Genomic DNA, 56,648 nt, shown 5'->3' with positions numbered 1-56,648 from the left:
TGGCACCCAGTGCCAGTTTGGCAACTTGCGGCGCCGGCTGGTAGCCCGGAATCACCTGGCCGTCGGCCAAAACGATGGCCGGTGTACCGTTCACACCAATGGACTGGCCCAGGGCGAACTGCTTGGAAACCGGGTTGGCGCATTTGGCCGACTTGATTTCCTTGCCATCGACCATCTTGTCCATGGCCGCTTTCTTGTCGGCCGAGCACCACACCGCCTGCAACTGCTCGTCACCCGGCGAACCCAGGCCCTGGCGCGGGAAGGCAACGTAGCGCACTTCCACGCCCAGCTTGTTCAGCGCCGGGATTTCAGCGTGCAGCTTGTGGCAGTACGGGCACGTGGTGTCGGTGAACACGGTGATGTGGGTCTTGGTTTCGCCAATAGCGGGGTAAACCACGGTTTCAGCCACCGGAATGCCGTTGATCAGCTTGGACACGCCCAGGCGCTCGGCCTTCTCGGTCAGGTTGACCGGCTTGCCGTCCTTGAGCTGGAACAGGTAGCCCTGGACGATGTACTGGCCATCGGCACTGGCGTACAGCACGCGGCTGCCCTTGAGCTTGACTTCGTACAGGCCGGCCATGGGGCTGGCGCTGATGCTTTCGATAGGCGTGTCGAGCGCCAGGTTGGCCAGGCTCTTGCGGATGGTCTGCTCGGCCGCATCATCGGCGAGCGCAAAGGTGGAAACCAACGCAATGGCTGCGGCGGCAATAATCTGGGTCAAGCGCATGGGAACTCCTGAAGGCAGAGGCAGGGACGGGAGCAGAATACTGATCTGGACCACAATGGATGCCGTCCCCTTTGCGAACCGGCAAAGCCTACCACAGTTGGGCGGGAGGGCAGCCCGCGACAGGTAAAATGGGCCATTTCTGACGGTTTTATCCGCGTGGGTGGTGCTTGGCGTGCATGTCCTGCAAACGTGCGCGCGCCACATGGGTGTAGATCTGGGTTGTGGATAAGTCGCTGTGCCCAAGCAGCATTTGCACCACGCGCAAATCCGCGCCGTGGTTGAGCAAGTGGGTGGCGAACGCATGGCGCAGGGTGTGGGGTGACAGCGCCTTGCCGATCCCGGCCACTTTGGCCTGGTGCTTGATGCGGTGCCAGAAGGTCTGGCGGGTCATCTGCTCCCCGCGCAGGCTGGGGAACAGCACGTCGCTGGGGCGCCCACCGAGCAGTTCGTGGCGCGCATCGCGCATGTAGCGCTCGACCCACACAATCGCCTCCTCGCCCATGGGCACCAGCCGCTCCTTGCTGCCCTTGCCCATCACGCGCAACACGCCCTGGCGCAGGTTGACCTGCTCCAGGGTCAGGCTGATCAGTTCGGTCACGCGCAGGCCGCAGGCATACAGAACCTCAAGCATGGCGCGGTCGCGCTGGCCGATGGCCTCGCTCAGGTCCGGGGCCGCGAGCAAGGCATCGACGTCGGCTTCCGACAAGGACTTGGGCAACGGCCTGCCGAGTTGCGGCATGTCGATTTGCAGGGTCGGGTCGACGGCGATGAGTTTTTCCCGCAGCAGGTAGCGATAAAAGCCACGTACACCGGAGAGAAATCGCGCGGTGGAGCGTGGTTTGTAGTTCTGCTCCAGGCGCCAGGCCAGGTGATCGAGGATCAGCTCGCGCCCGGCATTGATCAGTTCAAGATTTTTCTCCTGCAGCCAGCCGTTGAACAGCGCCAGGTCGCTGCGGTACGCCTGGCGTGTGTTGTCCGAGAGGCCTTTTTCTAACCAAAGGGCGTCGAGGAAGCGGTCGATCAGGGGATGGTCAATGGCTGGCATGGGCACTCAAGCGACTTAGCACAAGGCAATACGCGAATTATTTAGTGAACTGTGGCAAGAGCCATTAGTCTTTCATAGCCCGCTAATTCAAGGAACAGGAAGCTTTAATGAACGAACAACAGATTTTGTTGGCTTTTGGCGGCATTGGCGTGGCCGCACTCGGCTGCCAGTGGCTGGCCTGGCGCCTTAAACTGCCAGCGATTCTGTTTCTTCTCCTGAGCGGGATTCTGGCAGGGCCGATACTCGGATGGCTCGACCCGCAGGAAATGTTCGGCCCACTGTTGATGCCGTTGGTGTCCCTGGCCGTGGCGCTGATCCTGTTTGAGGGCAGCCTGACCCTGCACCTGTCGGAATGGAAGGAAATCGGCAGCGTGGTGCATCGCCTGGTCACGGTTGGCGCCCTGTCAACCTGGGCAGTGATCACCCTGGCCACCCACTGGCTGCTGGGTTTTGACTGGATGCTGGCGCTGCTGTTCGGCACCCTGACACTGGTCACCGGCCCGACGGTGATCGTGCCCATGTTGCGTGTGGTACGCCCCAAAGCCTCCATCGCCAATATCCTGCGTTGGGAAGGCATCGTCATCGATCCGATTGGCGCACTGCTGGCGGTAGTGGTGTATAGCTTCATCATCGCCAGCGCATCAGGCGACGGCCTGAGCCACAGCCTGCTGACCTTCGGCGGCGTCATCCTCTGCGGCAGCCTGTTCGGCATCGCCGGTGGCTGGGTGCTGGGGCAGATCATGCGCCGCCAGTGGTTGCCGGAATACCTGCATAACCTGGCGACGCTGGCCGGTGTACTGGGCATCTTCATCGCCTCCAACCAGGTGATGCATGAGTCCGGCCTGCTGGCGGTCACGCTGATGGGCATGTGGATGGCGAACATGAAAGGCGTGGATGTACGGCACATCCTGCACTTCAAGGAAAACCTCAGTGTGTTGCTGATTTCCGGGCTGTTCATTCTGCTGGCGGCACGCCTGGACCTGAACGCCATGATCGCCCTGGGCCCGTTTGTGTTGATCCTGCTGTTGATCATCCAATTCATTGCTCGCCCGTTGAACGTGGCGCTTTCGACCTTTGGCTCCGGGCTGAACTGGCGCGAGCGCGCGCTGCTGGCCTGGATCGCCCCACGGGGCATTGTGGCGGCGGCGGTGTCAGCGATCTTTGCGATCCGCCTGGATGAGGCCGGCCACGAAGGTGCGTTGTTGCTGGTGCCGCTGACCTTCGCAGTGATCATCGGCACCGTGGTGCTGCAAAGCGCTACGGCACGCCCCTTGGCCCGCCTGCTCAAAGTCGCTGAGCCGGCACCCAGCGGCTTCCTGATCGTGGGTGCGAACGGCCCGGCGCGGGCGCTCGGCAAGGCGTTGCAGCAGTTGGGCAGCCGCGTACTGCTGACCGACTCAAGCTGGGAAAACATCCGCGCCAGTCGTATGGAAGGCTTGCCTACGTACTTCGGTAACCCGGCCTCCCAGCATGCCGAGTCCCATCTGGACCTGGTCGGCCTGGGGCATCTGCTCGCGCTCTCGCCTTCTGGCGAACTGAATGCCTTGGCCACCATGCGTTTTCGCCATGATTTCGGCCATCGCCTGTTCGCCCTGGCCAGCAGCCAGGAAAACCGTCGCACCGACAAGCACAAGGCCAGCCATGAACACCGCGGACACTTGCTGGGCAGCCAACCCTTGAGCTACACCAAATTGGCCAGCCTGCTGGGCCAAGGCGCCGAGTTGTACAGCACCAGCCTCACCGACGGCTTTGGGTGGGAGCAGTACCAGGCGTTGCACGGCGAGCGCGCCACCTTGCTGTTTGCCAGGGACACCAGCGGCTGGGTACACGTGGTCTCGCCCGAGAGCAACTTGAAGCCTGTAGCGGGCTGGACCTTGCTGGCGGTCATTCAACCGCAGGCCAGCACCGCCGAGTAATCAGTCAACAAAGCCTGGCAGTACCGGGACAGGGCGTTTATCTGCGTCAATCGCGACGAAGCTGAACACGCCCTGGATCGCTTTTTCACGGCCATCAGCGCTCATGCTCTCGACGAACACTTCAACCTCGACCTTGAGGCTGGTGTTGCCAACCTTAATCACCCGACCGATCAGCTCAACGATAGAGCCAGCCGGGATCGCGTGGTTGAAGTCGATACGGTCAGTGGAGACCGTCACCAAAGGTAAGCGGCAGAAACGCGTGGCGGTGATGAACGACACTTCGTCCATCCATGCCAGGGCGGTGCCGCCGAACAGGGTGTTGTGGTGGTTAGTGGTGGGCGGGAACACGGCCTTGGTCACGTGAGTGACCGACAGATCGGTGCGGCGCTGGATTTCTTCGAGGCGGGTGGTCATGGTCAATACCAACAGATAGGCAAATTTCAGGCACAAAAAAGCAGCCCGTAGGCTGCTTTTTTCTGCATCGGGAAGCTGGACTTAAGCCAGTTTTTCCTTGATGCGAGCTGCTTTACCGGACAGGTCACGCAGGTAGTACAGCTTGGCTTTACGTACGTCACCGCGACGCTTAACGGCCATGCTGTCGATTTGCGGGCTGTAGGTCTGGAAAGTACGCTCTACGCCAACACCGTTGGAGATTTTACGAACAGTGAAAGCACTGTTCACACCACGGTTACGCTTGGCGATTACCACGCCTTCGAACGCTTGCAGACGCGAACGGTCGCCTTCCTTCACTTTCACCTGAACGACAATGGTGTCGCCCGGGGCAAAGGTAGGGATCTCTTTGGTCATCTGCTCTGCTTCGAGTGCAAGGATGATTTTGTTAGTCATGCTGTGCTCCTAAGGTAAGTCAATGGACCTACCATCGATACGTTGTTAACTATCGTCCCGCGCGAGGATGTATTCCTCGAGCAGCTTCTTCTCTTCTCCAGAAAGCGAGCGGCTTTCCAGAAGATCGGCGCGTCGTTCATAGGTCCGACCAAGGGACTGCTGTAAACGCCAACGCCGGATGTGTGCGTGATTGCCACTTAGCAATACGTCGGGAACACGCTGATCCACATACACCTCCGGACGGGTGTAGTGCGGGCAATCCAGCAAACCATCCGTGAAGGAATCTTCCTCCGCGGAGTCCGCATGCCCTAAAGCTCCGGGCAGCAGTCGTGTAACCGCATCTATCAGGACCATCGCCGGCAGCTCGCCGCCAGACAGGACATAGTCCCCAATCGACCACTCTTCATCGACATGAGCTTCAATAAAACGCTCGTCAATGCCTTCATAGCGACCGGCAATCAGGATCAAACTTTCCTCATTCGCCAGTTCGCGTACCGCCGCCTGTTTCAGCTGACGGCCTTGAGGGGACAGGTAAATTACCTTCGCCTTCTCCCCGGCGGCTGCCTTGGCCTGAACCAACGCATCTTCCAGGGGCTTGATCTTCATCACCATGCCCGGGCCACCGCCAAATGGGCGATCGTCCACAGTGTGATGTCGATCCGTCGTGTAGTCTCGCGGGTTCCAACAGGTGAGCTGCAACAGCCCCTGTTTCACCGCCCGACTGGTGATGCCGTACTCGCTGATGGCGGAAAACATCTCGGGAAACAAACTGATCACTTCAATGCGCAAATTAGCCACGCTTAGAAGTCCGCGTCCCATTCCACCTTCATCTCGCCCGCTGCCAGGTCGACGGCCAACACGCATTGCTCGGTATAGGGCAACAGGCGTTCACGGTCATCCAGGCTGCCAGCGCAAGGCTTGACCACCATTACATCATTGGCGCCGGTTTCCAGAAGATGATCGATTTTCCCCAGCAATTGCCCGAGTTGATCAATAACCTTCAGACCTTCCAGCTGGTACCAGTAGTACTCGCCGTCGGTCAATTCAGGGAACAGGTTGCGCGGCACGCAGATCTCATAACCGGCCAGAAGACGAGCTTCTTCACGGTCATCAAGACCCTTGAGCTTTGCGACCAGGAACTTGTCGCTCCCGCGTCCACTGACCAGCTCAACCTGCTTCACACTCCCTTCGCGCTTGAGCGTCCAGGTTTTGTACTGCAACAGGTTTTCAGTCGGATCAGTAAAGGAATACACCTTCACTTCGCCGCGAACGCCATGAACAGAGTAAATCTTGCCGATAACGATCAAATCATCAGCAACAGCTGGCGTCGCGTTCATATTGCTCAGGCTGCGGCCTTAGCCGAGTCCTTCAACAGTTTTGCAACGCGCTCGGATGGCTGTGCGCCAACGCTCAGCCAGTAGGCTACGCGCTCTTGGTTCACGGACAGACGAACTTCTTGACCACGAGCAACAGGGTTGAAGAAACCAACCTGTTCCTTGTGCGAACCGTCACGCGGGTTGCGGCTGTCGGTTACGGTCAAGTGGTAAAACGGGCGCTTTTTGGAGCCGCCAAGGGCAAGACGGATTGTTAGCATGTGAACATCGTTCCTGTAGTCGGTGCTGCAAATCTAAATGCACAGCGGGCATAGGTGCCCGAAAGGCCGCATATTCTAAGGAATATCCGGACTTTTGCAAATGTCTTTTTCTGGCGCCTATCAGCGTGCCATTCAGATCTGCTATAGAGCCGTCGGTTAAAACGGCGAGTCAGCGCCCGCCAACGGCGGGTTTGCTGGAGATCCCACATCCCTGTGGGGCTGAGCGCAAGCAAGGCTTGCGCTCGAATACTTTACATTTTCGGCATGCCGCCGCCGGGCAACATACCGCCCATGCCGCGCATCATCTTGGCCATACCGCCCTTGGCGGAGAATTTCTTCATCATCTTCTGCATCTGCTTGTGCTGCTTGATCAAGCGACCGATGTCCTGCACCTGGGTGCCGGAGCCCATGGCGATCCGGCGTTTGCGCGAACCACTGATCAGCTCAGGGTCGCGGCGCTCGGCCGGGGTCATGGAGTTGATGATGGCTTCCATCTGCTTGAACTGCTTCTCTGCCGCACCCTGGGCGTTGCCCATTTGCGCCAGGTTCACACCGCCGATGTTGGGCAGCTTGTCCATCAGGCCGCCGAGGCCGCCCATGTTCTTCATCTGTTGCAGCTGGTCGCGGAAGTCTTCGAGGTCGAAGCCCTTGCCCTTCTTCAGCTTCTTGGCCAGTTTGTCGGCCTTGTCCTTGTCGAGCGTGGCTTCGGCCTGCTCGATCAGGCTGAGTACGTCACCCATGCCGAGAATGCGCGAGGCGATACGCTCAGGGTGGAACGGCTCGAGCGCTTCGCTCTTCTCGCCCATACCGATGAACTTGATCGGCTTGCCAGTAATGGCACGTACCGACAGCGCGGCACCGCCACGGGCGTCGCCGTCGACCTTGGTGAGGATCACGCCGGTCAGCGGCAGTGCGTCACCAAAGGCCTTGGCGGTGTTGGCCGCATCCTGGCCGGTCATGGCGTCGACCACGAACAGGGTCTCGACCGGGTTGATCGCGGCATGCAGCGCCTTGATCTCGCCCATCATCTCTTCGTCGATGTGCAGGCGACCGGCGGTATCGACGATAACCACGTCGATGAACTTCAGCTTGGCTTCTTTAATAGCGGCGTTGGCGATGTCGACCGGCTTCTGGCTCAGGTCGGACGGGAAGAAGGTCACGCCCACTTCGCCCGCGAGCATTTCTAACTGCTTGATGGCCGCCGGACGGTACACGTCGGCCGACACCACCATCACGGATTTCTTCTTGCGCTCTTTAAGGAAGCGCGCCAGTTTGCCGGCGGTGGTGGTTTTACCCGCACCTTGCAGGCCCGCCATCAGCACGACGGCTGGCGGCACGGCGCTGAGGTTCAGATCTTCGTTGGCCGCGCCCATCAGGCTTTCGAGTTCGGCCTGGACGATCTTCACAAAGGCCTGGCCCGGGGTCAGGCTGCGGGACACTTCGGTGCCGACCGCACGTTCCTTGACCGAGTTGACGAAGTCCTTCACCACCGGCAAAGCCACGTCGGCTTCCAGCAACGCCATGCGCACTTCACGCAGGGTGTCTTTAATATTGTCCTCGGTCAGCTTGGCCTTGCCGGTAACGTGGCGCAGCGTCTGCGAGAGACGGTCAGTCAAGTTTTCAAACATGCGCGATCCTTTCAGGCCCTACTCATCGAAATGCAGGTAGACCGAGGTAATGGCGGCCCAGGCTGGGGGAAAGCGCTATTAAAAACAGCGTTCGCCGAGCCTGCGGCGTGGGCAGGTCGCGGATTATAGCGAAGACTGCGCCCATGCACACCCGCTGTCTGGCGCGGGAGTCTTTCGTGCAACGCAGGTGTGTGCCAAACTCAACGCCTTTCGGGCTTGCCTACCAGGATTTATGCTCCCTTTGTCACCCAGTTTGCTACCCAGCCTCGCCGCCGCCATTTTGTATGCCGCTGCGACCCTCTATCAGGGCACTCGTCTGGCCCAAGGCGCCAAAGCGGACAAACGTCTGCTCGTCGGCCTTGGCGTGCTGGCCCTGCTGGCCCATGCCGCCAGCCTGTTCACCCACCTGATGACCCCGGTTGGCCTGGGCCTGGACTTTTTCAGCGCCGCCAGCCTGATCGCCGCGGCCGTCATCGCGCTGACGCTGCTGGCCTGCTACCGGATTCCGGTGGAGAACCTGCTGGTGCTGCTATTCCCCCTGGGAATGCTCACGGTGCTGCTGGCGCAGTTCACCCCCACCGGCACCGTACAGGTGATCGACGAGGAGCCGGGCATCCTCGCCCACATCCTGCTGTCGATCCTTGCCTACGGCATGTTCACCATCGCGGTGTTCCAGGCCCTGCTCCTGCTGCTGCAGGATCACCAGCTCAAGCACAAGCACCCCTCCGGGCTGATCAAGAACTTCCCGCCGCTGCAAACCATGGAAAGCCTGCTGTTCGGGTTCCTGTGGGCCGGCTGGACTCTGCTGTCGCTGTCGCTGATCTCCGGCTGGCTGTTCGTCGAGAACCTGTTTGCCCAACACCTGGTGCATAAAACCTTGCTGGCGTGCCTGGCGTGGGTGGTGTTCAGCGTGCTGCTGTGGGGGCGCAACCGCCTCGGCTGGCGGGGGCACAAGGCCATCCGCTGGACCCTGGCCGGTTTCTGCCTGTTGATGCTGGCCTATTTCGGCAGCAAGCTGGTTCGCGAATACATCCTGCATATCTGACGAGCAGTGATCATGGACAACTTGCCCTTAGGGCCGATGCTCGCTGTAATTGCCCTGCTTATTCTATGGGCAGCACTGTTTACCGCCATCGAAGCCGCACAACAGCATCTGTTGGCCCTGCGCCCCGGCACCCGCCAGGGCGACAAGGCGGCCGCACGCCTGAGCTTCCCGCGCCATAGCCTGATCCTGTGCAACAGCCTGTGCCGCGCCGCCGTGGTGATTCTCTGCACCCTGCTGGCGATCTATGCCTGGGCAGAGAACGGGCCCTGGCTGGGCTGGCTGATTTCCTGCGCAGGGCTGCTGGTGCTGGCCGACTACCTGCCTCGCACCCTGGCCACCCGTCACCCGCAAGCAGTGCTGGGCTTTGGCAATACATTGCTGGGCGTGCCGCTGAAAATCCTCTACCCCCTGGCCTGGCTGCTCAATGGCATCAGCCTGCTGTTATTGCGCCCGTTTGCACGCAAATCCGGCGTGGTGAAAAACAGCGACGAGCCCCTGCCCGACCATGATGACGACCCAGAGCCCGACACCGACGCCGACCGCACTCCCGGCCTGCCCGGTATCCATGCCCTGGACAACATCACGGTCAACGACATTCTGGTGCCGCGCAGCGAAGTGGACGGCATCAACCTCGATGAGCCGATAGAGGACATTATCGAACAGTTGCGCACCTCACCACGCACCCGTTTGCCGGTGTTCCACAGCGACATCAACCAGGTGCAGGCCGTGCTCAATACCCGGCAGGTCCAACACCTGCTGCCTGACGCCAGCCTGACCAAAGAGGCCCTGCTCGCCGCCTGCCACGAGCCTTACTTCGTGCCGGAAAGCACGCCGTTGCAGCTGCAACTGCTGAACTTCCACAAGCAGCAGCGGCGCCTGGGCATGGTGGTGGACGAGTACGGTGAAGTGTTGGGCATCGTCACCCTGGAAGATATTCTGGAAGAGATCGTCGGCGAATTCGAAAGCGATCAGGCTGTGGATAACCCGCATATCGAAGCCCAGCCCGATGGTCGCTACATCATCGATGGCGCCGCCTCGATCCGCGAACTGAACAAAAGCCTGGGCTGGCACCTGCCCAGCGACGGTCCCAAGACCCTCAACGGCCTGGTGACCGAGGCGCTGGAGACCATCCCCGATTGCGCGGTGTGCCTGAAAGTCGGCCGTTATCGCCTGGAAATCCTCGAGACCGAGGACAACCGGGTGAGCAAGGTGTTGATCTGGCATACCAGCCATGTGCCGGTGGCCGCCTGACCTCAGCAGGCTCAACCCGGTCAATGTGGGAGCTGGCTTGCCTGCGATGCAGGCGACTCGGTCCTTCAATTGAACCGAGGTGATGCTATCGCAGGCAAGCCAGCTCCCACATTGATCCAGTTCCAGGCCATAGATCCTCACCAGCCCCTTGTTGGATCCTTAGCCCCCTTCCTATAATCCCTGCGGCTTACCCAAGCCCCGCCCGACCGCGTGCTACCCGCACCCAGCGTGTCCTGGCACCGCCTTACCATGTCCGACCGGTGTTTGCTCCCATCCCGAGCCGCCCCGCGCACAGCCCTGATCCATGGGTGTTCGACCAATAATAATCCGCGTCCAAACGCGCAATAACCGTCAGGGATAACGTCATGAGCACCACCTATCAAGAGGCCACGAGCGCCGCCCCAGCCAACTCGACCGCCCGCGTCGCCACGGCGAGCATCGTCGGCACCGCCATTGAGTTCTACGATTTCTACATCTACGCCACGGCTGCCGCTCTGGTGATCGGCCCGGTGTTTTTCCCACAGACCTCCGGCACCGCGCAGATGCTGGCCTCGTTCCTGACCTTCGGCATCGCCTTTATCGCCCGCCCGTTGGGGTCGGCGTTGTTCGGCCACTTCGGCGACCGTATCGGCCGCAAATCCACCCTGGTGGCTTCGCTGCTATTGATGGGGGTATGTACCACCTTGATCGGCTTGCTGCCGGGCTACGACAGCATCGGTGCCTGGGCGCCGATTCTCTTGTGTGTTTTGCGCTTCGGCCAAGGCCTGGGCCTGGGCGGGGAATGGGGCGGTGCGGCCTTACTGGCAACCGAGAACGCGCCCAAGGGCAAACGCGCCTGGTTCGGCATGTTCCCGCAGTTGGGCCCGTCGATAGGCTTCCTGGCGGCCAACGGTTTGTTCCTGATTTTGGCCATGAGCCTGAATGACGAGCAATTTCGCAGCTGGGGCTGGCGCATTCCGTTCATCCTCAGCGCCGCGCTGGTGATGGTGGGCCTGTATGCGCGCCTCAAACTGCATGAGACGCCGGTATTCGCCAATGCCGTGGCCAAGGAAAAACCGGTGAAAGTGCCGCTGGTGGAGCTGTTCAGCCAGCATTGGCTGCCGGTACTGCTGGGCGCCGCGTCGATGGTGGTGTGCTACGCGCTGTTCTATATCACCACGGCGTTTTCGTTGAGCTACGGCGTTTCCACCCTGGGCTACAGCCGTGAAACCTTCCTCGGCCTGCTGTGCTTTGCGGTGCTATTCATGGGGCTGGCGACACCATTGGCCGCCTTGGCCAGTGATCGCTACGGGCGCAAGCCGGTGTTGATCGTCGGTGCGGTCCTGGCGATTCTGTCGGGCTTTACCATGGAGCCGCTGCTGACCCATGGCTCCACCTGGGCCGTGGCGCTGTTTTTGGCCCTGGAGCTGTTTTTGATGGGCGTGACGTTCGCACCGATGGGCGCCCTGCTGCCGGAATTGTTCCCGACCCGCGTGCGTTATACCGGTGCATCGGCGGCGTATAACCTGGGCGGGATCGTGGGGGCCTCGGCGGCGCCGTTCTTCGCGACCAAGCTGGTGGCGATGGGCGGGCTGAGTTATGTCGGGGGGTATGTGTCGGCGGCAGCGTTGCTGAGTTTGATTGCAGTGCTGTGCCTGAAAGAGACGCGGGATAACGACTTGAACAAGGTTGCCTGACCCCATGCTCGTTCCCACGCTCTGCGTGGGAATGCAGTTAGGGACGCTCTGCGTCCCCAAGCGCGACGCAGAGCGTCACAAGAGGCATTCCCACGCAAAGCGTGGGAACGAGCGTGGCGGCTTAGAGCTCTACAACAACTGCTTGGGAAGCACGGGTCGCCTTGGCACGAGCCGCTTCAATCGACTCGTCCCGCGCCAGTGCCACGCCCATGCGGCGCTGGCCGTTCACTTCAGGTTTGCCAAACAGACGCAACGCTGTATCCGGCTCGCTCAGCGCGGCGCCAAGGTTGGCGAATGCGGTCTGGGTGGACTGCCCTTCCACCAGAATCACCGCCGACGCCGAAGGGCCGAACTGGCGGATCAACGGGATCGGCAGGCCGAGAATGGCGCGTGCGTGCAGGGCAAACTGCGACAGATCCTGGGAAATCAGGGTCACCAGGCCAGTGTCATGGGGGCGCGGCGACACTTCGCTGAACCACACCTGATCGCCCTTGATGAACAATTCCACACCAAACAGACCACGACCGCCCAAGGCTTCGGTTACCGCCTTGGCAACGCGCTCGGATTCTGCCAAGGCAACCGGGCTCATAGCCTGTGGCTGCCAGGACTCTTGGTAATCGCCCTTCTCCTGGCGATGCCCCACCGGCGCGCAGAAAGTAGTACCACCGATGTGGCGCACGGTCAGCAGGGTGATTTCGTAGTCGAAATCGATAAAGCCTTCGATGATCACCCGGCCCTTGCCGGCACGCCCGCCCTCTTGAGCGTAGTCCCAGGCTTTCTGCACGTCGTCGGCGCTGCGCAACAGGCTCTGGCCCTTGCCCGACGAACTCATCACCGGCTTGACCACGCACGGAAAGCCCAGGTCCTGGACGGCCTTGCTGTAGTCTTCGAAGGTATCGGCGAAGTGGTACGGCGAGGTCGGCAGGTCCAGCTCTTCGGCGGCCAGGCGACGGATGCCTTCACGGTTCATGGTCAGCGACGTGGCGCGGGCGGTGGGGATCACGGTGAAACCTTCGGCCTCCAGCTCGACCAATGTCGCGGTGGCGATGGCTTCGATTTCCGGCACGATGAAATGCGGCTTCTCCGCCTCGATCACCGCACGCAATGCAGCACCGTCGAGCATGTTGATCACATGGCTACGGTGCGCCACCTGCATGGCCGGCGCATTGGCGTAGCGATCCACGGCAATCACTTCAACGCCCAGGCGCTGCAGTTCGATTACCACTTCCTTGCCCAGCTCACCGCAGCCACACAGCAAAACGCGGGTCGCGGTTGGCGACAATGGAGTTCCGATTCGGGTCATCTCAGGTCCTCAGGGGAGCGGATCATGGGGGAGAAAGGCCGGCATTTTACATGAACTGCAAAAATTGGCCTCAGTTGGCGACAGCCCGCCGGCGGATGCGCCAGGCCATGATCAGCCAGACCACGGTGACCCCGGCGAATTTGGACACCAACGCCGTGCCCGCCACCGCCGGCGTCAGTGCGCCGATCAGGCCGAAAAAGATAAAGGTATCGAGGGGAATGCTCAGCGCCGAACTTATCCACAGGCGGTCATGCAGCGGGCGCTTGGTGATGCTGAACACCAGCCAGTCGATGCACTCGGACACCGCAAACGCCGTGGCACTGGCCAGGGCGATGGACGGGTCGGAGGTGATATAGGACAGCACCAGCGCCGCCAGCATGGCGATGATTGCGCCATGGCCGAAGCGGGTTTGCACCATGTCGCGCAGGATAAATACCAGGCCGCCCCAGGCGGACCAGATAACGTCCAGGTGCGGGGCGGTGGAGAAGGCGAAGTTGATCAGCACGACGCTGCTGATGTAGGCGATCAGGAAAAACATGGAGGATGGACCTGTGGGCAATGCCGCACAGGGTACACAATTACAAGGATGTCGTCTGGCAGGGCCTCATCGCAGGCAAGCCAGCTCCCACATTTGACGGTATTCACACATCAAGGGTGGGAGATGGCGGCCTGTCAGGCGCCGGATTTCCCAGGGGTCATCCACATCATCCCGCTCGCCACCGCCCGCTCATGGCACAACCCCAGCACCACCCGGCGCTCGGCGTTGTCCATGCGGCTCCAGCGCGTGATTTCATCCACATTGCGCTGGCAGCCGGTGCAGATATCGTCATCATCCAGTGCGCAAATGCTCACGCAGGGCGAGGCGACCGGTCGTTCAATTGTGCTCATTCCTGCTGCTCAGCCAGGTCACGGGCATAACGCTGCGCGTTATGCACATAGTGCGCGGCGCTGGCTTCGAGCATGCGCTTTTGCGCCTCGGTCAGCTCACGCACCACTTTGCCTGGCGAGCCCATGACCAGCGAGCCATCGGGGATTTCCTTGCCTTCGCCGATCAGCGAGTTAGCGCCAATGATGCAGTGCTTGCCGATCTTGGCGCCGTTGAGGATCACCGCGTTGATACCAATCAGGCTGTAGTCGTCGACGGTGCAGCCGTGCAGCATGGCGTTATGGCCAATGGTCACGCCAGTGCCCAGGGTCAGCGGGTAGCCCATGTCGGTGTGCATCACGCTGCCGTCCTGCACGTTGCTGTTCTTGCCGATCAGGATCAGCTCGTTATCGCCACGCAATACCGCGTTGAACCAGACGTTGGCGCCCTCCTCCAGCTTGACCTTGCCCACCAGGGTGGCATTGGGTGCCACCCAGCTGTGGGGGTGCATCTCGACGCGGGCGTCGCCCAGGCGGTACTTCATGGTTTTTCCTCACGGCTTGCCATTTAAACGATGGCTTATAGATTGATGAAGCTCTTGGGTGGCTGGTGCAGGCTGATCTTGGCATCGTCATAGAGCAGGTTGATCAGCTCGACAATCATGATTGCCGTCAGCCCCCAGATTTTGTATTCGCCGAACCGGTAGCTGGGCACATACCAACTGCGGCCCTGGTAATCAATGCGGTGGGTATGTTCGCGTGGGTCCTGTCGGAAAAAGTCCAAAGGCACGCTGAAAACGGCGGCAATCTCGGCGTCGTTGGCCAGGTATTCGACGTAATCGGGGACCACGCCCACATAGGGCGTTACGCGGATGCCGTGCAGGGAAATCAGCGGGCTCAACGGGCCAATGACTTCAACCAGCCCCGGCGGCAGGCCGATTTCTTCTTCGGCTTCGCGCAAAGCGGTAAAGATCAGGTCCGGGTCTTCGGGGTCGCGGCGCCCGCCGGGAAAGGCCACTTCGCCACCGTGGGTCGACAGCCCGCTGGCGCGCAGGGTCAGGATCAGCTCGGGTTCGTCACTGCGGGTAATCGGCACCAGCACCGCCGCCTCGGGGAAACGCCCGTCGGTTTCCAGGGTATGGGGGGTGTGATTGCTTACCCGGCGAAGTAGCTCGTCCAGCATGAGTCATCTCGGTCTGTTGGCTACCTTGCATCATGCACCAAAGCGTGCGAGCGCCCAACCCCAAAACCGCAGAGCTGTCGCTAAACGACAACTTGCAGGAACGCCCGGCACCAAGCCAAGATGTGCCCATTCTCCAGGAACCCCAGCATGAATTTCTGCAGCCAGTGCGGCAAACCGGTGACCCAACGTATTCCCGAAGGCGACGCGCGCCTGCGTTATGTATGCGATCACTGCTCGACCATTCATTACCAGAACCCCAATATCGTCGCCGGTACCGTGCCGGTGTGGGGCGACCAAGTGCTGCTGTGCCGCCGCGCCATCGAGCCACGCCTGGGTTACTGGACCCTGCCCGCCGGCTTTATGGAAAATGGCGAGACCGTCGAACAGGCCGCCATGCGTGAAACCCTGGAAGAAGCCTGCGCCCGGGTGCGCAACTTAAGCATCTATACCCTGATCAATGTGCCGCACATCAGTCAGGTGCATATCTTCTACCGCGCCGAATTGATCGATCTGGACTTCGCCGCTGGCCAGGAGAGCCTGGAAGTGAGGCTGTTCGACGAAGCCGATATCCCTTGGTCCGAGCTGGCTTTCCGCACGGTCGGGCGTACCTTAGAATGCTTCTTCGCTGACCGTCGCCAACAGGCGTACCCGGTACGTAGCGAATCTGTGCCACCGCTGTCCAAGCCCGCCCAATAACAAGCCGGCCAATGTCGCGAAAGGGATACCGTTTCAATGCGTTGGTTGCTTGCTCTGATCTGCCTGTCGTTCGCCACGCTGTCCCCGGCCTCCACGGTGCAAACCCTTGGCGGTAAAACGGTCGAGAAAGTCCTGGTACTCAAGTCCGCCCACCAGCTGCAGTTGATCAACGACGGCAAGCCGTTCAAGACCTATCGCATTTCCCTGGGCAAGAACCCCAAGGGCCACAAGCTGATCGAAGGCGACCGCCGCACGCCCGAAGGCCTCTACTGGCTCGACTGGCGCAAGACCAGCGACCGCTTCAACCTGGCCATGCACATTTCCTACCCGAACATCAGCGACGCCGCCCGCGCACGCCGCGAAGGCGTGAAGCCGGGCAGCATGATCATGATCCATGGCACCCCCGACACCGAAGACTACCCGGAACAGTGGTTTCACACCCTGGACTGGACCGACGGCTGCATCGGCATGCGCAACGTGGATATGCGCGAAGTGTGGAACCTGGTCAAAGACGGCACCCTCATCGAGATTCGGCCGTAATCCCACGCCGTTCGTAAAATAATTCGAAAATAATTCCTGCCCCAGGCAGCGCTTGCCGGTGAATACCAGTTCACCGCGCGGGACCCTGCACTTATGCGCGCCACAAAGACCTCTCTAATACCACTTGATACCAAGCCCCATTAAAGCGCCTTGAAACCGGGATTCGCACCGTTTTGGTAGCATTGACATGGTATTTAAGTGGTATTAGTTTTCGGCCATTACCGGGCGACAACACTCCAATAACGCATCGGAAACCTGACAGATGAACCCCATCCTGGCCCTGCGCCCCGACGACAAGCAATCCACGCCGCTGTACCTGCAACTGGCCCGCAGCCTTGAAGCAGCGATCCATGCCGGCCAGTGGAAATCGGAACAGGCCCTGCCTTCGGAACGCGCCCTCAGCGAGCAGTTGAGCATCTCGCGGGTCACCGCTCGTAAAGCGCTGGAAGTGTTGCTGGCTCAAGGCCTGATCCGTCGCAGCCAAGGCTCCGGCACCTTTATCACGCCGCGCCTGGAACAACCCTTGTCGCGCCTGTCGGGGTTCAGCGAAATGCTGCGGCTCAAGGGTTTTGTGCCCACATCCCAGTGGCTGGAACGCGACATCACCCCGCCGACCCATGAAGAACTGATCCGCCTGGGCCTGTCGCCCACCGACAAAGTGGCGCGCCTCAAGCGCCTGCGCAAAGCCGATGACACGGTGATGGCGATTGAAATGACTGCCATGCCAGCGTCGGTGTTGCCCCACCCCCAGGCCATCGGCAATTCGTTGTACGAATACCTGGAAAGCATCGGCAAGCCCATCGTGCGCGCCTTGCAGCATATCCAGGCGATCAATGCCTCGGATGAGTTTGCCGCGCTGGTGGGCATCGCCCCCGGCACCGCCATGCTGCTGATGACCCGCGTGGGCTACACCGCCGACAACACGCCGATTGAGATCACCGACACCTACTGCCGCAACGACTACTACGACTTTGTCGCAGAGCTGCGCCGCCATGATTATTCCGCCGAATTGCGAACTTAGAGAACTGCCCATGACTGAAGACAATATCCTCACGCCCAGCGGCTGGATGCGCGGTCGCCTGGTGCATGAGCACGGCAAGGTTGTCGCCATTGACAGCACGCCGTGCGACCCGGCCGACAACGACCTGCCCTACCTGCTGCCGGGCTTTATCGACCTGCATGTGCATGGCGGTGGCGGCGCGGACATCATGGAAGGTGCGGGCGCCTTCGAGACCATTACCCGTACCCACGTGCGTTTTGGCACCACCTCGCTGCTGGCCACCACCATGACGGCGCCGGTGGAAGAAATCTCCCGGGTACTCGGTGAGCTCGGCACGTTCTGCGAACAGCGGCCAGCCGGCAGCGCCCGCGTACTCGGCGTGCACCTGGAAGGCCCCTACATCAATCCGGGAAAACTCGGCGCCCAACCCAACTTCGCCCACACCGCGTTGATGCAGGAAGTGGAAGCCTACCTGCGCCTGGCGCCGATCCGGGTGATCACCATCGCCCCGGAAATCGCCGGCCACGACGCTCTGATCCGCGCCCTCAGCGAACGCGGCGTGCGCATGCAGATCGGCCACACCCTGGGCAGCTATGAAGAAGGCGTTGCCGCCCTGGCCGCTGGCGCCACCAGCTTCACCCACTTGTACAACGCCATGAGCCCGCTGCATCACCGCGAACCCGGCATCGTCGGCGCCGCGCTGGCCCACGCCCAGTACGCCGAGCTGATCCCGGACTTGCTCCACGTGCACCCCGGCGCCATGCGCGTGGCGTTGCGCTCGATCCCCTGCCTGTACTGCGTCACCGACTCCACCGCCGCCGCCGGTATGCCCGATGGCGAATACAAGCTGGGCAGCCACACCGTGACCAAATGCCTGGGCGGCGTGCGCCTGGCCGACGGCACCCTGGCCGGCAGCACCCTGACCATGGATCAGGCGCTGCGCAACCTGGTGAAAATCGGCCTGCCAATCAGTGAAGCCTCACAACGCCTGTCGCAATTTCCTGCGGACTACCTGGGCCTGGAAGAACGCGGCCGCCTGCAACCCGGCAGCTTTGCCGACTGCGTGCGCCTGGACCGCTCCCTGACACTCACCGACGTAATGGTCGAAGGAGACACCATTGACTTCAAAAATGCTTGAAGAGGCCCTGGCCTCCTGCGACGCCGTCGCGGCCCAACTGCAACGCCTGAATCCCATGCTGGAAGAAGTCGCCGGGCGCCTGCGCCGCCAGCCACCGCAAGTGGCGATGACCATCGCTCGCGGCAGCTCCGACCACGCCGCCAGTTACTTCGCTTACCTGGCCATGCAGCACGCGGGCATTCCCGTGGCGTCGCTGCCGATGTCGGTGGTGACCCTGTTGCAGGCGCCGATGAAAGTCAGCGGCCAGGTAGCGTTTGGTTTCTCCCAATCGGGGCAGAGCCCGGATCTGGTCAATAGCCTGCGCCTGTTACGCAAACGTGGCGCCTTGAGCATCTCGCTGGTCAACGCCGAAGACTCGCCACTGGAAGCCGCGTGCGAATTCCATGTGCCGCTGTGCGCCGGGCCGGAACTCAGCGTGGCCGCCACCAAAAGTTTTATCGCCACCCTCAGCGCCAGTGCGCAACTGATCGGCCACTGGAATCAGGAAGCCGACTTGCTGCAAGCCTGTCAGGCCTTGCCCGATGGCCTGCGTGACGCCGCCACACAGGATTGGCGCACGGCCATCGACGCCCTTAAAGGCAGCCAGCGCTTGATGGTCATCGGCCGAGGCGCCGGGTTTGCCATCGCCCAGGAAGCCGCGCTCAAGCTCAAGGAAACCTCGGCGATCCAGGCCGAAGCCTTCAGCAGCGCCGAAGTGCGCCACGGGCCGATGGCGCTGATCGACGAGAACTACCCCCTGCTGGTGTTCGCCCCACGCGGCGCCGAGCAGGCCGGCCTGTTGAGCCTGGCCGCCGATATGCGCCAACGCGGTGCCCGCGTGCTGCTGGCTGCGCCGGATGACATCGCCGAACGCGACCTGACCCTGAGCCGCGCTGAACACCCAAGCCTGGACCCGATCCTGGCGATCCAGAGTTTCTACGTGATGGCCGCAGGCCTTGCCGAGGCGCGAGGTATGGACCCGGACCAGCCGCGTCACCTGAGCAAAGTCACCCGCACGCACTAAAGCGGCGTTTTCCTGATGAGTACCGTGCCCATGCCCAACAACAATAATCCATTGACCCTTAGCGCCCCCTTGAGTGGGCCGGTGCTGGCCCTGAACCGCGTCCCCGACGAAGTGTTCGCCAGCGGCGCCATGGGCGACGGTCTCGCTATCGACCCGCTGAACGATTGCCTGCAGGCGCCCTGCGACGGCGTGATCATCCATGTCGCCCGCACCGGGCATGCGCTGACCATCCGCACCGACAACGGTGCCGAAGTGCTGATGCACGTGGGCATCGACACCGTGGAGCTCAATGGCGAAGGCTTTGCCTTGCTGGTGAAGGAAGGCGCACGGGTGAGCGAGGGCCAGCCGTTGGTGCAGTTTGATCTGGATCGTATTGCGCGCCAGTGCAAGAGCTTGGTGAGCCTGATCATCCTCACCAACAGCGACCGTTTTGCGCTGACGCCTCTGGCAGTGAAAAGCGTCAAGGCCGGTGAACCGCTGATGCAATTTGCCCCGCGTTCGGGCACCGCCGTGCAGGCAGCTGCGGATAACTCCAGCGCCGAAGCCAGCGCCAGCGTGCACATCACTCACCGTGGCGGCTTGCATGCGCGCCCTGCCGCACTGGTGCGCAAGACGGCGCAAGGTTTCAGCAGTCAATCGCAGCTGCACATCGGTGATAAATCAGCGGCGTGCGACAGCCTGATCGGCCTGATGGGGCTGGGTATTGGCGAAGGCGACGAGGTGCGGGTGACCTGCCGTGGCACCGATTGCGAAGCCGCGTTGCAGGCGCTGGTCGCCGCGCTGTCTGTGGTGGTGCACGAAGAACATCAGGCGCCGGTCGTGGCCACGCCCCGCCGCGTGAATACCCAAGCCAATGTACTGCAAGGCGTGTGCGCGGCACCGGGCCTGGTGTGCGGGCCGTTGTTCCGCCTGACGGGCATCGAGCTGCCGCAAGACACCGGCAGCCATAACGTCGAGGAGCAACAGCAACAGCTGAATGCGGCCCTTGAGCAAGTGCGCGGTGAAATCCGCAGCACCCTGGACCACGCTCGCCAACGCAAGAACGTCGAGGAAGAAGAAATCTTCGCCGCCCACCTCGCCCTGCTGGAAGACCCGGCGTTACTCGACGCAGCCACCGCTGCCATCGAACAAGGCAGCGCCGCCACCCACGCCTGGCGTGATGCGATCCAGGCCCAATGCGCCGTGCTGTTGGCGTTGGGCAAGCCGCTGTTTGCCGAGCGTGCCAATGACCTGCGCGACCTGCAACAACGGGTGCTGCGGGCGTTGCTGGGTGAAGCCTGGCATTTCGAATTGCCGGCGGGGGCGATTGTCAGCGCCCATGAGCTGACGCCTTCGGACTTGCTGCAACTGAGCGCGCAACAGGCCGCTGGCATCTGCATGGCCGAAGGCGGTGCGACCTCCCATGTGGCGATTTTGGCCCGGGGCAAAGGCCTGCCGTGCCTCGTCGCCCTGGGCAATGAAGTGCTCGACGTACCCCAAGGCCAGCGGGTGGTGCTCGATGCCGCCAACGGCCGCCTGGAACTGGCCCCCAGCGAAGCGCGCCACACCGAAGTTCACCAGATTCGCGAAACACAGAAATTACGACGCCAGCAGCAACAGGCCCAAGCCCAACAACCGGCGAGCACCACCGATGGCGTGACGGTTGAAGTCGCCGCGAATGTCGCCTCCAGCGCCGAAGCCAAGGTGGCGTTTGACAACGGCGCCGACGGCATCGGCCTGCTGCGCACTGAATTTCTGTTCGTCGACCGCCGCACTGCGCCGGATGAACAGGAGCAACGCCAGGCCTATCAAGCCGTGCTGGATGCCATGGGCGACAAGTCGGTAATCATCCGCACCATCGACGTGGGTGGCGACAAGCAACTCGACTACCTGCCGCTGCCCGTCGAGGCCAACCCGGTGCTGGGCCTGCGCGGCATTCGCATGGCCCAGGTACGCCCGGAACTGCTCGACCAGCAACTGCGTGCCCTGCTGCAAGTCGCGCCGCTGGGGCGTTGCCGCATCCTGCTGCCGATGGTCAGCGAGGTGGATGAACTGCTGCAGATTCGCCAGCGCCTGGATGAACTGTGCGCCGAGTTGGGTTTGAGCCAGCGCCCCGAACTGGGGGTGATGATCGAAGTGCCCGCCGCCGCGCTGATGGCCGAGCAGTTGGCCAAACACGCTGACTTTTTGTCCATCGGCACCAATGACCTGTCCCAGTACACCCTGGCCATGGACCGCGACCACGCAGGCCTGGCCGCCCGGGTCGACGCCCTGCACCCGGCACTGTTGCGGTTGATTGCCCAGACTTGCACCGGGGCGGCCAAGCATGGTCGCTGGGTCGGCGTATGCGGTGCCTTGGCATCTGACCCACTGGCCACGCCGGTACTGGTCGGCCTGGGGGTCAGCGAACTGTCGGTAAGCCCGCCGCAGATCGGCGAAATCAAGGACCGCGTCCGCCACCTGGACGCGGCGCAATGCCGGCAACTGAGCCTTGAGCTGCTCGACCTGAGCAGCGCCAAGGCCGTTCGCCAAGCCTGTCAACACCACTGGCCGCTGAGCTGAAAACAACAAGAATAGGGAGACACGCCATGTACCAACACTTTATCGAAGGCCTGCAACGCCTGGGCCGCGCCCTGATGCTGCCGATCGCGATCCTGCCGATTGCCGGCCTGTTGCTGCGCCTGGGCGACACCGACTTGCTCAACATTGCGGTGATGCACGATGCCGGCCAGGCGATCTTCGCCAACCTGGCGCTAATCTTCGCCATCGGCATTGCCGTGGGGTTTGCCCGTGACAACAACGGCACTGCGGGCCTGGCCGGGGCGATTGGTTACCTGGTGATGATCTCCACGCTCAAGGTGATGGACACCACCATCAACATGGGAATGCTCGCCGGTATCGCCAGCGGCTTGATGGCCGGCGGGCTGTACAACCGTTTCAAGGACATCAAGTTGCCGGAGTACCTGGCGTTCTTCGGTGGGCGACGCTTTGTGCCGATTGTCACCGGCTTCAGCGCGGTAGGCCTGGGCGTGATCTTCGGCCTGATCTGGCCGCCGATCCAGCACGGCATCAACAGCTTCGGCGTGCTGCTGATGGAAAGCGGCAGCCTGGGCGCGTTCGTGTTTGGCGTGTTCAACCGCCTGCTGATCGTCACCGGCTTGCACCACATCCTTAACAACATGGCCTGGTTCGTGTTCGGCAGCTTTACCGACCCGGTGACCGGCGCGGTGGTCACCGGTGACCTGACTCGTTACTTTGCCGGCGACCCCAAAGGCGGCCAGTTCATGACCGGCATGTTCCCGGTGATGCTGTTCGGCCTGCCGGCTGCGTGCCTGGCGATGTACCGCAATGCGTTGCCGGAGCGCCGTAAAGTGATGGGCGGGATTTTCCTGTCCATGGCGCTGACGTCATTCTTGACCGGGGTGACCGAGCCGATTGAATTCGCGTTTATGTTCCTCGCACCGTTCCTGTACCTGATCCACGCCGTGCTGACGGGCCTGTCGATGGCAGTCACTAACATGCTGAACATCCACCTCGGGTTTACCTTCTCCGGCGGCTTTATCGACATGGTGCTGGGTTGGGGCAAGTCCACCAATGGCTGGCTGGTGGTACCGGTGGGCCTGGCCTACTCGGTGATCTACTACACGGTGTTCAGCTACTGCATCCGCCGCTTCAACCTCAAAACACCGGGCCGGGAAGATATCCAGGTGGTGCAGGCTGAAGCGATGAGTGATAACCAGCGTGCGACGGCTTATATCCAGGCGTTGGGTGGTGCTGAGAATCTGCTGAGTGTGGGTGCCTGCACCACACGGCTGCGGTTGGACATGGTGGATCGCAACAAGGCGGTGGATGCTGAACTGAAAGCACTGGGCGCCATGGCTGTAGTGCGCCCGGGTAACGGCGGGAGTTTGCAGGGAGTGGTCGGGCCGATGGCCGATAGCATTGCTGATGAAATTCGCTTGGCGATGCCGGGGTTTGTTGCTGCAGCGCCTGTAGCGGTTGCGCCTGTGGATAAGCCGGTGGCCGTGAATGTACACGAGGCCGAAAAATGGCTGAATGCTCTGGGTGGCCGAGGGAATGTGCGCCAGCTGGAAGCGGTGGCGATGACCCGGTTGCGGGTGGAGTTGGGCGATGATTCGGGGTTGTCTGAAGCTCAGCTCACTGTGCTCGGTTGCCAGGGTGTGAGTCAGCTTGAGAGCGGTGTTTGGCACTTGTTGGTTGGTGACAAGGCCTCTGGCTTGGGTGAGGCGTTGGAGCGGTTGGTTACCCGCCCGATCAACGCCTGATCACCCTGTGACCGATCGTTCCCACGCTCTGCGTGGGAATGCCGCCCCGGACGCTCTGCGTCCCGCCCTGCGCAAGGGTGACGCAGAGCGTCACAGGATGCATTCCCACGCGGAGCGTGGGAACGATCAGTTAGCGGTGGCTGCTGACACTTCGTGAAGATCCAGCACCCGATCCACCATCAACTGGATCCCTTCCACCATCCGATGAATCCCCAGCACTGCATCACGCAGGGGGCCGTCGACATCAAAAGCCAGTTGACCCGCCAGTGCCTGCACGGATGCCAGGTCTTGGGAGGCGTTGGCGAGCAGGGTTTCGCTGTTCAGGTTGGTTAGGATGGTGAAGATTTGGTCGGTGGGCTGGGAATCAGATGGGGGATTTGGACTGTCTTTGATCATGGTAAACCTCTGGTGTGAAGTAAGAACTACCAGCATCACTTGCAGATGATGGGTGGCAGCTGTGTGCGGGCCTGCAAGACCGAGAGTCACCAGCAAGTCTCGGTAGACCCGAAGGTCTCCCGCACACAGCCGCCATAAATGGCGACCATGAAAAAGCGCCGCAATTATAAAGGCGCTTGTGACTAACTGGTGAGGTTTCGGCGGGCTTGCAGTCCCGGTCGCTGAATTGGCAGCGACTGACGAAGGTTAGTGGTACCCGTTCCGACGGACAACCTGAAAGGCTTGTCGGAAATCTCCGAGAGCTGAAGATATCGCAGACAGCAAAAACTCGGCCTAAGCCGTAATGCCGTTCAGTTAAGGCATTTTGTAGGAGCGAGCTTGCTCGCGAAAAACTCACAGGCGCCGCGTTCATTCAGGAAGCACGCGTTATCGTTGACGCTTTTCGCGAGCAAGCTCGCTCCTACAGAGGGCGATATACGCTTAACTGAACGGCATTAGGCCTAAGCCGAGTTCTTTGATAGCTATCTATACCTAGGCAGACTTCGCACGCTGGTCGGCTTCATAGTGGCGGGTCTGAAAAGGCATCAAGGTCTGAACCTTCAAACCCAGACCCTCACTTAATCCCCAGGACATTGCCAGTTCGTCACGACGACTGCGCAACGCAACAGCGCCTTGGGATTTCACGTATTGCCTTGAGGCTGAGAACAGTTCAAGCGCCTTCAACGCTTCCTTTACCCGACTATCGGTCGCACACGAAAAGCGTGTGAAGCGCTCAAGCAAATAGCCTGCGCGACGAAGCTCTACCTCACTGGAGTGCTCCTGAATGAACGCCCTCACCTCGCCCACAAGATTGGTATCCGAATACCACACAGCTTTCGCTGCACTGACCAAGGCAGCATCATCAGCCTGATTCAAGGGGCTTTTGACCAGTGTGTCCAAGGCGGAAGAGAGGACCGGACCGTTAAAGGGCTTCGCCATCTGCAGTCTCCAGATAATCGTGCAAGATATTGGTCAGTATGGATCTGGGTGGCTCTTTGTTGCCAACATACATATCAATCGCCTGCAATGCCAGCTGACGGAGCTCAGCGGTCACTATGAAGCCAGCCCTGAGCAACGCCATGATGTCATCTACATCCTGATCAGTGGCTCTGCCCAATTTGGAGATTGCAATGTCGATAGGCGCAGCTACATGAAGATGCAACGCAGACTCAAGAGGAAACTCTTCCAGGGGAAGACTTCGCTCCCAGTAGTCTTCGTGGAGCGGACCAAAGCTAGTGTTGTATTGGAGGTCATAGTTCAACTCCATGACACGGCCAGACTGCTCATCGAAAAACTGTTCTGGAAACTCTGCAAGCAATGTTCGTAGGCGCAGCGTGTCTTGAGTATTTGCGCAATAAATCTCCGCATCCACGTCGGTGGACACACGGTGGTGGGTATATAAATGAACAGCACAACCACCGAATACAATGACCTGGACCGCGCCCGGACTGGCGCCTTCGAGCGTCAATTCCATTTCAATGGCTCTGAACATTGAAATCAGAGCTTGCCCTAGCGCAGAGCTGGTATTGAGGCGAGGAACAACGAAATCTGGAATTTGCATATAGAATTTCAAACCGTACGCAAGATCATTGCTGGACGGGTCTTGAATTCAAGCCCCGATCACTGAGTTATCAGCGACCGATTGAGGCTAGGGAGACAGATTCCGACGGACAACCTGAAAGGCTTGTCGGAAAGTTCTGAGGCGCTTGCACCGACGCCATCGCAGGCAAGCCAGCTCCCACATGGGATTGATGTACGGTCTGACAACGGGGTCAAATGTGGGAGCTGGCTTGCCTGCGATTGGCACTTACAGCCAACAAAAAACCCGCCGACCAAACTGGCCCAGCGGGTTTCTTGTTTATGCAGCCAACAGATCAAAAATCCGCCAACTGCCACACCTCATACGCCGGTGTCTCATACGGGTGACTGAGTTTCAAAGCAGCCACGACAGCCACGATCAATTCATCCGCCACCACCAACTCAACCTTCCACTCTTCAACCACTTCAACCTGGCCCACCTGCCCGATAAACGGCTGACTGCCGTCCAACGCGCGGAATTGGCCCTGACCCAGCACTTGCCAGGCGCAGCTGTCGTAGTCGCCGATGCGCCCGCCGCCGGCTGCGAAGACGGCGGTTTTCACCGTCTCCACATGGCTGTCGGGTACGAAGAAGGCGAGCTTGTACACGGCCTTAGTTCACCCACACGCGAGCGTTGCGGAACATGCGCATCCAGGCGCCGTCTTCGTTCCACTCTTCCGGGCGCCACGAGTTCTGCACGGCGCGGAACACGCGCTCCGGGTGCGGCATCATGATGGTCACGCGGCCGTCGCGGCTGGTGAGGCCGGTAATACCGCGTGGCGAGCCGTTCGGGTTGGCCGGGTAGCTTTCGGTGACTTTGCCGTGGTTGTCGACGAAACGCAGGGCCACGGTGCCGGACAGGTCGGCTTCAAGCAGCGCTTCTTCGCTGCTGAATTCGGCGTGGCCTTCACCGTGGGCGATGGCGATTGGCATACGCGAACCGGCCATGCCTTGGAGGAAGATCGAGTTGGATTCCTGCACCTGCACCATGGCAACACGGGCTTCGAACTGCTCGGAACGGTTGCGCACAAAGTGCGGCCAGAACTCGCTGCCCGGGATCAGTTCGCTGAGGTTGGACATCATCTGGCAACCATTGCACACACCCAGGGTGAAGCTGTCGTTGCGTTCGAAGAAGCCCTGGAACGCATCGCGGGCACGGCTGTTGAACAGGGCCGACTTGGCCCAGCCTTCACCGGCACCCAGCACGTCGCCGTAGGAGAAACCACCGCAGGCCACCAGGCCTTTGAACTCATTGAGGTCAACGCGACCAGCGAGGATATCGCTCATGTGCACGTCGATCGCATTGAAGCCGGCGCGGTCGAACGCCGCCGCCATTTCCACCTGACCGTTGACGCCTTGCTCACGCAGCACGGCAACCTGTGGGCGGATGCCCTTCTTGATGTAAGGCGCGGCGATGTCCTGGTTGACGTCGAAGCTGAGCATGGTGCTCAGGCCCGGGTTGTCCTCTTCCAGGATCACGTCGAATTCCTGCTCGGCGCAGTCGGCGTTATCACGCAGGCGCTGGATCTGGTAGCTGGTCTCGGCCCACTGGCGTTGCAGCAAGCGGCGCTGACCGGTAAAGACCGTGTCGCCGTTGAACGAGATATTGACTTCGCCGTTGTTGATCGGCTGGCCAATCACCGCCACGCACTCGGCCAGGCCAGCGGCGCTGAACTGCGCGAGCACGTCTGGGGTAGCGTCCTGGCGCACCTGGATCACCGCACCCAATTCTTCGTTGAACAGGATGCCGTTGATTTCGGCAGCATCCTCGGCAACGCTGTCGAGCACGATGTTCAGGCCGCAGTGACCGGCGAAGGCCATTTCGACAACGCTGGTCAGCAAACCACCGTCGGAACGGTCGTGGTAAGCCAGCAGGTGGCCGTCGGCATTCAGGCCCTGGATCACGGCGAAGAAGGCCTTGAGGTCTTCGGCGTCGTCGACGTCCGGGGCCTGCTTGCCGAGCTTGCCGTGGGTTTGCGCCAGGATCGAGGCGCCCATGCGGTTCTGGCCACGGCCCAGGTCGATCAGGATCAGGTCGGTGGTGCCCTTGTCCATGCGCAGTTGCGGGGTCAGGGTCTGGCGGATGTCGGTGACCGGCGCAAAACCCGTGACGATCAACGACAGCGGCGACGTGACGCTCTTGTCGGTGCCGTCTTCGTTCCAACGGGTGGCCATGGACATGGAGTCCTTGCCCACCGGAATGGTGATACCCAGTTCCGGGCACAGCTCCATGCCCACGGCTTTAACCGTGTCGTACAGGCGCGCATCTTCACCCGGGTGGCCGGCAGCGGACATCCAGTTGGCCGACAGTTTGATGTCGGACAGCTTGCCGATACGCGAGGCGGCGATGTTGGTGAGGGTTTCACCAATGGCCATGCGGCCCGACGCCGGAGCGTCCAGCAGGGCCAACGGTGTGCGCTCGCCCATGGCCATGGTTTCACCGGTGTACACATCGAAGCTGGTGGCGGTGACGGCAACGTCGGCCACCGGCACCTGCCATGGGCCGACCATTTGGTCACGAGCCACCAGGCCGGTGATGGTGCGGTCGCCGATGGTGATCAGGAAGCTTTTGCTCGCCACGGCCGGATGGTGCAGCACGCGTTCGATGCTGTTGGCCAGGTCCAGCGTGCTTGGGTCGAAATCATCGCCCAGTTCAGCTTCACGGTTGGCCGAACGGTGCATGCGCGGGGCCTTGCCCAGCAGCACTTCCAACGGCATGTCCACGGGGCTGTTGCCGAAGTGGCTGTCGGTGACGGTCAGTTGCGGCTCGGCAGTGGCTTCGCCGACCACGGCAAACGGGCAACGCTCGCGTTCGCAAATGGCCTGGAAGCGTGCGAAGTCTTCAGGGCCAACGGCCAGTACGTAGCGTTCCTGGGATTCGTTGCTCCAGATTTCGTGCGGGGCCATGCCCGGCTCGTCGTTTGGAATGTTGCGCAGTTCGAAACGGCCACCACGGTCGCCGTCGTTGACCAGTTCCGGGAAGGCGTTGGACAAACCACCGGCGCCGACGTCGTGGATGAAGCTGATCGGGTTCTTGTCACCCAACTGCCAGCAACGGTCGATGACTTCCTGGCAACGGCGTTCCATCTCAGGGTTTTCGCGCTGTACGGAAGCAAAGTCCAGATCTGCCGAGCTGGTGCCGGTGGCCATGGAAGAGGCCGCACCGCCGCCCAGGCCGATCAGCATCGCCGGGCCGCCGAGCACGATCAGCTTGGAGCCAACCAGAATCTCGCCTTTCTTGACGTGTTCTTCACGGATGTTGCCCATGCCGCCAGCCAACATGATTGGCTTGTGGTAACCGCGCACTTCATCGCCACGCGGGGTGGTGATGGACTGCTCGAAGGTCCGGAAGTAACCGGTGAGCGCCGGGCGCCCGAATTCGTTGTTGAACGCGGCGCCGCCCAGCGGGCCTTCGATCATGATGTCCAGCGCGGTGACGATGCGCTCAGGCTTGCCGTACGGCACTTCCCACGGCTGTTCAAAGCCCGGGATCTGCAAGTTGGATACGGTGAAACCGGTGAGGCCCGCCTTGGGCTTGGCGCCACGGCCGGTAGCACCTTCATCGCGGATTTCACCGCCCGAACCGGTAGCTGCGCCCGGGAACGGGGCAATCGCGGTCGGGTGGTTGTGGGTTTCAACCTTCATCAGGATGTGCACCGGCTCCTGCACCGCGCCGTACTGGCGGGTTTCCGGGTCCGGGAAGAAACGGCCGGCGACGGAGCCGACGATCACCGAGGCGTTGTCCTTATAAGCCGACAGAACGCCTTCGCTGTGCATCACGTAGGTGTTCTTGATCATGCCGAACAGGCTTTTCTCTTGGCTTTGGCCGTCGATGTCCCAACTGGCGTTGAAGATCTTGTGACGGCAGTGCTCGGAGTTGGCCTGGGCGAACATCATGAGTTCGATGTCGTGGGGGTTGCGCTTCAAGCCGTTGAAGGCGTTGACCAGGTAGTCGATCTCGTCTTCGGCCAGGGCCAGGCCCAGCTCGGTGTTGGCCTTCTCGAGGGCGGCGCGGCCACCGCCCAGCACGTCAATGGCGGTGAGCGGCTTCGGCTCGGCGTGGCTGAACAGGCCGGCAGCCTGTTCCAGCTGGCTGACGATGATCTGGGTCATGCGGTCGTGCAGGCTGCTGGCGATCAGCTCCGCCTCGGCGTCGCTGAACTGGCCGGCGACGTAGAAGGCGATCCCACGCTCCAGGCGCTGGATTTTGTCCAGGCCGCAGTTGCGGGCGATGTCGCTGGCCTTGCTCGACCAGGGCGAGATGGTGCCGAACCGTGGCAGAACCAGGAACAAGCGGCCAGTCGGCTCTTGAACGGGAACGCTTGGGCCGTACTTCAGAAGGCGTGCCAGCACTTGCTGTTCGTCGGCGGTCAAGACGCCGGTTACGTCGGCGAAGTGAGCAAATTCAGCGTACAGGCCTGTAACAGCTGGAACCTTCTGGCTCAGTTGCTCAAGGAGTTTGCTGTGGCGAAAGGCAGAAAGGGCAGGAGCGCCGCGCAGGATCAACATCTTCGGGACAGCCTCGGGAAGGGGTGTGCTTTGAGGCCGTGCATTCTAGCGTAAACCTTCGCCAACGGCACCCGAAACGCTACCGGTGGCCGCCGCCGAACGTCAGTTGGCACGCTTTGCCTGGGATCAGGGCGTTATCCAGGGCATTGGGCGCAGTTATTTTAACCGTCACAAACGCTCGCCAAGCCCCGTTTCTGCGGGCTGCAGCACAGTTTTGCGCTGGCTAGCAGACAAGTGCGCCGCTGTCGAGATATGGCGCCGTGAGCCGTTTGCGTATACTGCGCAGATGTTCTTCCCAACTGTTTCGCGCCTGCGATGCGTCAAATGGCTCATCGCCACCTTGCTCTTCCTGATGCTCAGTGCCTGTGTTGATAAACCCAGCACACTGGAGCGAATCAAGGAGGATGGCGTATTGCGGGTGGTCACTCGCAACAGTCCCGCTACGTATTTCCAGGACCGTAACGGTGAAACCGGCTTCGAATACGAACTGGTCAAGCGCTTTGCCGACGACCTGGGCGTGAAGCTGGAAATCGAGACGGCCGACAACCTTGACGACCTGTTCAACCAGTTGAGCAAACCCAACGGCCCGGTACTCGCTGCCGCCGGCCTGGTGAGTAGCGACCAGCGCCAGCAGCAGGTGCGCTTCTCCCACCCGTACCTTGAAGTCACCCCGCAGATCATCTACCGCAACGGCCAATCGCGCCCCACCAACGCCGCCGACCTGGTGGGCAAGAAGATCATGGTGCTCAAGGGCAGCACCCACGCCGAACAACTGGCGGCACTGAAAAAACAGAACCCGGCGATTGAGTACGAAGAATCCGACGCCGTTGAGGTGGTGGATCTGCTGCGCATGGTCGACGAAGGGCAGATCGACCTGACCCTGGTGGACTCCAACGAAGTGGCCATGAACCAGGTGTACTTCCCCAACGTGCGCGTGGCCTTCGACCTCGGTAATGCCAGCAACCAGAGCTGGGCGGTGGCGGCCGGTGAAGACAATAGCTTGCTCAACGAGATCAACAGTTACCTGGACAAGGTCGAGAAAAACGGCACCCTGCAGCGTCTGAAAGATCGCTACTACGGGCACGTCGATGTACTCGGCTATGTCGGCGCCTATACCTTTGCCCAGCACCTGCAACAACGCCTGCCCAAGTACGAGAAACACTTTCGCGCCTATGCCAAGGCCGAGAAAGTCGATTGGCGGTTGTTGGCAGCCATTGGTTATCAGGAATCGCTGTGGCAACCCACGGTCACGTCCAAGACCGGCGTGCGTGGCCTGATGATGCTGACCCAGAACACTGCCCAAGCCATGGGCGTGTCCAACCGCCTGGACCCCAAGCAGAGCATCATGGGCGGCGCCAAGTACCTGGCCAGGATCAAGGATGAGCTGGACGACAAGATCGCCGAACCCGACCGCACCTGGTTCGCCCTCGCCGCCTATAACGTGGGCACCGGCCACCTGGACGACGCGCGCATCCTGGCGAAGAAAGAAGGCCTGAACCCGAACAAGTGGCTGGACGTGAAGAAGATGCTTCCACGCCTGTCGCAGAAGCAGTGGTATAGCAAGACCCGCTACGGCTACGCCCGCGGCGGCGAGCCGGTGCATTTTGTGGCGAACATCCGGCGTTACTACGACATCCTCACCTGGGTGACCCAGCCGCAGCTGGAGGGTAACCAGGTGGTGGAAGGCAACCTGCATGTGCCGGGTGTGGACAAGACCAAGCCTGCGCAAGACACCCCACAACTCTGATTACGACAGCCCGCACACTGCAAATCCCTGTGGGAGCCGGGCTTGCCCGCGATGGCGGCCTGACAGTCAAGGTATTCGGCGCCTGACACACCGCTATCGCGGGCAAGCCCGGCTCCCACATCTGATCATCGTCGCCTTATAGGCCGGTGAGCAGATGAACCACGCCGCCCGGCAGTACCATCACTGCGGGTACACCGGCAGCCTTCAACGCCGACTCATCCAACCCACCCACCTCCTTCAATTGCACCCGCACCCGCGTGAGCGCCACGCGCCGCTGTGACGTGACGTTGCCCTCCCCGCCCAACGCACCCAGCACATCGGCCGACAACAGGCTCGGAGTCGGCGCGGTAACCGTCTCCGCCACCAAATCAGGCGTCAGGGCTTTCCAGAACGCCCGCTGCAATTTCTCGAACATGCTCAGTGCTCCACAACAGGTGAGGTTTCAACGGTGGCCGCGTGGTACAGGCGCAGGGCCTCGCGTACTTGGTCGGCTTCTTCCAGGCCCAGCACCTGGCGGGCGATGATCTGGCAGTCGTGCAGGTCCAGCTCGCGCACGGTGGCCTTGATGGTGGGGATCAGCGGCACGCTGACCGACAGCTCATCCACGCCCAGGCCGATCAACACCGGCACCGCCATGGTTTCGGACGCCAGCGCACCACACACGCCTACCCATTTGCCGTGGGCGTGGGCGGCCTTGACGGTGATGTCGATCAGGCGCAGGACGGCCGGATGAAAACTGTCGGCCTGGCTGGCCAGGCGCGGGTGGTCGCGGTCCATGGCCAGGGTGTATTGGGTGAGGTCGTTGGTGCCGATAGAGAAGAAATCCACATGGGGCGCAAACACATCCGCCATCAGCGCCGCACTCGGCACTTCGATCATGATGCCCAGCTTGGGCAGTTCACTCAGGCCAAGCGCCTGCGCTTCCTCTTCGAGCATTTTGCGCGCCAGGCGCAGCTCCGACAGCAGGCTGACCATCGGCAACATGATATGCAGCCGCGCCAAGCCGGCGCTGGCAAGAATCGCACGTAACTGTTCACGCAACAGTTCGGGGCGTTCCAGGCACAGGCGGATACCGCGCAGGCCAAGGAATGGGTTGGTCTCGCTGTCCATCGGCACATAGGCCAAGGGTTTATCGCCGCCCACATCCAGGGTACGTACCACCAGATTACGCTCGGTGCCGAGGGCGCGGGCGATCGCGCTGTAGGTGTCGGCCTGCTCCTCTGCGCTCGGCGCACGGTTGCGTTCCAGGTAGAGGAACTCCGAACGCAGCAGGCCCACGCCTTCACCGCCCAGAGTCAGTGACTGTTCCACTTCCTGCAACGAGGCGACGTTGGCTGTGACCTCGACGTGGTGACCGTCGCGGGTGACCGCTGCCCGTGAGGCCTGCGCCACCTCACGCTGCAGCCGCAGCTTTTGCTGTTGGCGCACCGCCTGCAGTTGCTCGATTTCGGCCAGGTTCGGCTCCAGCTGCAGCTCGCCTTTGTCGGCATTGAGCAATACCCGCTTGCCGTTGGCCAAGGCCAGTACTTGGCTGGGTACGCCGCAAAGGGATGGCAGGCCGAGGGCCCGGGCGAGGATGGCCACGTGGCTGGTAGCGCCACCGGCGACCGTGACGAAGCCCAGCACTTTGCTGGTGTCCAGGCCGGCGGTTTGTGAGGGTGTCAGTTGTTCAGCGACCAGGATGGCGCACTCCGGCAGCTCCATGGACCGCTCTGGCACGCCCAGGATCAACTTGAGCACGCGCTGGCCGACGTCGGCCAAGTCCGCCGCACGCTCAGCCAGCAGCGCTTTGCCCAAGCCTTCAAAAAGTTTGGCGGTCGCCACCGTTGCCGTATTCCAGGCAAAGGCGGCACTCTTGCCTTCGGCCAGCAGGCTATGGGCTTGTTCAAGCAGGGTCGGGTCTTCGAGCAGTTCTTGGTGGGCGCGGAAGATCTCGGCCTGGGCGCTGCCGGCCGCCTTGGCCTGCAACGCTTGCAACGCCTCGTTTGCAGCCCGCAGGCCACGCGCCAATGCGGTACGTTCGAAGGTTTCTCCCGCACCGGCTTCGGGAATCTCAAGCGCTGGCTCAGCCACTTGGACAACCTGGCCGAACGCCGAACCCGGCGACGCACAGACGCCTCGCAATACGGAGGTCGAAGACGCAGGCGCAGCGGGCTTGCTGATTTTCTCGACCGCTACCGGCAGCGTCTCGCCACAGCCGTCGAGCAACAACACCACCAGCGCCTGGATAGCCGCCTCGGCATCCTCCCCCGCCGCGCTCACTTGCACGCTGTCGCCCTGGGAGGTCTGCAGCGCCATGATCGCCACGAGAGACTTGGCATTCGCGCTCAGGGTTTGCTTGTGCAGGAAAATGCTGGAACTGAACCCCTTCGCCGCCTGGGCAAACACCGCCGCAGGGCGGGCGTGCAAGCCGCTGGCATTGGGCAGGGTCACTGGCTTGGAAAACAGCGCATTGCCCTCCTCCTCGTCCACCTCAGCTTTCATCGGCCCCGGTGAGACCTGCAACAGTGGCTGGCCGGACTCGACCAGCGCCTGATCGGCCACCAACGGCACAAACGGCTCGCCGCTCACAATGAGCATCAAGGTCAGCAGGCTGCGTGCATTGAGCGCGACATAGTCGGCATCGAACTCAATCAGCGGCTGTCCGGCCTCCACCCGCTGGCCCTCCTCGACCAGCCGGGTGAAGCCCTGGCCCGCCAGGTTCACAGTGTCCAGGCCAATATGCAGCAGCACTTGCACACCGTTATCGGCGGTGACGCTGACCGCATGGCCGCTGTCCTGAATGTTGCTGATCACCCCAGCCAACGGCGCGCAGAGGGTTTGCGAGGTGGGGTCGATGCACAGGCCATCGCCAATCACGCGGCCAGAAAATACCGGGTCGGGCACCTGGTCCAGCGCCAGCAAAACCCCGGACAAGGGTGCCAGCAGTTCCAGGGGTTGAGATGTGATCATGACTTCACCTGTTTGTGTTGTTCTTTAAAAATCATTGAGTCGATGCAAGGTTGAGGTTGACGAAGGTCAGTGTGGGAGCGGGCTTGCTCGCGAAAGCGGTGTATCAGGCGACACATTCACTGACTGACCCACTGCATTCGCGAGCAAGCCCGCTCCCGCATTAGCCCGCGTACTCCCTCCTGATTACTTCCACCAATATTCGACCTGCACACCGACGTTCGACCCATGCCGCGCCGTGCCATAGGCGCCGGTGTCGGACAACGCCGTGCCCGCCGCCAGCTCATTGGCCGCACGCTTGGCCGCTTTGTTCCAGGACGCATAGGTGTAATACAACCGCACCTCCGGCCGCGCCCAGAATTCAGGGCCTTTGGGCGACCAGGTCGGGGCGAAGGTAAATTTGCTCAATTTGCGCGTACCGCCGGTGGCATCGACTTGATCGTGCCCCAGCTCAGCAACCAGTTTGAATTGCTCGCTGAGCGCATACGCCGGGCGCACACCCAGGGACATCCAGTTCTGGTCCTGACGCCCTGGGCGCACATCTTTCTGGTACACCGCTTCAACTTGCCCGCCAAAACGCGGAGTCAGTTGCCAATCAAAGAACTCCACCGCGCGGTAACTTTTGCTGCTCTTGTCCAGCGCGGTATTGCCGGTGTAGCCCAGGCCGGTGCCGGGGCCTTCGCCGTACTGCAGGGCAAACTTGTTCTTGCCACCCAGGAAGGCTGCTTGCACATGCTGCGCCGTCAGCGCCCAGCCGCTGTTGGTGTCACGCCCACCGGCCTTGGCGATGTAGCTCAAGCCCAGTTCCAGTTCGCCACCGGGGTTGGTCTTGAAACCTGCGACATTGAAGTCGTGACGGGTGGCGTATTCCTTCTGGTACAGGTTGTCCTTGCGCGACAGGGCGTAGCTGTATTTCAAACCGCCGATCAGCACGTCCTCGATCCCGCCACCGGTGGCGCTCTGGTTCCAGTAGTAGAAGTCGGAGATATGGATATCGTTACGCTTGTAGTAACGCCGCCCGGCCCACAGCGAACCACCATTGAGGCTGGGCAGGTTGGACCATTGCGCATACATCTGCGGCATGCGCGCCGAGCCGTTGTTTTCACCCTGGAATTTCAGGGCACGATCGTACTTGTTATAAAGGGAAGCCATGGCATCGACGCTGAGCACCGAACCGTCGTCGAAGGTCAGCAAATCCTGACGCAGTTCCAGCTCGGCGTACTGCTCGCATTCGTTACCCAGGCGGTATTTGGTTTGCGCACCCGGCAGTTGGAAACATTGCTGCTTGCCGCTGCCCGTTGACGTACCCACGCCGCTGCGCAAATACCCGGCAAACTCCAGGGCTTGCGCGCCAAAAGGCACCGTGAGGCAGGAGGCAATAAGGCCCAGCTTTATTGTTGTTTTCATGAAGCGCTCCTTTTCTTTTTATTGTTTTTTCTTACTGTCTTGCGTGACGCGATCACCTGTAGGAGCGAGCTTGCTCGCGAAGAATTTGCAGCCTCCACGCAACACCTGGAGGGGCGCGTTTTCGTTGGCGATCTTCGCGAGCGAGCTCGCTCCTACAGGGGGTGTTTCAACCCGTCAGGTGCAGCACGAAGGATTCATAGGGGCGTAGCACCACCGTGCTCGTGCGCAGCGGGCAGTCGGGGTAGTTGCTGATCAGCAGGCGTTGCTCGTTTGCGGCGTTGATCACGCCTTCGGGCAGTTGGATCTCGCACGACGATCCATAGAAGTTGTTGAGTACCAACAGGCGCTCGCCATGGCCTTCACGCAGGTACGCCCAGACCTGGAGATGGTCTTGCAGCAACGGGCGGTAAACGCCTTGCTGTATCAGCGGTTCGCGACGGCGCAGATCGATCAGCCTGCGGTAGTGATGCAGCACCGAATCCGGGTCATCCATCTGGCTGTTGACGTTGATCTGCGCAGCATTGGCGGGGATGCCGATCCAGGGTTCACCGCGGCTGAACCCCGCATTCGCTTCGGTGCTCCACTGCATGGGCGTACGCCCGTTGTCGCGGGACTTCTGCATGATCGCCGCCATGCTTGCGGCTTCGGACTCGCCCGCATCGCGCTTGAGCCGGAAGATGTTCAGGGTTTCCACATCACGGTACTGCGAGATGCTGTCGAAGCCGGGGTTGGTCATGCCAAGCTCTTCGCCCTGATACACATACGGCGTGCCCTGCAGAAAGTGCAGCGCCGTGGCGAGCATCTTGGCCGAGACCACGCGGTATTCGCCGTCGTCACCAAAACGCGAGACCACCCGTGGCTGGTCGTGGTTGCACCAGAACAGCGCGTTCCAGCCGCCACCGGCTTGCATGCCCATCTGCCAGTCGGAGAAAATCTGCTTGAGTTGCAGGAAGTCGAAGTCGGCCTTCACCCACTTTTGCAGGTTGGGGTAATCGACTTTCAGGTGGTGGAAGTTGAAGGTCATCGACAGTTCTTTAGACGCTGGATTCGAGTAACGAATGCAGTGTTCCAGGCGGGTGGATGACATCTCGCCCACGTTGATCAGGTCATGGCCTTCAAAGACTTCACGGTGCATTTGCTGCAAGTATTGGTGCACGTTCGGGCCGTCGGTGTAGAAGCGGCGGCCGTCGCTGTTGTCCTCGGGGAAGTCGGCGGGCTTGGAGATCAGGTTGATCACATCGAGGCGGAACCCACCCACGCCTTTGTCGCGCCAGAAACGCATCATCTTGAACACCTCGGCGCGCACCTGGGGGTTGTCCCAGTTGAGGTCGGCCTGGGTGTGGTCGAACAGGTGCAGGTAGTACTGGCCGGTCTGTGCTTCGTATTCCCAGGCCGAGCCGCCGAACTTGGATTCCCAGTTGTTCGGCTGGTCGCGCCAGATATAGAAGTCGCGGTAGGGATTGTCGAGGCTGCTGCGCGCCTGCTGGAACCATTCGTGCTCGATGGAGGTGTGGTTGACCACGATATCGAGCATCAGCTTGATGCCACGCTTGGCGGCTTCGCTGATCAGCAGCTCGCAATCGGCCATGGTGCCGTAGCTGGGGTCGATGGCGTAGTAGTCGCTGATGTCGTAGCCGTTGTCGCGCTGGGGCGAGCGCAGGAACGGCGTGACCCACAGGCAATCCACGCCCAGCCATTTGAGGTAGTCGAGTTTGTCCACGATGCCCAACAGGTCACCGGTGGCGTTACCCGCGTGGCTGTGGAAGCTTTTGGGGTAGATCTGGTAGATCACCGAGTGTTGCCAGGTTTGCATGGTGGGTTCCTTCAGTAGAGTTGGGTGCTGGCCCTTCTGGCCTCATCGCAGGCAAGCCAGCTCCCACACTTGAATGTGTTCACACATCACTGTGGGAGCTGGCTTGCCTGCGATAGCGATCTTCAGGCGACCCGGTAACCAGGCCGAACGATCTTCATGCTCAACATGCACGTCAGCGCAAACGGCACGACCATCGCCACGACCATGCCGATCACGAACATCGGAATCGCGCTTGGCACGATCGAGATAAACCCGGGCAACCCACCGACACCGATGGCCGACGCCTGTACCTTGTTCAACGACAGGAAGATGCTGCCCAGCGCCGAGCCCAGCAGCGCGGCGTAGAACGGAAACTTGAAGCGCAGGTTCACCCCGAACATCGCAGGCTCGGTGATGCCGAAGTAAGCGGAAATCGCCGAGGTCGAGGCCATGCTTTTGTCCCGCGCATTGCGGGTCATGTAGAACACCCCGAGGGCGGCGCTGCCCTGGGCCAGGTTGGACATGACAATCATCGGCCAGATAAAGGTGCCGCCCTGGGTGGAGATAAGCTGCAGGTCGACCGCCAGGAACATGTGGTGCATGCCGGTGATCACCAGCGGCGCATAGAGCAGGCCGAAAATCGCGCCGCCGACCATGGGGGCGATCTCGAACAGGGTCACCAGGCCTTCGGTGATCAGGATGCCAAGGTGACGAGTCACCGGGCCGATGATCGCCAGGGCCAGCACACCAGTGACAACGATGGTGGTGATCGGCACCACCAGCAGTTGAATGGCATTCGGCACCCGCGCCCGCAGCCACTTCTCGATCACGCTCATGACAAAGGCGGCCATCAGGATCGGCAGGATCTGCCCCTGGTAACCCACCTTCTCGATCTGGAACCAGCCGAAGATATCGAAGTACGGCAGGCTCTGGCCGTCGAGGCCGGCGACCGCCTTGCCGTAGTTCCAGGCATTGAGCAGGTCCGGGTGTACCAACATCAGGCCCAGCACGATGCCGAGGATTTCACTGCCGCCGAACCGCTTGGCCGCCGACCAGCCCACCAGCGCCGGCAGGAACACGAAGGAGGTGTTGGCCATCAGGTTGATCAGGCTCCACAGGCCATCCAGGTTCGGGTAGGCCTCCAGCAGCGTCTGGCCTTCGATGAACATACCCTTGGCGCCCATCAGGTTGTTCACGCCCATCAACAGGCCGGCGATGATCAGCGCGGGCAGGATCGGCATGAACACATCGGAGAACACCCGCACCAGGCGCTGCATGGGGTTGGTCTTGTCGCCGCCGGCTTTCTTGACGTCGGCAATGGTCGACGCGGCCAGGCCGGTCAGTTCGCGCAGGGCGGCGTAGACCTTCTCCACCTCGCCGGGGCCGATCACCACTTGGAACAGGCCGCCGGTAAAGAACGAGCCCTTGACCAGGTCGACCTGGTTCAGGGCACTGCTGTTGACCAGGCTGGGGTCCTTGAGCGCAAGGCGCAGGCGGGTCACGCAATGGGCAGCCTGCTCAAGGTTTTCGCGGCCCCCGAGGTTGTCGAGAATCTCGCGGGCAATCGTTGAATAGTCGTGGCTCATGCTCGTTTTCCACTGTGATTGTTTTTATGGGTGGCAGTCGTTGGCAGCACGCCGAGGAGGGAAAAGTACTCGTCTGTACGAGTTAAATCAACAACTCGTCTGTACGAGTTACACTTTTGTTTATGCCTGCGAGCTTTCTGTCAGATTTTTCCCCGGCTCGTACCTCCGTCCAATGGACAAACACCACCTCTGCCACTATGGTTCCTGCCTTGAACGCGCAGTCCACCTTCATAACGCCGGGCAAGAGCCATCCCATGAGCAAATACAACCAGATCTATACGGATCTGCTTGCCAGCATCACCACCGAGCGCCTGCAGCGCGGTACGCGCCTTCCCTCCGAAACCGAACTGATGGACGCCTACCAGGCCAGCCGTGGCACCGTGCGGCGCGCCATCGAGCAGTTGCAGGAACGTGGCTTTGCGCAAAAGATCCACGGCAAGGGCACCTTTGTGTTGTCGCCCAACCCGATCGAGTTCCAACTGGGCGGCATCGTCAGCTTCCACGAAACCCACGCCGACCTGGGTGATGACGTACGCACCGAGGTGGTCGAGTTCACCCAGATTCCACTGGAAGGCTCACTGCTGCAGCACATCGAGGCCGAGCCCGGCACCCTCATTACGCGCATCAAGCGGGTACGCCGCATCGGTGGCAAACGGGTGATCCTGGACATCAACCACTTCATCAGTGACCTGATTCCCGGCCTGGATCACGACATCGCCGAGCAGTCGATCTACGCGTTTATCGAGCAAACACTGCAGCTGCAGATCAGCTATGCGCAGCGCACCATCGAAGCCTTGCCGCGCAGCAAGGACGACCAGGCGCATCTGGATCTGGATGGGCAAAGCCATGTGATTGTGGTGAGCAACCAGACGTTCTTGCAGGATGGAAGGCAGTTCGAGTACACCGAGTCGCGGCATACGTTGGATAAGTTTTATTTTTCGGATGTGGCACGGCGCTAAACCCGGCTGCTCCCTGGGGCTCGCTTAAACCCGGCCCCTCACGACACCGAGATACTCCTGGCCAAGCCTGCTGCCCATGCGCCGGCCATCTTTTCCCCCACGGCTTCGAACTCCGGGTGGGTACTTCGATACTCGGATAGCTCCGCCATGGCGCGACTCATGCCATCGTCCACTCTGGCGAGCAATTCGTTGCAGCGCGCCTGCGTCAAACTGCACGAACTGCGCCCGAACTGCACAAGCATCTTGCGCTTTGGCCACGCCTTCGAACCCCCAAGCAACAGCCCCATGATGTCGTTGCCGGCGTAGACCGTAGTGGTCACCAGGTCATAAACGGGGGCAAGCCAGACATCGGCATCCTCGGCGCAGTTTTCATAAAGCAAGCCGAAGTTTTTCAGGTGTGCATCACCGTTCTGAATACCGGCCGAGAGCGCCACCATTATGAAAAAGTCTTCAAGAGCCCTGGCTACCCGGCTTGGCGTGACAAATGACCTGATCAGTTTTGCGCACCCTTGATAGCTGCCGTCATATTTTTTCCCGGTTCCCCATCCCGATAGAACACACATATCCTCAAATCCGAGGTAGGCGTTTTCACCGATGTCGAACCGCTTCACTACCAGAAACTTCCCGTTATGACTGAGCTGGACCTCAGGCACCTCAAGACCACAATGGTATGCGGCACGCATGCAGAAAAATTCATTGGCCGCCAACTGAGGAACGTCCGACTCATTGAACGCCTTTACCAAATGCGTGGCGCCCTTGTGGGTAAGACGTTCAATATCAGCAGCCATATCGCCAACATCGCGAACCAGCACTTTCGGCTGAACGCCCGACACCCCTGAATAAGCGGCGTAGGTTTTCAGAAGCTCATCGAACAGGTCTTCAGCCCCGTCGTACACCAGCAGGTCAGCCAGCTTGACCCCAGGCAACGACGCATCACCCGCTTGATGGGCAACGCTGATACGACCCAATTGGTGCGGACCTACGATGCCCAATAAAGCAAAGTCATCAAAACCGCGCACCGATTTGCTGAAACGCCGTACGAGTTCGGCCTTGAGATGCCCTTCAGGAATGTGCATCTCAAACAACGGGTGAATGCCGTACTCCCAGTTGTAGCTTTCCAGGCGCACCGGCATGGTCAAGGACACTGCTTGCTCTTGGGCCACCGTGTCGTTATACGAAAAAATCGAGTCACGCTGATTTTCATTACGTCGCCCGAGCGTTCCAGCAGGCACACCGTTGGTGCCGATGTACAACCGATCACGTTGGCTAGTCATGGACACCTCCTGCCTTCAATTCGTAGAGAGTCATGCGTCGAGGATTGGGGGTGGCGGTCAATTCGTATCCCAAGCCTTCAAGAATCGCTGCGACCTTGCGAATACCTATTTCAGGGATGGTATTGTTTTCGATCCCCGAGATGGTGGCGCGACTCATGCCGTGCCGCTGTGCTAGCTGACTTTGCGAAAGGCCTGCGGACTTTCGCAGGGTTTTGATCAGAATTCCTAGATCCTCCATCTATATCGCATCCTATACAATGCAAAACCTCATAAATTAAAATTTTGCATAATATACAATGCATTTTGTATTGAACAGCTTCCTTGATGTACAGAGGATGAGTTCTTCTAACCTACTCGCCTAACATGCAAAAACCCCGACACATGGCCGGGGTTCTATTATTCAGTCCTCACCTGCTATCGCAGGATCATTCCCACTCGATCATCAATAGGTCGCCTGAACCCTCATGGTTAAAGGGATCGATTGGGATCAATATGGGGCCTTACCGTCGCATTTACCGTCACCTGCGCAAAGCTTTTGCTAGTGCGGGAGATGGAGCGATTTGCGGGGCGACGACTTTAACGACATCATTATCGATCAACCTTCATTTTATCCTTCAGGCTTCCTCAGCGCGAGGCCTAAAGGAATGGCACATTGAGAGTTTTCTCTTTAGTTTGTCGAAGCCGCCCGCGCCCACCACTATTATCTGTAGCCAGCCAGAAATGCTTCATCCTTGGCTTGGCTGGTTGTCGGAGCTAGGGTTTCCGCTCAACCTTTTTGCTACGAGTGAGTGAAACTAAAAACGGGTATGGCCCCCGATTTTGTGAGAAGATCGGGAACCATACCCGATCTTCATTTGGCAGCTTTCTCAGGATGCAACTCATCACGACCCGCGATGCGACACGGCTCACAGGCCTCTCGACGGAACAACTCCGCGAGTGGACGAGCCGTCGTGCACTGATCCCTCCCGATGTGAAGCCTAAAGGGCACGGATCCCCGGCACGATACTCGTGGCAGACGATATTGCTGTTGCGGCTGGCCGTCGTTTTACGAGATCACTTCAAAATGGAGCTTCATGCCCACCGTGATCTATTTCCCGAATTGGGCGCTGGCTTAGCACGCACCTCCTTCCTGTCGCTCTGGGGCAAGTCCCTGGCTCTCTATGGAGGCACCCAGTGGCGGCTGATCGATCCGCGCGAAGAGGTTCTGGGGACGGATGACTGCATCATGCTGCGATTGGACCCACACTTGCAGCAGCTGTCAGATAGCTTTGCACTTCCCAAGCCCACAGCGCCCGGTCAGTTCCAACTATTCCCTGCCTTGAGCATGATAGCGGAAACAGCAGCCAACCATTCGACTGGACGCCGTAGCAATGGGTAGCAAAGCTTTCGCAAAAGCCCTGACGGCGACCGGCTATCTCCTACCCGATGGTGGGCCAGCACCGGGACTGGCACGCGCCGGGGAAGATGGAGGAGCACGGCTGCGTGCCATTCTGTCAGACAACCGCGTTGGGCTACAGGCCGATGCGGTCTTTTCAGCACAGAGTGTACCAACTGCGATTTTCAAGGATGCTGGCGACGAAGCCCCCTCAGAGCGACAGATTGCCCAATGGCATGAAGCAGCCTGGAACGTTGGCGTAGCCCCATTGCTATGGATCATCACACCTACTGACATACGCCTGTACGATTGCTATGCGTCTCCTGCCAAGAAAAACCCACAGCAGATTGCAACTGAGCCCCTGGATGTATTTTCCTTACAAGCCGAAGACCGACTGCAATCCTTGGATGCCATGTGTGGGCGCTATGCGACCGAAACTGGGGCGTTCTGGTCCAGCGCCATCGGAAAGAGGATTGATCGCCGACACCGAGTGGACCGCCAACTGCTTGATGAAATCAGTGCTCTTGAAGATCTGTTGACTGCCCTTCCCCCAGCCAATGGCGTGCCACATCCGGATGAAAAAGAGGAGGCACAGGCTTCACGCGACTTCGCTCAGCGTCTGATTGGCCGCTGTATTTTCACGTCATACCTGGTTGATCGCGGTATAGCTCAACCGTTTCTACCGCAGGAGCTTTCCGCCGACGTGGCGGACATGTTTGCCACAGTCAACTCGGCCTTCAGGCTGTTTCAGTGGCTGCGCAACACCTTCAATGGTGACCTCTTCCCGATGGACGATCCGGGCGCCGAGCACCAACGCTTAAGCGGTGCTCATCTGGAACTACTGCGCGACTTCGTTCAAGGACGTAGTCTGCTATCCGGGCAAGGTCGATTGTTCCGTTTCCGTTTTGACGCGATTCCAATCGATCTCGTCAGTTCAATCTACCAGCAGTTCGCTCGATCAAGCGCGGCGGACGACGCGCACACGCAGGGACTGCACTACACACCTGTGGAGCTTGTTCACTTAACTTTAGATCCGGTATTCGAGGCGCTGCCAGCAGACGCACGCGTAATCGACCCAACATGCGGATCTGGCGCTTTTCTTGTTGAAGCATTCCGGCGACTAGTCTGGAAGCATACGCAAGGCAAAACCGCTAGCCGCACCGTGGTTCGGGAGGTGCTCTACAATCAACTCTATGGAATTGACATCAATAAGTCAGCGTTGGGTATCGCTGCATTCAGTTTGTACCTGGCCGCATTAGAGCTCGATGAGGAGCAAGTCCGGGACATTCAAGATTTGAAATTCCATCGACTGATCGGCGTGACGCTTTTTGAGGCCGATACGGTAAACGACGAACTACCGGATCTGATTACACAGCGACCGTTTGATGCAGTCGTGGGCAATCCCCCATGGACCTTTGTAAAGAAGGCCACAGCTTCACGCAAGCGCAAGCTCAACGACCCTCAATCCAGCCGCCCCCGACGCAGTCCCGATCAAGAATTTTTGTGGATAGCTTCACGCTTGGCAGGAGAGGCCGGGCGGGTAGGGATGATCATGAAAGCATCTCCATTCTTCTCGAAGGATGCCCATGCAATCCAATCCCGCGAAGCCCTGCTGAGCACCCTCCATCCCGCAGCGCTGGTGAATCTATCAGCGTTGCGCAAGGAAGACCTTTTCCCGGATGCAACGGGGCCCGCGCTGATGTTCTTTGGCCGCTGTGCACTCATTGATCGACAAGATCGTATGCTGGTAGGTTCAATCCCGTGGACACCTGATTTTCGACGCAACGGGGTGTTTCACGTCGGCCCAGGCGAATTGAAGAGCGTGCCGTTATCACGCGTATTGCAGACGCCAGCAATGCTCAAGGCAACCGCCTTTGGAACCGCACGTGATGGCTGGTTAATAGAGAAACTTGAACGTACCTTTCCGACACTGGAGCAAGTGCTCGACTCCTATGGGCTGAGTGCGCGCGGGCAAGGAGTCAAGATCAAGGGGAATGGGGTTGAGCGCCCCCCTCAGCACTATTATCAGCTGGATTTTGTCACAACCTCCGCTTATTCGCCGCTTCGATTGGTACCTCAAGCGCTCACGAAGTTCACTCATGAATGGTTACATCGTTCAAGGAAGCAAAGGTCAGAAATCTTTGAGGGTCCTTTGTTGCTATGTCCTAAAGGGAATCAAGCTGATGCGATCGAGCTGGGTCGATATAGCGCAACCGTAGTCGAGCAAAGTGTAGTTTTCAACGAGAGCTTTTTTGGCATTTCATTTGCCGGCAAAGAACTGTCTGCAGCACGCGTACTCTCTGCCATTCTGAATTCGAGCCTCACCTCTTTCCAACTTGCTTTGGGTGGTGGTGCGTGGGGGCTGGAGCGTCCTACCGTCGAGCCGCATGACCTTCTTTCGTTGCGTGTGCCGAATCTAAGCGAAGTCGGCACGGACTTGCTTGAGGCTGTACTGTCTGCCGAAGCTAACGTTGCGAATGCGCCCGACGATATAGAATTGATCGCGGCCCTGGATCATTCAGTCTGCGAACTCTATGGGCTGGATCGCAACGAGGCTATTCTTGCGAGCGACGGTGTTCGGCATGCCCGCGCTTTATTATTTGAGAGCAGAGCGCAGCGTATGGCCTTGGTCAAGCCCCCCTCCTCCGCTGACCTGACCGCTTATGCGAGCGAAGTAATTCGAACAGTCAATGCCTATCTTCGAGCACGAGGCACTCGGCATCTAGAGGCTGTTATCTATCCGCGACACATCGTCTCTGGAAATGCTTTTGATGGAACGCCAGGGGTAGATGTCGTCAGATTTTCCATGGCTGCAGGTGCGCCCTCCGTTGTGCCACGCATACATCAAGGAAGTGATGCAGAGGTCGCACCACTCGCCGCTCTTGTGCGCGGGCGAGTTAACCCAGACGTTCCCCCATACCTTAACGAACGTCGGCAAATCCGAGTTTACGATCAAGACGCACTTTTCATTTTGAAGCCCTCTGAGGTGCGCTATTGGACACGGACGGCAGGCCTCAATGACGGCGATGCAGTCCTAGCAGACCATTGGATCAAGGGATTGCATGCGTCTATCACCTGACCTGCCCGTCGGGCGACCTTCTTTTGATCTCTCAGAAGATCAACTTGCAACAGTAGTCGATCTTCTGTGCCGAGGCGTTTCCGCTGCTCGACCATTACTTCAGCCTGGGATGCTAGAAGTCCCGATCACGATCCATGTGAAGAAGGCCATGCGTCGCCTGAAAAAAGAACTTGGACTATCCAATCTTGAAATCACAGGCGAATTTGAAGTGCTGGATTTGAGTAATAACGATGCCGAAGTACTTGGTCGGATCGACATTATTCTTCGCTTTCTGCATCAGTTCGGGGATGAAGAGGCTTATCTGGGCATCGAATGTAAACGCGTGGGTCATGGAGAGTCAGCCCTGAATCAGCGATATGTCACTCAAGGAGTTGACCGCTTCGTGACCGGAAAATACGCTGCAGGTCATCACTGGGGGATGATGCTCGGATATGTGCTGAAACTTCCTAGCGCAGCTATGGTACAGCGCATTGATGCGCGACTTCGTGAAACATATGGCGAAGCAGCAAGGCTGAGTGATCTAGACGCTCATGCCGAAGCACTGTCCCTACACGCCGGAGAACTTACGCAAGGCGCAGAAGGTCATGTAATCCGCTTAATGCACATCTTTGTGGACACGACCGCGGCTAACTCAGCGCAACCTGCATGAGCATCGCCTAGTAGTGCTCCCCTTGGGCAGCGAGGACAACAGCTAGGGGAGAATTGCAAGTTGATATTAAACTAGCGATCATCTCCCCGGCCCCGCTTAAATCCCCGATCCCTCGCTATGAACGCTTCCAGCATATGCGGAATCAGCGTCGCCGCATCGACCGCCTCGCCATAGGTCTGCGCATGCACTGCGGCGTAACGATCAAGGTCAGCCTTCAGGCTGGCCGGGCATGCGAAGGTCAGCTTGATGCTCTCGGTCTTGGGCAGCGGCCCCAACCGCAATTTTCGTATCGTGCTCATCGTGAGCTCTCCTTGTTGAAAAACAGCGGCTGGTAGGGTCGAAGTACCAGATCCCGATTGACGATGATGCGCACCGGCAGGCCCGGGCGCTCGGTCAACGTAGGCTGGATGTTCATGTTGCGCCGGGTCATCTCCTGGCCGACCTGGTTCACGCTGTCCTGTAGGCCGTCACGGCCGGCGATGATGATGCGATCGCCATCCTGGCGGTTCTCAGGCGCAGCCAGCTCGGCGCCGATGCCCAGCAGCGTTGTCAGCGCAGCGCCGGCGAAAATGCGATCCCAGTGCCAGTCGACGCCATCCTCCAGGCCGGCATAGCCGGCCGGATCGGTGCCCACGAGGTTATCCAGCGTCAGCGAGGACGTGTCCGGCAGGATGATGCGATTCCACACCACCTGCACGCGGCTCTGCCCATAGCTGACCTGGCTGTTGTAGCGGCCAAGGATGCGTGAGCCCTGCGGGATCAGCAGATGCTTGCCGGTCGCCGTGTCGTAGACCGGCTCCGTCACCGTGCCAATCACCTCACCCGGAAGATCCGACTTGATGCCCGTGACCAGCGCACCAGCGATCACCGTGCCGGCCATGACCTGGTACGGCGACGCCGGTAGCTGCAGGTTCCCGGAATTGCGGTTTTCCGTAGTGCCGACTTGAAGGAATGCCTCTTTCTGCTCCTGCCGGTTCTGCACGGCTGTCGGATCGAGGGGTTGCGCCGCCGTCGAGGCGGGGCCGGCGGCTAGCGGATCGAAGGCCGCCAGGGTTGATACTTCCGTGACCGGCGGGGCCGATGTGGCCACGGTTGGGCGCTGGCTGCCCGAGCGGAAGAACACCGACGAGGCGGCCGCCTCCTCCGCCTCCTTCATCCGAGCCAGCCGTTCGGCCTCGGCGGGATCGTGTCCGGAGGTCGTGTAGCTGGGTGCCGCAGGTCGTTGCGACTGCACGATGGCCGGGCCAAGGTCGCCCGGCAGGGGTGGCCCCAGCTCGGGTGGTTGCGCTGGCGGCGGCAGCTTGGAGTAGTCCGAGGGCAGCCGGTCGAGCCCTTCGGAACGCGAAACCCGGTCGACGTTGTACAACTCGGCCGGACCGTTTCCACTCCGAGGCTTCGGCGGTTGCAGGGACCAGATGGTAGCTCCCAGCACTGCGGCGGAGAGTCCACCAGCAAGCACGGCCAAGGTGCGCCGGTTCAACCGCGTGACCGGGCGCGGCTGGGCACGCAGCGCGACCGACTCGGGCGGAACCTTGTCCGCCCGTAGCGCGACAGGATCGGAGGTGTCGTCCTGGTTCATGCTCATTTCCCCTGGGCCACGCCGTCCGTGCGCTCGATACGCACCACGTCGCCCTTCTCACCGCCCAAGCGCAGCTCGGCCGCGCCGAACAGTCGGTCCACGATGTAGTACGGCGAGCGGAAACGGTAGTTGACCAGCTGTCCATCGCCTTGTGCGCCGATCACGAACATCGGCGGCAGCTCGCCCTGGGCGATGCCGGCGGGAAACTGGATGTAGACTTTCTTTCCATCGTCGAAGGCGCGCAGCGGCTGCCACGGCGGATTGCTGCCGCTGATCACATAACGGAAGCGGATCTTCTCAAGCGCGAGACCGGTATCGACCGGCGCGGTCGCCTGTGCGGCCTGCGCCTGGCGCTGCAGGGCCAACATGCGGTCCTTCGGGTAATCCCAGGACACCGAGGCCATCCAGGCTTTCTCAGTCGAGGTCAGCTCGATCAGGTAGGTGCGCCGGCTGGTGGTGATGACCAGATTAGTCTTGAGGCCTGAGCGGATCGGCTTGACCAGCACATTGACCCGCAGCGCGTCGCCGGCACCGCTGGAGGTGTCGCCGACGATCCAGCGCACCGTGTCGCCGGCAGCCACTGTCACCAGCTCCTCGCCGACCTGCAACGCGATCACGGTCACCCGTCCCGGCGCGGCATAGACCTGGTACAGCGCGCCGTCGCTGTAGGGCCAGACCTGGATCGCGTTGACGTAGCCCTCGCGAGTGGGCGCCACCCTCGCCTCCTGGTTCGCGCGCGAGACCCTCACCCTCTCGTCGGTCGGCTCCGGCGCGGCGCGGGCCTCGCCCACATCGGGTAGCGGCTTCATTTGCGTCGGCATCGGCAGAACCTTCGGTACCTCCACCACTTCCACCGGATTGGGCAGTTCGGGCAGCAGCTGCGCCTGCACCGGCTCGTCGAGCGAGATGCGTGGTGGTGGCCTGCCCTGGCTGGTACAGCCGGCCAAGGCCAGCAAGACGAAGGGGAGCGCGGATATACGAAAAGACAGGTTCATGGCTTAGCTCCTTCGGATGCATCGAGCTCACGGCTCCACGACAGCCCGTTGACGTAGATGCCCAATGGGTTCTTGCGCAGGCGCTGTTCGGTGCGCGGGGTTTGCAGGACGGTGGAGATCACCGCGTTCCAACGCTCGGTCCCGGCGGGCGCGCCATTAACGAAGCGCTGCTCCGTCCAGCGCACGTTGAAAGAGGCGTCGCTGGCCCGCACGATGCTGGTGACCTGCACCGTCACCGACTCCTTACCGACACGGGCGAACGGATCGTTGGTGCGCGCGTAGTCGTTGAGCACGGCCGCGCCACGATCAGTGGTGTAGTCGTAGGCATCGAGCCAGTTCTGCCGCACCACGATCGGGTCGATGGACAGCGAGCGCACCAGCGTGACGAAGCGCGCCAGGTGATAGGCGACCTGCGCATCGGCCGGCCGGTACGATGTGGCGGCCTCGCCAACTGCGCGCACCTGGCCAGACCTGTCCACCTCCACCACGTAGGGTGTGACGATGGACTGGGTCGAGCGCCAGACCAGGCCGCCCGCCATCAGCATTGCGAGCGCCAGACAGCCAAAGGCCATGAAGCGCCAGTTTCTCGCCTGCACGCGGGCCGAGCCGATGCGCTCGTCCCACGCCTGCGCAGCGGCCTGGTACGGGGTGGCGGGTTGCGGCGTCTCGGCATAGCGCACCCGCGGACGGTTGAAACGCATGGTTCGTCCTCCTTTATGAATCCGAATCCTGCAAGTTCGGGCCACTGCCCGAACCGCCGCCGTCGCCACCGCGCAGCGTGTGCGCGACGGTGGTGGCGGCATGGCTGATCTGCTGGCGTCGCTGCAGACGCTTGGCCCATGCGGGTTGCGCCTTGGCATCGGTGGCGACCTGGTGCGCATTGCCCTGGGCGGCCGCGCTGCCACCAGAGGAAGCTCCACCTCCAGCAGCAAACCGGCCCTTGAGCGAGCGCATCCCGGCAGCCAGCTTCGCGGCCGGTGCCATGCGCGCTCCGGCCGCGACCGCAGCACCCACGCCGGTTGCGGCGGCACCGACGGCGACAGCCATGCCCGCCGTACCGAGCGCGGCACCCGCCATCGCCCCCGCACCCAGCTGCGGGCCACCAGAAATCAGCCCGGTGGCGATGCCCGGGCCGAAGATGCCCAGGGCGAGCAACGCCAGCGAGGCCAGCATGACCACCAGCGCGTGGTCGATGGACGGCTCGTCGGGATGTACCTGGAACTCGGCGAACAACCCCGTGCCAATACCGACGATCACCGCCAGCACCAGCACCTTGACGCCGGAGGACACCACGTTGCCCAGCACCTTTTCGGCCAGGAACGCGGTCTTGTTCCACAACGCGAATGGCACCAGCACGAACCCAGCAAGCGTGGTCAGCTTGAACTCGATCAGGGTGATGAACAGCTGTATCGCCAGCACGAAGAAGCAGACGATGACCACCAGGTAGGCCAGAAACAGGATGACGATGGGATCGAGGTTGACGAACACCTCGGGGAAGCCGGTCATCTCGCCGATCTGCTCCAGGATCGGTGCACCGGCGTCGATGCCGGTTTTCGCCAGCCGTCCCGGCTGCAGGAAGGTCTCCATGCTGAGCGCACCGGTCGCCGTCAGACCCAGCCCGGCAAAGGAGCGGAAGACGATGCTGGCCAGCCAGTTGAAGTTACCGATGATGTAGGCGAAAGCACCGACGTAGAGCACCTTGCGAATGAGCTTCGCCATCACGTCTTCACCCTGGCCGGTGGCATGGCCAAGCGCCCAGTAGAGCCCGGCGAACGTCATGTCGATGGCGATCAGCGTGGCGGTCAGAAAAGCGACCTCGCCTTGTAGCAGCCCGAAACCCGAGTCGATGTAGCGCGAGAACGTATCGAGGAAGCGGTCTATGACCGTCACGTCATTCATTGTGTGGCCTCCGAGGCAAAAGCAGCCGGCGCATCGCGCCCGGTCTCAGCCTCATCGTCGACGGGGCTGTCAAAAGTCGGTGGAATCGGCGGCAGCTCCTCCAGAGCCACGTACTCTTCCGGGCCGCCGTGGCCAGCGAAGAAGCGGCGTCGATACGCCTCGGCGGCACCCCTACAGACGCCCTCGCCCACGCCCCTCCAATCCGCGGCGCACTGGGCGCGCAGCACCTTGAGCCGTACAGGGTCTGCGGCCAGGTCTTCACTGGACTGCTGACCGCAGCCCGCCAGCAGTGCAACCGAAAGCACCAGGACGTATCGCATGGCGGCCTCCGTCAGTTCCCGTAGAACTGGATAGACTGCGGCGTATACGGCGTGCCTTCGCCCAGGAAGCGTCGCCGTACTTCGCGGGCGCGCTCGCTGGCCGCCGCCTGCCGGGCCAGCTCCAACGAAGCCGCGCGGTCCTGGGTGAGCTGGAGCTGTTGCGCCTGGATGGACTGCTTGGCCTGCAGGGCCAGCAACTGGTTGGTTGCCTGCATGGCCTGCAGGGCACCGGTGGCCGATTGGCTCTGGCCCACCAGGTCAGTCAGCGCACTTTCATCCTCGCTGAGGTTCCGCGACACCTGCGCCTGCATGCGCATCGCCGTGTGCAGGCCATCGAGCGTGTGCCCCCAGCGCTCGCGCGCATCCCGATACATCTGGTCGCCGCTGACGGTGGCGGCGTATTCGTCGGGGTACAGCCGGGCGAACTCGCTGTCGAGGTTCTGCACGTCGTAGGCAAGTCCCTGGGCCTCTGCGATCAGCTGCTCACTCCTGGCCAACGACGCCCGCAGCCGATTGACGACGTTGAAGTCGAGACTGGCCAGGTTGTGCGCCTGGTTGCTGAGCATCTGCGCCTCGTTCTGCAGTTGCTGCACCTGGTTGTTGATCTGCTCCAGGGTACGAACCGCCGTCAGCGTGTTCTGCACCAAGTTGCTGGGGTCGAGCACGATGTCGCCGACACCGAACAGGGCGTGCGCCGGCTGCACGGAGGCAAGGACAAGGACACTGGCCACGGCGAGCGCGGCCAGCCTGGGTTTGAGCGAGGACTGGAGCTTCATGGCAGGTTCTCCTGTTGGCGGGAAGCGGAGAAGGATGCGGTGGATGGCGCGGACGGCAACAACTCGGCCGCCCAGTCGAGCCCGCGATGGCGCAGCCAAGCTGCGGCGAAACCCGGCACACCGGCATCGCCCAGCACGTCGTCGATGGCGCGCTGATCCTGGGGCCTAGAGGCACCCGTGAACGCGAGCGCTACCGCCCCTAGGTCGAGGTCGAACAGGCGATTGCCCTCGCGGGATTGGTAGTAGTAATCGCGCTTTGGCTGCGCGGTGGCGACGATCTCGATCTGCCGGCCATTGAGGCCGAAGCCCTCGTAGATCGCGCGGATCTGCGGCTCGGTCGCCTGCGGGTTGGGCAGGAAGATGCGGCTCGCGCAGCTCTCGATGATCGCCGGGGCGATGGTCGAGTCCTTTATGTCGGCGAGCGACTGCGTGGCGAAGATCACGCTGACATTCTTCTTGCGCAGCGTCTTGAGCCACTGGCGAATGCGCGCGGCGAACACCGGGTCGTCGAGGAACAACCAGGACTCATCAAGAATCAGCAGCGTCGGCGCGCCGTCGAAGCGTTCCTCCAGGCGCGCGAACAGATAGCCCAGCACGGCCAGCACCGCCGCCTTGCTGTGCATCAGCTCCTCCATCTCGAAGCACTGCACATCGGCCATGCCCAGATAGTCGAGGTCGGCGTCGAGCAACTTGCCGTGTGCACCGTCAAGCACATAAGGAGCCAGCGCCTGGCGCAACGCGTTCGACTGCAGCAGCACCGACAGGCCGGTGAGCGTGCGCTGCTCGACCGGTGCGCCGGCGAGGCTGCCGAGCCCCGACCAGATGGCCGCCTTCTCCTCTGGACCGACAGGCACGCCCTCGTGCAAAAGGCGCCCCTCGACCCACTCGGCCGCCCAACTGCGGCAGCCCTCCTGGTCGATGCGTGCGAGCGGCTGGAAGGCAATCGCGCCATCGGCGCCCAGGTCGTAGTGCTCCCCGCCCAACCCCAGCACCGTTGCTCGCATGGAACGCCCCATGTCGAAGGCGAAGATGCGCGATCCGGAGTAACGGCGGAACTGCAGCGCCAGCGTGGCGAGCAGGACGGACTTGCCCATGCCAGTCGGGCCGACGACCAGCGTGTGCCCCACATCGCCGATATGCGTCACCAGCCGAAACGGCGTAGCGCCTTCGGTACGGGTCACGATCAACGGCGGGCCGTCGAGGTGGGGGTTGCGCTCCGGCCCGGCCCAGACCGCCGACAATGGCATCAGGTGCGCAAGGTTTAGCGTCGAGACGATGGGCTGGCGCACATTGGCGTAGGCGTTGCCCGGAATCGACGACAGCCACGCCTCCACAGAGTTGAGGCTTTCCGGAATGGTGACGAAACCACGCCCCTGGATGACGCGCTCCACCCTGCGCAGCTTCTCGTCGGCCAGGTCGGCGTCAGCATCGAGCACCGTCACGGTCGCGGTCAGGAAGCCGAAGGCAACCTGGTCGCTGCCCAGTGCCTGTAGGGCGGCATCCGCATCGGCCGCCTTGTTGCTGGCGTCGGTATCGAGCAACGGGCTCTCCTGCTGGAATAGGGTTTCGCGCAACAGCGCCAGGATGTTCTTGCGCTTGGCGAACCATTGACGGCGCAGACGGCCGAGCTCCCCTTCCGCCTCGGCCTTGTCCAGGCAGAGAAAGCGCGTGCTCCAGCGATAGGCGAAGCCCAGCCGGTTGAGGTCATCCAGAATCCCTGGCCAGGTCGAGGTCGGGAAACCACGCACCGTCACCACGCGAAGGTGCGCGTCGCCCAGCATCGGTGCCAGACCGCCGAGCAGCGGCGTATCAGCCAGCAGCGTGTCGAGGTGGAACGGTACTTCCGGCGTGGCGATGCGGTAGCGCCGCGTCGAAATCGTCGCGTGCAGGTAGGTCAGCGTTTCGTCGTCATCGAGCCAAGAGATCTCCGGCATCACGCCCTCGAGCAGGTCGAAAATGCGTTCGGTCTCCGCGATAAAGGCAGTGAGGCGCTCGCGCCAGTCCACGCCGGCCGTCGGGGAGTTCTCGTAGAGCAGCTTCGCCGCGCGAGCGTGCGACTCTTCTGGCGGCAGGTATTGCAGCGTGAGGTGGTAGCCGCTCTCGAAGTGTTCGCCGGAGTCCTCGAACGTTGCCCGCCGCTCCTCGTCCACCAGCCACGACAGCGGCTCGGGGAAGTCCGAGTGCGGATAATCCGCCGCCGGCCGGCGCTCAGCCTCGACGAACAGCGCCCAGCCCGCGCCGAGCCGGCGCAGCGCGTTGTTCAGCCGCGCGGTGGTGGCCATCAGCTCGCCTTGCGTCGCGCTGTCCAGATCCGGCCCACGGAAGCGCGCCGTACGCTGGAACGAACCGTCCTTGTTCAGCACCACTCCGGGCACCACCAGGCCGGCCCACGGCAGCCAGTCGGCGAGCAAGGCCGGGCGCTGGCGGTATTCGGCGAGGTTCAGCATCGCGGCACCCTCCCCTCACACGTCCAGCAGCGGCTTGTGCTTGAGGTGCCTGGCGAACACCTGCATGAATTGCGGGTCGACACGCGCGCCCCACACCGCGAGCGCATGGCCGACCAGCCACAGCACCAGGCCCGGCAGCCAGAGTTGCAGGCCCAGCCCGACGGCCGCGGCCAGCGTGCCGTTGGCAATCGCCACGGTGCGCGGCGCACCACCCAGCAGGATCGGCTCCGTCAGCGAGCGGTGCAGCGGCACCTCGAAGCCCGGCAAGTCGCTGGCCGTGCTCATACGACGGCCCCGCCGGAGAAGCTGAAGAAGGACAGGAAGAACGAGGACGCGGCGAAGGCGATGCTCAAGCCGAACACGATCTGGATCAGCTTGCGAAAGCCACCCGAGGTGTCGCCGAACGCCAGCGCCAGCCCCGTGGAGATGATGATAATGACGGCCACGATGCGCGCGACTGGCCCCTGGATCGATTCGAGGATGGATTCGAGCGGGCCTTCCCAGGGCATCGAGGAGCCGGCGGCCCTCGCCGTGCCGGCCGTCATCAACATGACGACGGCCAGTAGCAGGCCGCTATGCGCGGGCGCGGCCAGGCGGCGCAAGCGCGCGAGGCACGAGGCCGGATTTACGGAAAAGCGGGAAACAGGGGCGTGTGTCTGCGTCATGGCAGTTCTCCAGGCGTGGTCGGGGACAGGAAAAATGGAGTGAGCTGATCGCCAAGCGGTTCTCCCAGCACATCCACCAGGTGGTAGCCGGCATCGTCGAAGCCGGTCACGCGAGCGATGCTCTCGATACGACGCAGGCGGCCTCGGCCGGCGATGAAGATCACCACGTTGATCGCCTCGGCGATCAGCGCACGCGGCGGATTCAAGGCCACTTCGAGCACCAGTTGCTCCAGGCGCAGCAGTGCACCCAGGGCGGAGCCGGCATGGATGGTGGCGATGCCTCCCGGGTGGCCGGTGCCCCAGACCTTGATGAGATCTAGCGCCTCGCCGCCGCGCACCTCGCCAACGACCACGCGGTCGGGGCGCAGCCGCATCGTGGCTCGCACCAACTCGCGCATGGACACCACGCCCACACGGGTGCGAAGCGGCACGTGGTCGCGCGCGGCGCATTGCAGCTCGATGGTGTCTTCGAGCACCAGCACGCGGTCGCCGGTGGCGGCGATCTCGGCGAGCAACGCATTGGCCAGCGTGGTCTTGCCGGTGCTAGTACCGCCGGCGATCAGGATGTTCTGCCGCTCGCGCACCGCGCCACGCAGGAACTCGGCCTGCGCGGTGGTCATCATCCCGTCGGCCACGTAGCGCTCCAATGGAATGACACCCACGGCGCGCTTGCGCAGCGCGAAGGCAGGCCCCGGTGCCGCCGGCGGCAGAATCCCCTCGAAGCGCTCGCCAGTTTCAGGCAGTTCGGCGCTCAGCAGCGGCTGGCCACGATGCACCTCCGCGCCGACGTGAGCCGCCACCAGGCGAATGATGCGCTCGCCGTCCGCCTCGGACAGCTCCGCGCCCAGCGGCGCACGGCCCGACGACAGGCGATCCACCCACAGCGTCCGGTCGGGGTTGAGCATGAT

General features: G+C 61.4%; 52 protein-coding genes (1 of these 52 running past the window's edge). 16 read left to right on the top strand and 36 right to left on the bottom strand.

Annotated elements, in window-relative coordinates; genetic code table 11:
- Both GIW04_RS02210 and xerD read right to left on the bottom strand, forming a co-directional pair.
- On the bottom strand, positions 1-727 hold the 5' portion of the coding sequence (locus tag GIW04_RS02210) for a thioredoxin fold domain-containing protein (protein WP_003193960.1). The gene continues 5 nt to the left of window position 1, outside the view; 727 of the gene's 732 nt are visible here — the first part of the coding sequence; its start codon is at positions 725-727; the stop codon falls past the left edge of the window.
- 148 nt (positions 728-875) lie between these two features.
- Positions 876-1,772, bottom strand: a complete 897-nt coding sequence (gene xerD, locus GIW04_RS02205; protein ID WP_003193961.1) for a site-specific tyrosine recombinase XerD — start codon at positions 1,770-1,772, stop codon at positions 876-878.
- A 107-nt stretch (positions 1,773-1,879) separates the two neighbouring features.
- On the opposite strand from xerD, the gene GIW04_RS02200 reads away from it, so the two are divergent.
- A complete protein-coding gene (locus tag GIW04_RS02200) occupies positions 1,880-3,688 on the top strand; it encodes a cation:proton antiporter (RefSeq protein WP_014719784.1) in 1,809 nt (602 codons plus the stop codon).
- Here the strand turns inward: GIW04_RS02200 and GIW04_RS02195 are convergent, their stop codons facing one another.
- The 6 genes from GIW04_RS02195 to ffh form a co-directional block, all read right to left on the bottom strand.
- Complete coding sequence (locus GIW04_RS02195; RefSeq protein ID WP_003193963.1) at positions 3,689-4,102, bottom strand: acyl-CoA thioesterase; 414 nt, start codon at positions 4,100-4,102, stop codon at positions 3,689-3,691.
- A gap of 81 nt (positions 4,103-4,183) precedes the next feature.
- A complete protein-coding gene (gene rplS / locus GIW04_RS02190; RefSeq protein WP_003175895.1) occupies positions 4,184-4,534 on the bottom strand; it encodes a 50S ribosomal protein L19 in 351 nt (116 codons plus the stop codon).
- 45 nt (positions 4,535-4,579) lie between these two features.
- Positions 4,580-5,353: a tRNA (guanosine(37)-N1)-methyltransferase TrmD gene (trmD, locus tag GIW04_RS02185; protein ID WP_153475158.1), complete on the bottom strand. Its 774-nt coding sequence runs from the start codon at positions 5,351-5,353 to the stop codon at positions 4,580-4,582.
- Positions 5,335-5,871, bottom strand: coding sequence for a ribosome maturation factor RimM (gene rimM / locus GIW04_RS02180; protein ID WP_003175898.1), 537 nt, complete (start codon positions 5,869-5,871; stop codon positions 5,335-5,337). Before rimM ends, trmD begins: the two co-directional genes overlap by 19 nt.
- A gap of 5 nt (positions 5,872-5,876) precedes the next feature.
- Entirely contained in the window at positions 5,877-6,128 is a 252-nt protein-coding gene (gene rpsP, locus GIW04_RS02175; RefSeq protein WP_003175899.1) for a 30S ribosomal protein S16, read from the bottom strand.
- A 251-nt stretch (positions 6,129-6,379) separates the two neighbouring features.
- A complete protein-coding gene (gene ffh / locus GIW04_RS02170; protein ID WP_003193965.1) occupies positions 6,380-7,756 on the bottom strand; it encodes a signal recognition particle protein in 1,377 nt (458 codons plus the stop codon).
- A 232-nt stretch (positions 7,757-7,988) separates the two neighbouring features.
- Here ffh and GIW04_RS02165 point away from each other — a divergent pair, with 232 nt between their 5' ends.
- The 3 genes from GIW04_RS02165 (at position 7,989) to GIW04_RS02155 (ending at position 11,728) form a co-directional block, all read left to right on the top strand.
- On the top strand, positions 7,989-8,801 hold the full coding sequence (locus tag GIW04_RS02165) for a cytochrome C assembly family protein (RefSeq protein WP_003193966.1): 813 nt from the start codon (positions 7,989-7,991) through the stop codon (positions 8,799-8,801).
- A gap of 12 nt (positions 8,802-8,813) precedes the next feature.
- Positions 8,814-10,052: a transporter associated domain-containing protein gene (locus GIW04_RS02160; protein ID WP_034133592.1), complete on the top strand. Its 1,239-nt coding sequence runs from the start codon at positions 8,814-8,816 to the stop codon at positions 10,050-10,052.
- 365 nt (positions 10,053-10,417) lie between these two features.
- Complete coding sequence (locus GIW04_RS02155; RefSeq protein ID WP_120248574.1) at positions 10,418-11,728, top strand: MFS transporter; 1,311 nt, start codon at positions 10,418-10,420, stop codon at positions 11,726-11,728.
- Positions 11,729-11,849: 121 nt separating this feature from the next.
- Here GIW04_RS02155 and purT read toward each other — a convergent pair whose 3' ends face one another.
- The 5 genes from purT to GIW04_RS02130 form a co-directional block, all read right to left on the bottom strand.
- Positions 11,850-13,031, bottom strand: a complete 1,182-nt coding sequence (purT, locus tag GIW04_RS02150; RefSeq protein ID WP_003193969.1) for a formate-dependent phosphoribosylglycinamide formyltransferase — start codon at positions 13,029-13,031, stop codon at positions 11,850-11,852.
- Between the two features lie 70 nt (positions 13,032-13,101).
- A complete protein-coding gene (locus GIW04_RS02145) occupies positions 13,102-13,569 on the bottom strand; it encodes a preQ0 transporter (RefSeq protein WP_003193971.1) in 468 nt (155 codons plus the stop codon).
- A 134-nt stretch (positions 13,570-13,703) separates the two neighbouring features.
- A complete protein-coding gene (locus GIW04_RS02140) occupies positions 13,704-13,919 on the bottom strand; it encodes a DUF1289 domain-containing protein (protein WP_003193973.1) in 216 nt (71 codons plus the stop codon).
- Positions 13,916-14,440, bottom strand: coding sequence for a gamma carbonic anhydrase family protein (locus GIW04_RS02135; RefSeq protein WP_003193974.1), 525 nt, complete (start codon positions 14,438-14,440; stop codon positions 13,916-13,918). The genes GIW04_RS02140 and GIW04_RS02135 overlap by 4 nt, the downstream gene beginning before the upstream one ends.
- 35 nt (positions 14,441-14,475) lie before the next feature.
- Positions 14,476-15,078, bottom strand: coding sequence for a CoA pyrophosphatase (locus tag GIW04_RS02130; RefSeq protein ID WP_003193975.1), 603 nt, complete (start codon positions 15,076-15,078; stop codon positions 14,476-14,478).
- A 147-nt stretch (positions 15,079-15,225) separates the two neighbouring features.
- Here GIW04_RS02130 and GIW04_RS02125 point away from each other — a divergent pair, with 147 nt between their 5' ends.
- The 7 genes from GIW04_RS02125 (at position 15,226) to nagE (ending at position 23,720) form a co-directional block, all read left to right on the top strand.
- The gene (locus GIW04_RS02125) at positions 15,226-15,774 is read left to right on the top strand and encodes an NUDIX hydrolase (RefSeq protein WP_003193976.1); all 549 of its coding nucleotides are present in this window, start codon (positions 15,226-15,228) and stop codon (positions 15,772-15,774) included.
- 36 nt (positions 15,775-15,810) lie between these two features.
- Entirely contained in the window at positions 15,811-16,314 is a 504-nt protein-coding gene (locus tag GIW04_RS02120) for a L,D-transpeptidase family protein (RefSeq protein WP_003193977.1), read from the top strand.
- Between the two features lie 262 nt (positions 16,315-16,576).
- Positions 16,577-17,335, top strand: coding sequence for a GntR family transcriptional regulator (locus GIW04_RS02115; protein WP_003193978.1), 759 nt, complete (start codon positions 16,577-16,579; stop codon positions 17,333-17,335).
- A 10-nt stretch (positions 17,336-17,345) separates the two neighbouring features.
- On the top strand, positions 17,346-18,452 hold the full coding sequence (gene nagA / locus GIW04_RS02110) for an N-acetylglucosamine-6-phosphate deacetylase (protein ID WP_120248573.1): 1,107 nt from the start codon (positions 17,346-17,348) through the stop codon (positions 18,450-18,452).
- A complete protein-coding gene (locus tag GIW04_RS02105) occupies positions 18,445-19,455 on the top strand; it encodes an SIS domain-containing protein (RefSeq protein ID WP_413469043.1) in 1,011 nt (336 codons plus the stop codon). The genes nagA and GIW04_RS02105 overlap by 8 nt, the downstream gene beginning before the upstream one ends.
- A 30-nt stretch (positions 19,456-19,485) precedes the next feature.
- The gene (gene ptsP, locus GIW04_RS02100; RefSeq protein ID WP_120248571.1) at positions 19,486-21,996 is read left to right on the top strand and encodes a phosphoenolpyruvate--protein phosphotransferase; all 2,511 of its coding nucleotides are present in this window, start codon (positions 19,486-19,488) and stop codon (positions 21,994-21,996) included.
- A gap of 26 nt (positions 21,997-22,022) precedes the next feature.
- Positions 22,023-23,720: an N-acetylglucosamine-specific PTS transporter subunit IIBC gene (nagE, locus tag GIW04_RS02095; protein WP_236478925.1), complete on the top strand. Its 1,698-nt coding sequence runs from the start codon at positions 22,023-22,025 to the stop codon at positions 23,718-23,720.
- A 126-nt stretch (positions 23,721-23,846) separates the two neighbouring features.
- Here the strand turns inward: nagE and GIW04_RS02090 are convergent, their stop codons facing one another.
- From GIW04_RS02090 to purL, 5 genes are all read right to left on the bottom strand, one after another.
- On the bottom strand, positions 23,847-24,116 hold the full coding sequence (locus GIW04_RS02090) for a DUF6124 family protein (protein ID WP_020301367.1): 270 nt from the start codon (positions 24,114-24,116) through the stop codon (positions 23,847-23,849).
- Between the two features lie 531 nt (positions 24,117-24,647).
- On the bottom strand, positions 24,648-25,094 hold the full coding sequence (locus GIW04_RS02085; RefSeq protein WP_032900861.1) for a hypothetical protein: 447 nt from the start codon (positions 25,092-25,094) through the stop codon (positions 24,648-24,650).
- Positions 25,078-25,716 (bottom strand): DUF6036 family nucleotidyltransferase, encoded by a 639-nt coding sequence (locus GIW04_RS02080; protein ID WP_005791146.1) that lies wholly within the window; start codon positions 25,714-25,716, stop codon positions 25,078-25,080. Before GIW04_RS02080 ends, GIW04_RS02085 begins: the two co-directional genes overlap by 17 nt.
- A gap of 313 nt (positions 25,717-26,029) precedes the next feature.
- Positions 26,030-26,341, bottom strand: coding sequence for an NIF3 1 (locus tag GIW04_RS02075; protein ID WP_003193986.1), 312 nt, complete (start codon positions 26,339-26,341; stop codon positions 26,030-26,032).
- Positions 26,342-26,345: 4 nt separating this feature from the next.
- Complete coding sequence (gene purL, locus GIW04_RS02070; RefSeq protein WP_120248569.1) at positions 26,346-30,242, bottom strand: phosphoribosylformylglycinamidine synthase; 3,897 nt, start codon at positions 30,240-30,242, stop codon at positions 26,346-26,348.
- Between the two features lie 286 nt (positions 30,243-30,528).
- On the opposite strand from purL, the gene mltF reads away from it, so the two are divergent.
- Entirely contained in the window at positions 30,529-31,989 is a 1,461-nt protein-coding gene (gene mltF / locus GIW04_RS02065; RefSeq protein ID WP_003193988.1) for a membrane-bound lytic murein transglycosylase MltF, read from the top strand.
- 136 nt (positions 31,990-32,125) lie between these two features.
- On the opposite strand, the gene GIW04_RS02060 is transcribed toward mltF, so the two are convergent.
- The 5 genes from GIW04_RS02060 to treP form a co-directional block, all read right to left on the bottom strand.
- Positions 32,126-32,404 (bottom strand): PTS transporter subunit EIIB, encoded by a 279-nt coding sequence (locus GIW04_RS02060; RefSeq protein WP_120248568.1) that lies wholly within the window; start codon positions 32,402-32,404, stop codon positions 32,126-32,128.
- A gap of 2 nt (positions 32,405-32,406) precedes the next feature.
- Positions 32,407-34,941 (bottom strand): phosphoenolpyruvate--protein phosphotransferase, encoded by a 2,535-nt coding sequence (gene ptsP, locus GIW04_RS02055; RefSeq protein ID WP_120248567.1) that lies wholly within the window; start codon positions 34,939-34,941, stop codon positions 32,407-32,409.
- Positions 34,942-35,124: 183 nt separating this feature from the next.
- The gene (locus tag GIW04_RS02050) at positions 35,125-36,345 is read right to left on the bottom strand and encodes a maltoporin (protein WP_003193991.1); all 1,221 of its coding nucleotides are present in this window, start codon (positions 36,343-36,345) and stop codon (positions 35,125-35,127) included.
- A 166-nt stretch (positions 36,346-36,511) separates the two neighbouring features.
- A complete protein-coding gene (gene treC, locus GIW04_RS02045) occupies positions 36,512-38,158 on the bottom strand; it encodes an alpha,alpha-phosphotrehalase (protein ID WP_120248566.1) in 1,647 nt (548 codons plus the stop codon).
- Positions 38,159-38,280: 122 nt separating this feature from the next.
- A complete protein-coding gene (gene treP / locus GIW04_RS02040; RefSeq protein WP_003193993.1) occupies positions 38,281-39,723 on the bottom strand; it encodes a PTS system trehalose-specific EIIBC component in 1,443 nt (480 codons plus the stop codon).
- Positions 39,724-39,977: 254 nt separating this feature from the next.
- On the opposite strand from treP, the gene treR reads away from it, so the two are divergent.
- Positions 39,978-40,682: a trehalose operon repressor gene (treR, locus tag GIW04_RS02035; protein WP_003193994.1), complete on the top strand. Its 705-nt coding sequence runs from the start codon at positions 39,978-39,980 to the stop codon at positions 40,680-40,682.
- 38 nt (positions 40,683-40,720) lie between these two features.
- On the opposite strand, the gene GIW04_RS02030 is transcribed toward treR, so the two are convergent.
- Positions 40,721-41,956 carry a type II toxin-antitoxin system HipA family toxin gene (locus GIW04_RS02030; protein ID WP_003193995.1) on the bottom strand — a complete coding sequence of 412 codons (1,236 nt, stop codon included), beginning with the start codon at positions 41,954-41,956 and terminating at the stop codon, positions 40,721-40,723.
- Complete coding sequence (locus GIW04_RS02025) at positions 41,949-42,194, bottom strand: helix-turn-helix domain-containing protein (protein WP_120248565.1); 246 nt, start codon at positions 42,192-42,194, stop codon at positions 41,949-41,951. The genes GIW04_RS02030 and GIW04_RS02025 overlap by 8 nt, the downstream gene beginning before the upstream one ends.
- Positions 42,195-42,827: 633 nt before the next feature.
- Between GIW04_RS02025 and GIW04_RS02020 the strand changes: the two genes are divergently transcribed.
- Genes GIW04_RS02020 through GIW04_RS02010 form a run of 3 tightly spaced genes read left to right on the top strand, consistent with a single transcriptional unit; the run spans position 42,828 to position 47,059 of the window.
- Entirely contained in the window at positions 42,828-43,334 is a 507-nt protein-coding gene (locus GIW04_RS02020) for a MerR family transcriptional regulator (protein ID WP_236270032.1), read from the top strand.
- On the top strand, positions 43,327-46,410 hold the full coding sequence (locus tag GIW04_RS02015) for an HsdM family class I SAM-dependent methyltransferase (RefSeq protein ID WP_236270031.1): 3,084 nt from the start codon (positions 43,327-43,329) through the stop codon (positions 46,408-46,410). The genes GIW04_RS02020 and GIW04_RS02015 overlap by 8 nt, the downstream gene beginning before the upstream one ends.
- Positions 46,394-47,059 carry a hypothetical protein gene (locus GIW04_RS02010; RefSeq protein ID WP_236270030.1) on the top strand — a complete coding sequence of 222 codons (666 nt, stop codon included), beginning with the start codon at positions 46,394-46,396 and terminating at the stop codon, positions 47,057-47,059. The genes GIW04_RS02015 and GIW04_RS02010 overlap by 17 nt, the downstream gene beginning before the upstream one ends.
- A gap of 71 nt (positions 47,060-47,130) precedes the next feature.
- Here GIW04_RS02010 and GIW04_RS02005 read toward each other — a convergent pair whose 3' ends face one another.
- The 11 genes from GIW04_RS02005 to trbB all read right to left on the bottom strand — a co-directional run.
- The gene (locus GIW04_RS02005) at positions 47,131-47,358 is read right to left on the bottom strand and encodes a DUF2274 domain-containing protein (protein WP_236270029.1); all 228 of its coding nucleotides are present in this window, start codon (positions 47,356-47,358) and stop codon (positions 47,131-47,133) included.
- Entirely contained in the window at positions 47,355-48,638 is a 1,284-nt protein-coding gene (locus tag GIW04_RS02000; protein WP_236270028.1) for a TrbI/VirB10 family protein, read from the bottom strand. The genes GIW04_RS02005 and GIW04_RS02000 overlap by 4 nt, the downstream gene beginning before the upstream one ends.
- A 2-nt stretch (positions 48,639-48,640) precedes the next feature.
- Entirely contained in the window at positions 48,641-49,633 is a 993-nt protein-coding gene (gene trbG, locus GIW04_RS01995; protein ID WP_236270027.1) for a P-type conjugative transfer protein TrbG, read from the bottom strand.
- The gene (gene trbF, locus GIW04_RS01990; RefSeq protein WP_236270026.1) at positions 49,630-50,334 is read right to left on the bottom strand and encodes a conjugal transfer protein TrbF; all 705 of its coding nucleotides are present in this window, start codon (positions 50,332-50,334) and stop codon (positions 49,630-49,632) included. The genes trbG and trbF overlap by 4 nt, the downstream gene beginning before the upstream one ends.
- Before the next feature lie 13 nt (positions 50,335-50,347).
- Positions 50,348-51,532: a P-type conjugative transfer protein TrbL gene (trbL, locus tag GIW04_RS01985; RefSeq protein WP_236270025.1), complete on the bottom strand. Its 1,185-nt coding sequence runs from the start codon at positions 51,530-51,532 to the stop codon at positions 50,348-50,350.
- Complete coding sequence (locus tag GIW04_RS01980) at positions 51,529-51,852, bottom strand: hypothetical protein (protein WP_236301364.1); 324 nt, start codon at positions 51,850-51,852, stop codon at positions 51,529-51,531. The genes trbL and GIW04_RS01980 overlap by 4 nt, the downstream gene beginning before the upstream one ends.
- Positions 51,853-51,863: 11 nt before the next feature.
- Positions 51,864-52,628 carry a P-type conjugative transfer protein TrbJ gene (gene trbJ, locus GIW04_RS01975; RefSeq protein ID WP_236270065.1) on the bottom strand — a complete coding sequence of 255 codons (765 nt, stop codon included), beginning with the start codon at positions 52,626-52,628 and terminating at the stop codon, positions 51,864-51,866.
- Positions 52,625-55,075, bottom strand: a complete 2,451-nt coding sequence (trbE, locus tag GIW04_RS01970; RefSeq protein ID WP_236270066.1) for a conjugal transfer protein TrbE — start codon at positions 55,073-55,075, stop codon at positions 52,625-52,627. Before trbE ends, trbJ begins: the two co-directional genes overlap by 4 nt.
- Positions 55,076-55,090: 15 nt before the next feature.
- On the bottom strand, positions 55,091-55,360 hold the full coding sequence (locus tag GIW04_RS01965) for a VirB3 family type IV secretion system protein (protein ID WP_009616283.1): 270 nt from the start codon (positions 55,358-55,360) through the stop codon (positions 55,091-55,093).
- Positions 55,357-55,740: a TrbC/VirB2 family protein gene (locus GIW04_RS01960; protein ID WP_236270067.1), complete on the bottom strand. Its 384-nt coding sequence runs from the start codon at positions 55,738-55,740 to the stop codon at positions 55,357-55,359. The genes GIW04_RS01965 and GIW04_RS01960 overlap by 4 nt, the downstream gene beginning before the upstream one ends.
- Positions 55,737-56,648: P-type conjugative transfer ATPase TrbB (gene trbB / locus GIW04_RS01955; RefSeq protein ID WP_442962775.1), on the bottom strand; the 912-nt coding region annotated here is incomplete at its 5' end. The genes trbB and GIW04_RS01960, both read right to left, overlap by 4 nt.

The sequence above is a fragment of the Pseudomonas sp. PA-4-8C genome (assembly GCF_021606625.1).
GTDB lineage: Bacteria > Pseudomonadota > Gammaproteobacteria > Pseudomonadales > Pseudomonadaceae > Aquipseudomonas > Aquipseudomonas lactis.
This window is presented reverse-complemented; position numbering and strand designations above follow the sequence as displayed.

Excerpts from the sequence above, each read along its gene's own strand:
- GIW04_RS02060 (WP_120248568.1), bottom strand. The coding sequence starts at position 32,404 with ATGTTCGAGAAATTGCAGCGGGCGTTCTGGAAAGCCCTGACGCCTGAT.
- GIW04_RS02125 (WP_003193976.1), top strand. The coding sequence starts at position 15,226 with ATGAATTTCTGCAGCCAGTGCGGCAAACCGGTGACCCAACGTATTCCC.
- GIW04_RS02015 (WP_236270031.1), top strand. The coding sequence starts at position 43,327 with ATGGGTAGCAAAGCTTTCGCAAAAGCCCTGACGGCGACCGGCTATCTC.
- GIW04_RS02000 (WP_236270028.1), bottom strand. The coding sequence starts at position 48,638 with ATGAACCAGGACGACACCTCCGATCCTGTCGCGCTACGGGCGGACAAG.
- purL (WP_120248569.1), bottom strand. The coding sequence starts at position 30,242 with ATGTTGATCCTGCGCGGCGCTCCTGCCCTTTCTGCCTTTCGCCACAGC.
- GIW04_RS01965 (WP_009616283.1), bottom strand. The coding sequence starts at position 55,360 with ATGAGCACGGCCAGCGACTTGCCGGGCTTCGAGGTGCCGCTGCACCGC.
- GIW04_RS02080 (WP_005791146.1), bottom strand. The coding sequence starts at position 25,716 with ATGCAAATTCCAGATTTCGTTGTTCCTCGCCTCAATACCAGCTCTGCG.
- treC (WP_120248566.1), bottom strand. The coding sequence starts at position 38,158 with ATGCAAACCTGGCAACACTCGGTGATCTACCAGATCTACCCCAAAAGC.
- GIW04_RS02025 (WP_120248565.1), bottom strand. The coding sequence starts at position 42,194 with ATGGAGGATCTAGGAATTCTGATCAAAACCCTGCGAAAGTCCGCAGGC.
- nagA (WP_120248573.1), top strand. The coding sequence starts at position 17,346 with ATGACTGAAGACAATATCCTCACGCCCAGCGGCTGGATGCGCGGTCGC.
- trbF (WP_236270026.1), bottom strand. The coding sequence starts at position 50,334 with ATGCGTTTCAACCGTCCGCGGGTGCGCTATGCCGAGACGCCGCAACCC.
- trbL (WP_236270025.1), bottom strand. The coding sequence starts at position 51,532 with ATGAATGACGTGACGGTCATAGACCGCTTCCTCGATACGTTCTCGCGC.
- nagE (WP_236478925.1), top strand. The coding sequence starts at position 22,023 with ATGTACCAACACTTTATCGAAGGCCTGCAACGCCTGGGCCGCGCCCTG.
- GIW04_RS02050 (WP_003193991.1), bottom strand. The coding sequence starts at position 36,345 with ATGAAAACAACAATAAAGCTGGGCCTTATTGCCTCCTGCCTCACGGTG.
- treP (WP_003193993.1), bottom strand. The coding sequence starts at position 39,723 with ATGAGCCACGACTATTCAACGATTGCCCGCGAGATTCTCGACAACCTC.
- trbE (WP_236270066.1), bottom strand. The coding sequence starts at position 55,075 with ATGCTGAACCTCGCCGAATACCGCCAGCGCCCGGCCTTGCTCGCCGAC.
- trmD (WP_153475158.1), bottom strand. The coding sequence starts at position 5,353 with ATGGGACGCGGACTTCTAAGCGTGGCTAATTTGCGCATTGAAGTGATC.
- GIW04_RS01980 (WP_236301364.1), bottom strand. The coding sequence starts at position 51,852 with ATGCGATACGTCCTGGTGCTTTCGGTTGCACTGCTGGCGGGCTGCGGT.
- GIW04_RS02120 (WP_003193977.1), top strand. The coding sequence starts at position 15,811 with ATGCGTTGGTTGCTTGCTCTGATCTGCCTGTCGTTCGCCACGCTGTCC.
- rimM (WP_003175898.1), bottom strand. The coding sequence starts at position 5,871 with ATGAACGCGACGCCAGCTGTTGCTGATGATTTGATCGTTATCGGCAAG.
- trbJ (WP_236270065.1), bottom strand. The coding sequence starts at position 52,628 with ATGAAGCTCCAGTCCTCGCTCAAACCCAGGCTGGCCGCGCTCGCCGTG.
- GIW04_RS02155 (WP_120248574.1), top strand. The coding sequence starts at position 10,418 with ATGAGCACCACCTATCAAGAGGCCACGAGCGCCGCCCCAGCCAACTCG.
- GIW04_RS02130 (WP_003193975.1), bottom strand. The coding sequence starts at position 15,078 with ATGCTGGACGAGCTACTTCGCCGGGTAAGCAATCACACCCCCCATACC.
- ptsP (WP_120248571.1), top strand. The coding sequence starts at position 19,486 with ATGCCCAACAACAATAATCCATTGACCCTTAGCGCCCCCTTGAGTGGG.
- GIW04_RS02145 (WP_003193971.1), bottom strand. The coding sequence starts at position 13,569 with ATGTTTTTCCTGATCGCCTACATCAGCAGCGTCGTGCTGATCAACTTC.
- GIW04_RS02160 (WP_034133592.1), top strand. The coding sequence starts at position 8,814 with ATGGACAACTTGCCCTTAGGGCCGATGCTCGCTGTAATTGCCCTGCTT.
- GIW04_RS02105 (WP_413469043.1), top strand. The coding sequence starts at position 18,445 with ATGCTTGAAGAGGCCCTGGCCTCCTGCGACGCCGTCGCGGCCCAACTG.
- GIW04_RS01960 (WP_236270067.1), bottom strand. The coding sequence starts at position 55,740 with ATGACGCAGACACACGCCCCTGTTTCCCGCTTTTCCGTAAATCCGGCC.
- ffh (WP_003193965.1), bottom strand. The coding sequence starts at position 7,756 with ATGTTTGAAAACTTGACTGACCGTCTCTCGCAGACGCTGCGCCACGTT.
- GIW04_RS02010 (WP_236270030.1), top strand. The coding sequence starts at position 46,394 with ATGCGTCTATCACCTGACCTGCCCGTCGGGCGACCTTCTTTTGATCTC.
- rplS (WP_003175895.1), bottom strand. The coding sequence starts at position 4,534 with ATGACTAACAAAATCATCCTTGCACTCGAAGCAGAGCAGATGACCAAA.
- ptsP (WP_120248567.1), bottom strand. The coding sequence starts at position 34,941 with ATGATCACATCTCAACCCCTGGAACTGCTGGCACCCTTGTCCGGGGTT.
- trbG (WP_236270027.1), bottom strand. The coding sequence starts at position 49,633 with ATGAACCTGTCTTTTCGTATATCCGCGCTCCCCTTCGTCTTGCTGGCC.
- GIW04_RS02020 (WP_236270032.1), top strand. The coding sequence starts at position 42,828 with ATGCAACTCATCACGACCCGCGATGCGACACGGCTCACAGGCCTCTCG.
- GIW04_RS02195 (WP_003193963.1), bottom strand. The coding sequence starts at position 4,102 with ATGACCACCCGCCTCGAAGAAATCCAGCGCCGCACCGATCTGTCGGTC.
- GIW04_RS02085 (WP_032900861.1), bottom strand. The coding sequence starts at position 25,094 with ATGGCGAAGCCCTTTAACGGTCCGGTCCTCTCTTCCGCCTTGGACACA.
- rpsP (WP_003175899.1), bottom strand. The coding sequence starts at position 6,128 with ATGCTAACAATCCGTCTTGCCCTTGGCGGCTCCAAAAAGCGCCCGTTT.
- GIW04_RS02200 (WP_014719784.1), top strand. The coding sequence starts at position 1,880 with ATGAACGAACAACAGATTTTGTTGGCTTTTGGCGGCATTGGCGTGGCC.
- GIW04_RS02030 (WP_003193995.1), bottom strand. The coding sequence starts at position 41,956 with ATGACTAGCCAACGTGATCGGTTGTACATCGGCACCAACGGTGTGCCT.
- GIW04_RS02115 (WP_003193978.1), top strand. The coding sequence starts at position 16,577 with ATGAACCCCATCCTGGCCCTGCGCCCCGACGACAAGCAATCCACGCCG.
- purT (WP_003193969.1), bottom strand. The coding sequence starts at position 13,031 with ATGACCCGAATCGGAACTCCATTGTCGCCAACCGCGACCCGCGTTTTG.
- GIW04_RS02005 (WP_236270029.1), bottom strand. The coding sequence starts at position 47,358 with ATGAGCACGATACGAAAATTGCGGTTGGGGCCGCTGCCCAAGACCGAG.
- treR (WP_003193994.1), top strand. The coding sequence starts at position 39,978 with ATGAGCAAATACAACCAGATCTATACGGATCTGCTTGCCAGCATCACC.
- xerD (WP_003193961.1), bottom strand. The coding sequence starts at position 1,772 with ATGCCAGCCATTGACCATCCCCTGATCGACCGCTTCCTCGACGCCCTT.
- GIW04_RS02165 (WP_003193966.1), top strand. The coding sequence starts at position 7,989 with ATGCTCCCTTTGTCACCCAGTTTGCTACCCAGCCTCGCCGCCGCCATT.
- GIW04_RS02090 (WP_020301367.1), bottom strand. The coding sequence starts at position 24,116 with ATGATCAAAGACAGTCCAAATCCCCCATCTGATTCCCAGCCCACCGAC.
- GIW04_RS02140 (WP_003193973.1), bottom strand. The coding sequence starts at position 13,919 with ATGAGCACAATTGAACGACCGGTCGCCTCGCCCTGCGTGAGCATTTGC.
- GIW04_RS02135 (WP_003193974.1), bottom strand. The coding sequence starts at position 14,440 with ATGAAGTACCGCCTGGGCGACGCCCGCGTCGAGATGCACCCCCACAGC.
- mltF (WP_003193988.1), top strand. The coding sequence starts at position 30,529 with ATGTTCTTCCCAACTGTTTCGCGCCTGCGATGCGTCAAATGGCTCATC.